Source organism: Chryseomicrobium imtechense (assembly GCF_041475995.1).
GTDB classification, from domain to species: domain Bacteria; phylum Bacillota; class Bacilli; order Bacillales_A; family Planococcaceae; genus Chryseomicrobium; species Chryseomicrobium aureum.
The window spans coordinates 1-53,125 of sequence record NZ_JBGOBM010000014.1; the positions used below are offsets into that span (position 1 = coordinate 1).

Below are 53,125 nucleotides of genomic sequence, written 5' to 3' on the forward strand. Positions count from 1 at the left end.
CCGGAGCCCACTATCAAATATCAGATGTGAAATAGTTCAAAAAGGTCCGGCCAGGGTTTTTGGCCGGATTTTCTTATAAAGTTCTGACATAGCTAAGGTTCAACTGAATCAAAAGGAGCAATTTGAAAAAGAATTGTAAAAAAGCATTGTAATATTGTGAATTCACGCTATAATAAAATTAAATTTATGCAAACGTTTTCACTGCTTTCACGTAGTTTCCGGATGAATTATAAAAATGCTTACATATCTGGACGATGTGAAATTTATTTATGAGCGGTGTGCAAACGCTTGCATGAGTGGGGAAAACCTAAGAGGAGGGGCATTATGAAAAAGAATTGGTTAGTTTTATTGCTAGTATTATTCGTAGCGATGATTGTTGCAGCTTGTGCACCAGATCGCGAAGAACAAGCTGAAGCACCAGAGGGGTCTACAAATACAGAAGAAGCAGCAACAGAAGAAAAGCCTGAAAAACTTGTTATCTGGGAAGATATCGACAAGTCTGCAGGTTGGTTAGAAGATGCAATTGCTTCATTTGAAGCAGAGCACGGCATTCAAGTTGAATTTAAAGAATTAAATATGGCAGACGCTATCCGTGATCAATTACGTTTAGATGGTCCTGCTGGAAATGCACCAGATATCGTAACACTTCCACACGATCAAATTGGTCAAGTTGTAACAGAGGGTCTAATTCAAGAAATCTCAGTTGAAGATGACGTATTAGCTCGTTACAGCGAGTCATCAGTATCAGCTCAAATGTACAATGGGGCTCTTTACGGATTACCAAAAGCTACTGAAACACCAGTATTTATTTATAACAAAGCATTGATGGACGAAGCTCCTGCAACGATGGACGAGCTTTACACATTCTCTAAAGATTTTACTTCAGGAGACAACTACGGTTTCCTAGCACTTTGGGATAACTTCTACTTCGCACACGCTGTACTAGGTGGTATGGGTGGTTATGTATTCGGTGAAGGTGCTGAAGGTCTTGACCGTGAAGATATCGGTCTAAACAACGAAGGCGCTGTTGAAGGTGCTGACTACATTCAACAATGGTACTCTGAGGGATTATTCCCAGCAGGTATCGTCGGTGAAACTGGTGGAGCAGCAATGGACGGCTTGTTCAACGAAGGTAAAGTGGCTTCAGTTATGAACGGACCATGGGCATTCCAAGGTATGCGTGACGCTGGAATCGACATCGGTGTAGCAGCAATGCCAACACTTCCAAACGGTGAGCCAATGAAAACATTCATGGGTGTTAAAGGATGGAACGTAACATCATTCACTGAGTACCCATACTGGTCAACAAAATTAATCGAACACTTAACAAGTGATGAAGTATCACTTGCGCGTTTCGAAGCAGTTTCTGAAATCCCAGCAAACGTAGCGCTAGTTGAAGAGCCTGCAATCGCTGACAACGAAGGCGCTAAAGCTGTAGCCCTTCAATCACAATACGCTGTGCCAATGCCAAACATCCCAGAGATGGGTGAGGTTTGGGGGCCAATGGCTTCAGCTCTACAAACAATCGCAACAAGCAAATCAGATTCGAAATCTGCTTTAGACGAAGCGGTTGATCAAATCAAAACAAACATCGAAACAAATCATTAATCCTAACACTTAGGAAAAGCGGGGAGGCATTCACGTGCCACCGCTTTTCCTTCCATTTTTTATACATATTCGATTTATGAACACGTGCACTGCACTTAGGAGGCTAGGCCGAATGAAAGAATCAACATCTTCCACAAAACACAGGAAAACGGCGATGCTGTTATCCTTAATTCCAGGGGTCGGGCAATTTTACAACAAACAAATTCTTAAAGGTCTTGTCTTTCTGATTTTGGCTGTTTCATTTGGCTCAGTATTTTTTCAATACATTGGTTTTGGTTACTGGGGCCTTATAACCCTTGGTGAAATTCCGAAGCTAGATCACTCCATTTTCTTATTGATTGATGGAATTATTGCTGTATTACTTACTTTAATGGGACTCGGGATTTACGCATTTAACCTTTATGATGCGTATCATAACGGAAAGCGTCGCGATCTAGGTGAAGGGGTCAATTCTGTTCGTCAGCAGTATCATAACCTGATTGACAATGGATTCCCGTATCTGATGATTTCACCGGGGTTCTTCTTGTTGATTTTCGTAGTTATTTTCCCGATTATCTTCGTATTATTATTAGCGTTTACGAACTATGATTTGTATCACTCCCCACCTGCAAACTTAGTGGACTGGGTAGGTATTCAAAACTTCAAAGACATCTTTACATTAGATGTCTGGCGTTCTACATTCTTCTCTGTATTGACTTGGACGATTGTGTGGACGTTTGGGGCAACGACGCTGCAAGTGGCACTTGGTATTTTCTTAGCCATCTTGATCAACCAAAAAGATTTAAAAGGAAAAGTTCTTTTCCGTACGATTATGATTTTGCCTTGGGCAGTACCATCGTTCATTACAATCTTGATTTTCTCAGGAATGTTTAATGATACGTTTGGGGTCATCAACCGTGTGATCTTACCAATGATTGGTATGGATGCAATCCCATGGATGACGAACGAAACATTTACGCGGATAGCATTGATTATGATTCAATCATGGCTAGGCTTCCCGTTCATCTTCGCGATGACAACAGGTATCCTCCAGTCGATTCCGGAAGAGTTGTACGAAGCAGCGGATGTAGATGGAGCTTCTGTTTTCCAGAAGTTTTTCTCCATCACGTTACCACTTGTTTTGTACGCAACAGCACCTATTTTAATTACGCAATATACATTTAACTTTAATAACTTCAACGTAATCTTCCTGTTCAATGGAGGGGGACCTGCACTGCCGAGTCAGAATGCAGGGGGTACAGATATCTTGATCTCGTGGATCTACCGCTTGACGATGACCAGTGCCCAGTACGGAAAAGCAGCAGCTATCACGATGATACTTTCCATCATCGTTATCACTGTAGCTTTATGGCAGTTTAGAAGAACGAAGTCGTTCCAAGAGGAGGATATGATGTAATGTCGAAGAAACAAGGGAAATTAATTCGTTTGACAGTATCGTATCTAATCATCTTGACGATGTGTGCGATTGTATTGTATCCACTCCTATGGGTACTAGGTTCTTCATTTAACCCAGGGGATAGCTTGTCAGGGTCACGAATGATTCCTGAAAACCCAACATTAAAACATTATGCATTCTTGTTTGATTTAGAGCGTTCGAATTATTTGTTATGGTACTGGAATTCAATGAAGATCAGCTTACTGACAATGGTTCTTTCTGTGATTTTAGTATCGTTCACAGCCTATTCATTCTCACGTTACCGTTTTGTTGGACGTAAGAATGGTTTGATGACGTTCTTGATTCTTCAAATGATTCCAAACTTCGCTGCATTGATCGCAATCTTTGTTCTAGCGACACGCTTAGGATTGATCGATAGCCATTATGGATTAATTCTGTTTTATGTAGGTGGACAAATTCCGATGAGTACGTGGTTGATGAAAGGGTACTTGGATACGATTCCAAAAGACTTAGACGAGTCAGCACGTATGGACGGAGCGGGACACTTCCGTATCTTTATCCAGATTATCATGCCACTGGCTAAGCCGATCATCTCTGTTGTTGCGCTCTTTGCATTTATCGCACCACTAGGAGACTTCATCATCGCGCGTATCTTATTACGTTCCAATGAGCAGTTTACGCTAGCTGTTGGATTGTATGATTTGGTTGCGAAGCAGTTCGGGAATTCATTTACGACGTTCGCTGCAGGAGCAGTACTAGTCTCTGTGCCGATTGCCTTGTTGTTCTTAGCTTTCCAAAAGTATTTCGTTTCTGGCTTGACGGCTGGAGGAACGAAAGGGTAATAGAAAAAGCACTTCCCGCGATCACGGGAAGTGCTTTTTCTATTGTCCAGACCACTCAAAATTTTCAATTGTCACTTTTTCACCATCGAATTGTTCAGCTAGTGACCAGACATCTAACTGGTACGTGCCTTCTGGAACAGACATCGCGGCAAGTTCTGTTGAAAGTTCTAGAGGAAGCTCCCATGTATCTCCAGCAGCTACTGTTTGCTCCGTTAGTGCTTGAGTGAACATTTTATTCATGGAATACGTGTAGACGGTCTCACCCGCGTCATCAAGCAGTTGGTATTCGAATAATTGACCACTTGTAAACGAGAGTGTCACATCCTCATCCGTGCCATTCGTAATCACAAGTGTATACTCCCCATCTTGTTCTTGAAGTTGCTGTGTCAATTCATTTGTCATCTCTTCTCCTCCTTCGCCCGAAGTCTCTCCTTGTTCAGTTGAGCCACAAGCTATAAGTAAGAAAGCGAGCATGAGTAAACCGAGTAGAACTTGTAATTTCTTTGCCATGTGCGATTCCTCCTTTAGCCATTAGACTTGCTGACTCTTTTTTTCGTTACATAAAAGCGCGAAATATTTCCAAGCAACACTTCGCCATGAGGAATGAGCTTCTGTATGGCAATAGATGCGAGAATCGGGAAGACAATTCCTGCTACTGTGAATCCAATAGGTCCAAGTAAGAAATAATCGTTTAAAATCATGTACGTAAAGATATGCAAGTACATGATGGCGATCGAGTGTTTTTCAATGACTTGCATAGGCTTCATCTCAAACTTGCTAGCAAGCAATTGGAAAATCCAAACAAACGAGAGAATCATCGCAATTGGAATGATCAAGTCCAAGAAGAAATGGTTGTAGCGCAAGAATTTGAGACTCAAATGGTAATCGATCCAACCAATTTTATCGACCACAACAGCGATTGTTGTTACTGCTATGCCTGCAACACCTACTTTATGAGGTACCTCCAACCAAAACGTCTTCAAATAGCTTCCGATTGCAAAGTACACAACGGCAATAAATGCGACATCCAGGTTCCAAAGCATCGGAATCGTCTGGCTCGCTTCATCCGGTGCTCCCCCGACGACATCCATTGCCCAGAAGCTTTGGATATGTGCGATAGTATATAATAGAGCAAGAATCACCCATTGTGTGTAGCGTTTCGTATAGAGCGTCAAGAAAGTGAAAATCACATACGAGAAATAAAGAGTTGTAATAAACCAGATGACTCCGTATGCACCTCGGGCAAATCGTCCTCCAACGAAGATTTTCAAGAAATCTTCTGCATACCAACGCCAATCGAAGTTCAACGTAGCAAGCTCAATGGAATACCGAACGGTTGTGATTGCGATTAAGAAAAAGAAATACGGGAATAACAGTTGCATAAACCGTTTTGTTAGAGACCCTTTTGCGTCTTTTAACGAATGTACTTCTTTAAAGAAAATGCCGCTAAGTAAAAAGAAAGCTGGCATATGAAACCAATAAATATATTGAATCAATGGGAATGGCATGTCATGCGGGTAATGGCCAAGAACGACGAGTATCATCAAAAATCCTTTGGCAGCATCCAGCCAGTGAATCCGTTTTTTTGCCACGGATAATCCCCCTTTCTGAAAACTGGACGAAATGGTCCACACGATATAATACCATCATTACACGCCATCTGAAACCTGGAGGAAAGTCACTATGAAAATCGTACTATTTGGAGATAGCTTAACAGCACGTCATGAAGGACTCGATAAACCAATGATCAATGCGCACCTAGAACCACATTTTCCTGAACACCAGATTCGTAATAAAGGTGTTAGCGGAGACACAACTAATGATGCGATGAAGCGGCTACAAAAAGATGTGATAGCCGAACAGCCAGACCTTGTTGTCATCCAATTTGGTTCGAACGATTCATCAGCTCATAAACACGTTCCGCGTGAGATGTATAAAGCGAACCTGGAACAAATGGTCAAAGCGATTGGTCCAGACCGTTGTATCTTAGTGACCCCGCCACCTGTCGATGAGGACAAGCAGACGCAGCGCTCAAATCAGGTCATTGAAGCGTATGGAGAAGCTTTAAAAGAAGTGGTAGCGGAGTTCAATACAGGGTTTGCAGACTTATACGATGCATTTATCAAACAAACTGATATGAAAACAGCTTTAAAAGGACAAGATGATGACGGATTGCACTACGGAGAAGCGGGTTATAAAGTCGTGGAGCAGACTCTTGTGCCAGTCATCAGAGAACGTCTTCAAAAGCTTCCAGAACGAAAACTCTCACTATTTGAACGCGTCAGAAGCTGGTTTGCATAGGTGGCATCAAACAGCGCTTCATATTATAATGGAGAGCAGTGACTAGAACGGAGAATGACAATGCAGCAATTTAACTTTACAACGTTACAACAAACAGAGCGCCATGCCCAAGCACTTGCAGACTGCATGTCAGGAGGCGAGGTCATCACGCTTGAAGGAGACCTAGGTGCTGGGAAGACGACATGGACAAAATACTTTGCAAAAGCGCTCGGTGTGGAAGGGACCGTCAACAGTCCAACGTTCACAATCATTAAAGAGTACGAGGGGAGAGTCCCTTTTTATCATATGGACGTATACCGTTTGGCAGACAGTGAAGAAGACCTTGGGTGGGAAGATTACTTCCGCCAAGACGCAGTCGCTGTTGTGGAGTGGGCACAGTATATCGAGTACGCTTTGCCGGATGAACGAATCGATATGACCATTCGATTTGCATCCACAGGCGAACGCGTCTGTGAAATGACGGGTACAACTCCCCGAATGAACCAATTGATTAAGGAGATGGCACATGATCTGGCTGGGAATTGATACATCGAATACACCACTGAGTGTGGCACTCGTTGAAGACGGGCAACTTTTGATTGAACATACGGATAGTTTTAAAACGACCCATTCGGTAGCTGCAATGCCGACTATCGAACGTATTATGAAAGAAGCAGGCATAACACCGGACCAGCTGTCAGCGATTGCTGTAGCGAAAGGACCTGGATCTTATACGGGCATTCGTATCGGAATGACCTTAGCGAAGACACTAGGTTGGTCACTCAACATTCCTGTCTATCCAGTGTCGAGTCTCGCGGTCCTTGCAACGCCTGGGAAGTGGTTTGACGGATTGACTGTTAGTGTGATGGATGCGAGACGCCAACACGTTTTTGCTGGTGTCTATGACAAACAAACTGTACTTACAGAAGCGCACCGCTCATTTGCAGACCTACTTGAATTTTTACACCAACAGGAACGGCCTGTTTTGTGGTGCGGACAAGATGCCAAGCTGTTTGAAGAAGCAATTTTGGCTTCCGGTCTGGTGTCGTATTTTGCAGGTGTTGGAGAGCAGCTACCACGTGCGTCTGAATTGATCAGTCTTGCACAAAAACTAGAACCAGCTACTTCCATCCACGAGCTCACACCGGACTATTTGCGGTTAACAGAAGCTGAAGTGAATTGGATGAAAGCCAATGACTGAGTTCATTACGTTTCGACGGATGACACTAGACGATGTGGATGCCGTTTGGGAACTAGAAAAAGAAGCATTCCCGACGCCTTGGTCACGAGAAGCGTTCGTCAATGAAATGCTCGCAAATCGTTTTGCTTATTATATTGTCGGAGAAAATCAGGCGTCTGAAGTGATTGCATTTTGTGGAATGTGGCTTGTGACAGATGAATGTCATATCACGAATGTAGCGGTGACGACTCGTGCTAGAGGGAACGGTTTTGGAGAAGCCTTGATGCGAGAAGCGATTCGCGTCACGCGCGAAAACGGTGGACGCGTTATGACACTCGAAGTGCGTGTCTCGAATGATACGGCGCAAAACCTCTACCGGAAGCTAGGTTTCCAAGAAGGCGGTATACGAAAAAATTATTATACGGATACGCATGAAGATGCGCTCGTAATGTGGGTGGAATTTACATGACATATATATTAGGAATTGAAACAAGTTGTGATGAGACTGCAGCTTCTATTGTAAAAGATGGAACAGTGATTGTCTCAAATGTGGTTGCTTCCCAAATTGAGAGCCATAAGCGTTTCGGAGGGGTCGTACCCGAAGTGGCGTCTCGCCATCACGTAGAGCAAATCACACTTGTCATAGAAGAAGCTCTGACGCAAGCAGCCATTGAGCCAAAAGAGTTAGACGCCGTCGCTGTGACAGAAGGTCCCGGACTTGTGGGTGCGCTTCTCATTGGTATCCAAGCTGCAAAAGCCTTTGCATTTGCACATCAGCTACCACTCATTGGCGTTCATCACATTGCTGGACATATTTATGCGAACGCACTAGAGAATCCAATGGAGTTTCCAATGCTCGCACTGGTCATCTCTGGAGGGCATACAGAACTGATCGTCATGCAAGAAGATGGTCACTTTGAAAAAATCGGAGAGACACGTGATGATGCAGCAGGCGAAGCGTATGATAAAGTAGCCCGCGTACTATCACTTCCATATCCAGGTGGGCCTCATATCGACCGTCTTGCATCTGAGAGTGACGGAGCAGTCGATTTCCCCCGAGTCTGGTTGGAAGAAGGTTCGTATGATTTCAGTTTCAGTGGTTTGAAGTCTGCCGTCATCAACTACCAACATAATTTGCAACAAAAAGGCCAAGAGATCAACCCATCACATGTCGCTGCAGGCTTTCAGCAAAGTGTAGTAGAAGTTGTCGTTGAGAAGACGCGCCGAGCAGCGAAAGAGTATGGCGTGAAGCAAGTGATTGCAGCAGGAGGGGTTGCTGCGAACAAAGGGCTGCGTACGGCGTTGGAAACAACTTTCGCAGAAGCGGATGTGCCGTTTTATGTACCTAGCCTTCCGTTGTGCACGGATAATGCAGCAATGATAGCAGCAGCGGGATATTCTAAATTTATAGCAGGTGCTCGAAGCGATTATGCAATGAATGGGCGACCTGGCATGCCACTTTCGAGCTGGAATGGACTGTAGAGAAATTCTCTACGGTCTTTTTTATTACAAAGATTACAGTCTTTTATCAAATGTGACATCATTCGTCAAGAGGGAACATCTGTACTTATGCACAATTTGTGGGTAACTTGTGCATAACTATGGATAACACAATATATAGTGGGTGTATTTTGTGTACGAAACTGCAAAACCACAAAAAACACCTGTGGATAATGTGTATAAGTCTGTTGATAGTTTATTTAAAGCCATTTTCAATGTGTGCAAATCTGTGGAAAAAAACTTTCTTAAATTGCCTCTTGACCAATATGTAGATGCTTCTTGTCGAATAAAAAAGAACCAGCACGAATGCTGGTCCTGTTACAACGTTTCAAGCTCTTCTTGCAACTCAAGCCACTCCATTGACAGGGTGTCATGCTCGCCTTGTATGACTTCAAGTTCTGCATTGAGCGATGCTACTTGTTCGTGGTCACCGAATACTTCCGGTTTGCATAGCTCCTCTTCAATCACTGCTTTCTTTTGTTCGAGAACGGCTAGTTGATCTTCGAGCTCTGTTACACGACGCGTGATTTGACGTTCGCGTTTTTTCGCAGACTTATCAATCTGTGTTGTCGTGACAACGGGAGTAGGAGAAGAGTGGTTTGCTTCTATCTGAGCTAGCTGTTTAAGTTCGAGTTCTTCTTCTTTCTTTTCTAGATAATAATCGTAATCACCTAAATAGACATGACTGCCTGTAGGTGAGAGCTCCACAACTTTTGTGGCAATACGGTTGATAAAGTACCGGTCATGGGAAACAAACAATAGTGTTCCCGGAAAATCGAGCAGGGCATTCTCTAGGACTTCTTTGCTATCAAGATCCAAGTGGTTCGTTGGCTCATCCAACACAAGTGTATTCGCTTTTAACAGCATTAATTTTGCTAGAGCAAGTCGTCCTTTTTCTCCTCCAGATAAAGAAGTGACAGGTTTCAGCACATCGTCACCTGAAAACAAGAAGCGACCAAGAGCGTTCCGCACGTCTTTTTCATTTAACATCGGCCACTCGTCCCACAGCTCTTGCAAGACAGACTTGGATGATTTTATATCTGCTTGATCTTGATCGTAGTAGCCAAATTGTACATTGGTTCCGTAATGAACCGTACCTTCAAAAGCAGGTACTTTTTTCATCACTGTCTTCAGCAACGTCGATTTGCCGATTCCGTTCGGACCAATCAGCGCGATGCGGTCTTTCTTATAGATAGGAAACGTAATGCCAGATGCGACTTGTTTAGATTCGTAGCCAATAGCAAGATTGTCGATACGAAGTACATCATTGCCACTTTCACGTTCGATGGAGAAGCCAAAAGATGCAGACTTTTCATCGCCAGCGGGAGAGTCCATCCAATCGGTCTTTTCCAATACTTTACGTCGTGACTGGGCCATCTTCGTTGTAGAAGCACGTGCCAAGTTGCGACTGATGAAATCTTCAAGTTTCGCTTTTTCTTCTTGTTGGCGTTCAAAGGTCTTCACATCTTTTTCATAATCCAGCGCCTTTTGTTCAAGGTACGCAGAATAGTTTCCGACATAACGGGTCATTTTCCGGCGTGAGATCTCGTACACGAGATTCGTCACTTGATCTAAAAAGTAGCGGTCATGGGAGACGATGACAATAGAGCCCGGGTAGTTCTTCAAATAATTTTCTAAAAAGCCGAGCGTTTCAATATCCAAGTGGTTGGTTGGCTCGTCTAAAAGCAGCAAGTCCGGCTGAATGAGCAGTTGTTTTGCGAGCGCTAAACGGGTCCGTTGTCCACCGGAGAGGGACTGCACAGGCTTGTCATAGTCTTCTGGGTAGAACTGAAGTCCGTGTAAAATGGACCGTGTGTCACTTTCATAGCGGAAGCCGCCTGCGTCTTTAAAGTCTTGTTGTAGTCGGTCATAGTCTTGCGTCACTTTTGCATAAAGTTCCGGATTGTTGTAAACGTCCGGGTCGGCCATTTGGTGCTCAAGTTCTCGCAGTGTAGCCTCTTGTTTTTTGATGGGTTCGAACACAGTCATCATCTCAGCCCAAATGGATAGGGGACTGTCGAGACCAGAGTGTTGCTCCAAATAGCCAAATGTCTTGTTTTTTGGCATGACGATTTCTCCGGAGTCGTAACTCATCTCACCTGCAATAATTTTCAAAAGCGTTGATTTTCCTGCACCATTGCGGCCGACTAGTGCGACACGCTCACGTTCTTTGACTTCTAATTTACAATTGATCAAAACCTCTTCGCCTGCGAAAGATTTTGTTATATTTTGTACTTGTAGTACGATCATGCGACCACCTCTATTCTCTTCTATAAGTGTACTGGATAGTACGCCACTCGGCAATGTGCCTGCTTTACAGGAAACTCAGCTAGGTGTAAGATAAAGCTGATTTACAGGAGGCGAACAGAGTGACAGCTGACAAACAAAAAATACCTCAGGCAACGACAAAGCGTTTGCCATTATATTATCGATTTTTGCAAAACTTTCATAAAGCCGGACAGACCCGCGTATCGTCTCAAGAACTGAGCGATGCGATGAATATCGATTCTGCAACGATCCGTCGGGACTTCTCGCACTTCGGGGCACTTGGAAAGAAAGGCTATGGCTATGATGTCGAGCATCTCTTGCAGTTTTTCCGGCAAACACTCGATCAAGATGAGGCCACAAATGTTGCTTTGATTGGTGTGGGAAACTTAGGGAGAGCATTTTTAAATTACAATTTCCACAAGAACCACAACACACGGATTGTCGTCGCCTTTGATACACACGCGCCACTTGAAGGAAAGACGAAGTCAGGAATTCCTGTTTTTCATCCCGATGTATTAGAAGACAAGATTCATGAATTCGGAATCGAGTTATGTATTTTAACAGTTCCGAGTCGAACAGCACAACAGACAGCAGAACGGCTTGAAGCGACAGGGATTAAGGGAATTCTGAACTTTACACCTGTCCGTTTGAACGTCAGTCCTTCGATTCGTGTACAGACGATTGATTTATCTGTTGAATTGCAGACGCTGATTTATATGATTCGTAATCACAGTTGACGTTAAACTGTCACATCTGGGGTCTGTGTAGAAATAGCAAATTGCTAGTAAATGATGTAAGATGAAGGCATACTACTTAAGGAGGTGCCCGCAATGGGAGCAGGTCCAATTAGCTTAATTGTTATTGGTATCGTTGCACTTCTTTTGTTCGGGCCGAAAAAATTACCAGAGCTTGGACGCGCTATGGGTTCAACTTTGCGTGAATTTAAGACGGCTACAAAAGGCTTAGCAGATGACGACGATGATGATGTGAAAAAAGTAGATCCACCGAAATCTGACGTGAAGTAAGTTAAGTTAGGATGTTCATTCATGAATAATAATGAATTTACAGTGGTGGAACATTTAGATGAGCTCCGAAAACGGTTGTTTGTTATGGTCTTCTTCCTAACGATTGCTGTGATTGGTAGCTTTTTTTTAGCGAAACCATTGATAAACTATTTACAAAATGCGGAACCCGCTCAAAATATTACGTTAAATGCTTTACAGGTCGTTGATCCATTTTTGATTTACCTGAAAGTAGTGTTGTTTCTAGCCTTTACGTTTACGTCTCCGATTATATCGTACCAACTATGGGCATTTGTAAGTCCAGGACTGCAAGAGCAGGAGCGACGTGCCACACTGAGCTATATCCCGTTCGCTTTTCTATTGTTTCTTGGCGGGGTATCGTTCTCGTATTTCTTGTTGTTCCCTTACCTCATGACCTTTATGACGGGACTTGCAACAGAACTTGGAATTACACAGATTATCAGTATCAACGATTACTTTAATTTCATTTTCCAGATTACGATTCCGTTTGGGATAATCTTTCAACTACCCATAGTGTTGTTATTTTTGACGCGTCTTGGACTTGTGAATCCACAGATGCTCGTAAAAGCGCGGAAGATGGCATACTTTGTGCTCTTCATTATTGCCGCGTTTATCACACCACCGGATTTGATTTCGCACTTGTTCACGTCGGTACCGCTGTTCATATTATATGAAATCAGTATTGCGGTTTCCCGTGTCGGGTACCGGAAGTATTTGGCGGCTGAGGCAAAACGAAAGCTTGAAGAACAGCAACTTCATCAGACGAAGTAAAAGACCATCCGCGGATGGTCTTTTTTTATGTCAGGAATTGAATGAAGAACTGGATGAATAATTGGCCTTGGCGTTCTGCAAAGCGTTCTAAGTCTTCTCTAAAGAATTGAACGAGGACAACAAATCCGTTCAACAGCATGTGTGCAATGATGGATGCTGCAATGCGTTTTGTTTTGTAGTAAATAAACGCGAATATAAAACCAGAGACCGAATACAGTAGAATGTGGCTCAGTTCAAAGTGAATGATCCCGAACATCACGGAACTGATGAGTGCTGCAATAAAGAAATTGGTCTTTGGAAGCAGCATGCCGAATAAGATACGACGGAACAAGATTTCTTCTAAAATTGGTGCGAAAATTGCAATCGCAAAAATGACGACAGGCACCGAGCGTGCGATTTCGATGAACAGTGCTGTATTTTCAGAACCTGGTTCAATTCCAATCAATTGCTCAATCCAAGCAGCACCTGCTTGTCCAAACAGCACCATGAAGAATCCTGCGATACCCCAGCCAAGTACGCCAAAGTTCGAGGCGGGTTTCGGGCCAAGTGGTTTTAGAAATGTTTTATCTTTTCGAATGAAATAGAAGAAGATAATTACTGCTGCGAGCATGCTAGAAAAGATCCACCAGCCGACTGCTTGCATCCTAGGGTCTTCTACACCCATGCTTTCAAAGAGAAAGAGGAGCGGGATTGGGCCGACTGCACCTGCGAGTTGCATGATGACGTAGGTAATCAGCAAAGAGAATGCTATTTTTTGATGTGACATGTATAGGTAAGTCCTTTCTGAGCTGTGGTTCTTCTATTGTAACGCATGAAAAAAATTTAGCCAAAAATTCACCTTCTGACTTGCAATCGTTCCTGTCGTTTATTATTATAAGAATTGTGTTAGCACTCTGTGAGTGAGAGTGCTAATAAATCATTTACCATTTATCAGGGAGGTCGTTTCATTTGTTAAAACCACTAGGTGATCGTATTGTTATCGAATTAGTCGAGGCAGAAGAAAAAACAGCTTCAGGTATTGTACTTCCAGATTCTGCGAAGGAAAAGCCACAAGAAGGTAAAGTACTTGCTGTCGGTACGGGTCGCACCCTTGATAACGGCACACGTGCTGAATTAGATGTGCAGGTTGGGGATCGCGTCTTGTATTCAAAATACGCAGGAACAGAAGTAAAGTACGACGGTAAAGAACTACTTATTCTTCGTGAAGCTGATATTTTAGCGGTTATCCAATAACAAGGAGGAACATCAATTATGGCAAAAGAAATTAAATTTAGTGAAGATGCACGCAGCGCAATGCTTCGTGGCGTAGATAAATTAGCAGATGCAGTAAAAGTGACGCTTGGTCCAAAAGGGCGCAACGTCGTATTAGAAAAGAAATTCGGTTCACCACTGATTACAAATGATGGTGTGACAATTGCAAAAGACATCGAGCTTGAAGATGCGTTTGAAAACATGGGTGCTAAGCTTGTAGCTGAAGTAGCTTCGAAAACAAATGATATCGCAGGGGACGGTACGACAACTGCAACAGTCCTAGCACAAGCGATGATTCGTGAAGGTTTGAAAAACGTAACAGCTGGCGCTAACCCAGTCGGTATCCGTAAAGGAATCGATAAAGCAGTCGCAGCAGCTATTACAGAATTAAAAGCAATCTCAAAAGAAATCGAAGGCAAAGAGTCGATTGCACAAGTAGCTTCTATTTCTTCTGGCGACAATGAAGTCGGTGAATTGATTGCAGAAGCGATGGAGCGCGTTGGGAACGATGGCGTCATTACAATCGAAGAATCAAAAGGATTCACGACTGAGCTAGACGTCGTAGAAGGTATGCAGTTTGACCGCGGATATGCGTCTCCTTACATGGTGACGGATTCTGATAAGATGGAAGCGGTCCTTGAAAATCCATATATCTTAGTAACGGATAAAAAGATTGCAAGCATTCAAGAAATCCTACCAGTGCTTGAGCAAGTCGTACAACAATCAAAACCACTTCTATTGATCTCTGAAGACGTTGAAGGCGAAGCACTAGCCACTCTAGTTGTGAACAAATTACGTGGAACATTCAATGCAGTAGCAGTTAAAGCTCCTGGATTCGGTGACCGTCGTAAAGCGATGCTTGAAGACATCGCAACTCTAACAGGTGCTGAAGTGATTACAGAAGATCTAGGTCTTGAGTTGAAATCAGCGAACATCACGCAACTTGGTCGTGCTGCGAAAGTCGTTGTAACGAAAGAAAACACGACAATCGTTGAAGGTGCTGGAGACTCTGACCGCATTGCAGGTCGCGTCAACCAAATCCGTGCACAATTAGAAGAAACAACTTCTGAGTTCGACAAAGAGAAGCTTCAAGAGCGTCTAGCGAAACTTGCTGGCGGTGTTGCAGTAATCAAAGTCGGAGCAGCTACTGAAACAGAATTAAAAGAGCGTAAACTTCGCATTGAAGATGCTTTGAATGCTACGCGTGCAGCTGTTGAAGAAGGAATCGTATCCGGTGGAGGTACAGCTTTAGTTAACGTCTACAACAAAGTAGCAGAAACTTTAGATACAGTAGAAGGCGACGTAGCAACTGGAGTGCGCATCGTGTTACGTGCTCTAGAAGAGCCAGTGCGTCAAATCGCTACAAACGCAGGTCTTGAAGGTTCTATCGTTGTAGACCGCTTGAAGCGTGAAGAAATCGGTATCGGTTTCAACGCAGCAACAGGTGAATGGGTGAACATGATGGATGCAGGTATTGTGGACCCAACGAAAGTCACGCGTTCAGCTTTACAAAATGCAGCTTCAGTTGCTTCATTGTTCTTAACAACAGAAGCAGTCGTTGCAGATATTCCTGAGCCAGCTGGTGGCGGTATGCCAGATATGGGCGGCATGGGTGGAATGGGCGGCATGATGTAAAAAGAACTCCCGAACTCTGATATAACAGGGTTTCGGGAGTTTTCTTTTTGTTTTGGGCAACAATCCGGCAACAATGGATTTCAAAAAAAATTTCTATTGTAGTTTTTCGGTCATTTTCGATAAGTGGCTGCTGAATTGTTCGGAGGCTTTAATAAGGTGAAGTCGTGCGCCATAGATTTCATTAAAGAGCAATTATCCGATTTTGACGGGAGTGGCTTAGGATTCGGAGCACCATTCAGAAAAACTTCGAGTTTCGGGTTCCGTATTCATCCAATCACCAAAAAGGCTTCTTATCACGCGGGCGATGATTACGGTGCGCCGATGGGTACACTCATCCCTGCACAGGCTGCAGGACAGGTCGTTCAGGCGGCTTATCACAGTCTGCGAGGGAATTATGTTCGTATTAAATCGGGAGCTATGGAACGGATTTATCAACACAATGCGCGAAACCTTGTAGGACTGGGGCAAATGATTAAGCCAGGTCAAGCGGTCGGCACCGTTGGTTCCACAGGAGCTTCTACAGGCCCTCACTTGCACTATGAGGTGTTGCGGAACGGACAGGCTATCAACCCGAAAGGATTAGCCACAGGCGGAATTGTGAAGGATGCCGGCATGTCAATGCTTGCTGAAGAAGGTTATCCGGAGTTTGTCATCCCAACAGCGCCGAACCGCAGAACTGACGCCATGAAGCTATTGGCGCTTGCAGCTAAGCAGATCATGGGCGGCGGTTCAGAGACAGCGATCCGACCGAATCAATTACCGAACTTACAAGCAGGCGGTTCTAAAGTAGAGGCCTTACTCGAAAAATTGATTGAACTAGTAGGTAATCAGAAGACTGAACACCACATCCGAATTACTCAAGAAATGGTCGGAAGAGTGTTATCTGATCAGATTTCCGAATTCGTAGGTGAAAACATAGCTGATAGAAGCAGACTCGTATTACAGATGCGAGGTATAAGACCACTCGGATAAGAAGCAGCTATTAATTTGGCTGTTTTTTTCTTGTTTAAAGGAATCTCGATTGTTTAAGAGAATAGTAGAAGAGTCAGACAAAGGAGGAACTATATGAATCATTTTTACAAGACAGCAGAAATAAGAGATATGCTGGATCTCGCAGACATGCAAGCTACTGAACAAGTAATTGAAGAATTGAATAAGGAGATTCATGCGCAAAGTCTTTGGACGATTAATGACAGAGTACATGCAGTTCACTTCCATGAAAAATACCCCGGGATCATGGTCCGTATTCCACCAAAGATTGAAATTGAGATTTCCCCTGAAGCGCAAAGGGAAATGATGAGGTTTTTTATGCGGACATCAATTCCAAGATTATTGGAAGAAAAGCAAGCTAAAGAAGATAATATTTTGAGGGAAGTAAAAGAATGAACAAGTCGGATAATCACGGCATTGCCCCTATTTTCAAAGCAGACCAATGCCGTAAATATCCGGGTTGTTAAAAGTAGGGTTGTCGGGGTTGTCAGGCACCCTCAATCCCTTGTGGGGACTGACTTGAAGGGGTTAACTAATTGTAAACCCCTCTCTTGTTAACCCCAAAATAACCTATTTAAGGGGTTAACAAGGAAGAACCCTTGAGCGCTTATTCATATCATAAAAATATCATGTAATTTACCAAGAATGTCCCCTCTTCACCAGTAGAGCATTCTCGCTTATTTGCAACTTCTTTACTGGGGGGTGTCGGACTTGTTAAGTGCCTTTGAACCCTTGCTGTTACTGGATGAAGGGGGCTCGCCACTGCTAAGTCCCACTCTACTAAGCCCTAAAACGGCGATTTACAGGTGCTTAGCAGGAGCATAAAATTATTGAAAATTGAGGGAGTGTACTTTTGTCATTTATCGATTTAAAGGTGGACATCAATGAAGAAGAAATCCGGCAGCTGGTAAACGAGAAACTGAATGCGTCCATTCTGAATGTTTTATTCACCTGGGACATTAATGTAATGTCGAAGAGGACCTGCATGGGCAAAACATTCCTGGAAGAACACTTCCTGAGGGATCCCCGTATGAAGCTTCTGGAACGACGGAAAGAAAACGGTAAGCGGTATTGGTTTTATGAGGAAAGTTTGAAGGTAATGCGAGAGATTATGAATGAATGGCAATAAAAAAATGCGTGGACAGACGCTCGACTTAAGACTGAGGATAATTAGAAAAAAATAGGGAAAGTTAAATCTTCAAAGTTAAAAAACAACTTGCCATTTCTTTTACTGATATAAAAAATTAGGATATTTATATAAAATTCAGTGAATGTTAAACCCTTCTCAAATATGATGTTATAATGTAATACAGTGAAGGGGGTAGTACCTTGTATCATGTTTATTGCGATGAAAGTAGACCAGAAGCTATAGGAAACCAAAATTCCATTGACAAATATGCTGTCATTGGAGGAATATGGGTTTCCAAGAACGATGTCAACAAAGCCAAGAAAGAAATAAAAAAATTAAGAGATCAGTATAACGTCTATGGTGAAATCAAGTGGAATAACGTCTCCCCTTCCAAAATGGAGTTTTATAAAGAATTAGTGAAACTCTTCTTTGAATTAGGGAGTTTACGGTTTAGGTGTATTGTAATTGATGTAATAAAAGTTGATTTAGAAAGATACCATAACTCAGATCACGAGTTAGGTTTTTATAAATTTTATTACCAATTACTTTATCACTGGTTAGATGGACAAGAGCAGTATTCAATATTTGTAGATTATAAAAAAAATAAAGAGCATACGAGATTAACAGATTTAAAATCTATATTAAATAAATCTTCTTTATCTGAAGTTATCAATCTGCAAGCTGTGGAATCGAAGCAAACGGAATTAATACAATTAACAGATGTGTTAATGGGAGCGGTTGGTTATAAATATAATAATTATGAAACAAGCGCAGCGAAGAAAAGTATTGTGGAATTAGTTGAAGAAAAACTCGGCCATGCAATTAAACCCACAGCTAAGATTCAAAGAAAATTTAATGTTTTTGAGATTAAACTTTAATGGCATCGTATGAAGCTTTTCTTGATTTACCTGATTTAGCCGAGTATAAAAAGGTATTTGAAGAAGAATATTGCAACCAAGAAGTTTTTACATTCGATGGCATTAAGGTTGGATTTCACCCAGATATGTTCGAACATGCCTTTTATAAGAATGCGAATAGACGTAAAGGGGATAAAAGTATATTTTGCTTTGAAAGAGCAAAGAGAATGCGATGGATAAGGAAAGTTTTATTAGACGATGATTTAACAATTTATCAAGGGTGGGACTCTAAAAAGAAGGCTGCAAGTCCAGATCGGCGGGTTTGTTTGGTAACACCGGACGGCTACGTGGTAATTATTGCATTGAATAGAAAGAATAATAAGTATGCGAGATTCATTACCGCCTATATTTGTGATGATGTTTCAGTCATTAATAAAGTGAAATCAAATCCTATTATTTATCGAGCAAAATCGTTCGGTATTTCTGAGACATAAATAACGCTCAATTTTAAAGCACTTCAATCCGAAGTTTTTGAGACTTAATTGATTGACAAAGTATTTAACTATGATATATTCTAAATATAGAAGTTAATAAGAAGTCGCAACATTTGTCCTTTACTTATAGTAGCGGGACCCACAAAGGTTTCGTTCGCTGAACCGTGCAATCAGCGTACAAGAGAGAGAGTCCCTACAAAGGGGCTCTTTTTCTTTTTGTGTTTTTTACGAGGGCAACAATCCGGCAACAATGAAATGGTTTTGTGTAGTTTTCTATGTAACAGAAAAACGAAAACCTTCTATATAATAACGTTTTAACCATTCCATACAACGCTATATAAACCGCTAGTCAATGGGCGGCATGATGTAATCATCCGCTCAACCGAAAAGAGGCCTCACACGAAAAAGTCGTGTGGGGCCTCTTTTCTATAATTCTTTATGTTGGAAAGGGCACTTGCCTAAGATCGGCTCGCTGTCATCTCCGATGAAGAATTGTTTCCATTCGTTGTGTGTTGGATCACCGAAATGACTGATGTCCGGATGTTTCGGAAGGTTGTCCCATGCCTCGACTCGCTCTCGTACTTTTTCGCGTGACATGATACCACCTTTTTCAGTTCCCTCGAGTCCTTGGAAGATTAACCGTGGCTGGAATCCGATGACCATCGAATTACCAAGGTCACGTGTTTTGCGTTGTTTGTATGCTGGTGTATTCCCAAATGCAAAGATCGGTTGTCCTGCATAACGGAAATCCCACAAATAATGATCTGGATCTTTTGGAGCTTCCTGTGGCCACTCTTCATCATCTACTTCATGCAAATACTGCAGAATATCCCAGAACTGCTTGCGGTAGGCTTCTAATGACTGCTCCGTTTCAAAGGGCTCAACAAATAAAAACAACCCATGACGTTTGTGGTTTGGGTCTTCAAATAATGCTAAGAAATCTTTCAAAGCACTCGCTGCATTCGTCCAGTCTTTTTGTTCGATAAATGCATAACGCAACTCACCACGTAAATGACCTGTTCGACCAAAATAACAAGGGAACGTTTTGTCAGTGACGGTATTCTCAAATGTTTGGTATTCCCGTTTGAACCACTCAGGTAAATCCGTGCGTGTCTCGACATCTTCTTTCGTCAATAGTGTATGTTTTGCAGCAATCATCTAAACAATCCCTTCATCTATCTATTTGTCTTCTGATTCCCTACTTTCTCAAAAAGAAACCAAAAAACTTCCAAAAGAAGTTTAGCGGTACTAAAAGAGGAAATAGTATTCATATAAAATAGGAACGGAAAAGGTGGAGACAAGATGGGACTTGAAAAACAACAACACCAATGGGACGGCTGCTCAACAGAATATGACACACTCACTCAAGTCATTGTTTGTGAACCAACCTATATGAAAATTGAAGAAGTCATCAATACTGTACAAAAACGGTACGCAAAGGATAATATCGATGTGGAAACCGCTCTTCAGCAACACGCTGCTTTTACAGATGTGCTTAAAGACAATGGAGTGGAAGTCATTACACTTCCAGCGCATGAAGAATTCCCCGAACAGGTCTTCACTCGTGATATTGGTTTTACGATCGGAACTCGTGTGTTCATTTCCGAAATGGCGAGCCCGATTCGTCAGGGAGAAGAAAAAATTCTGCGTGAATGGGTTGGATCAAACGGCATTCCGTATCAGAAGATGACAGCTGGATCGATTGAAGGTGGAGATGTAGTGGTAGACGGTAGCAAAGTGTTTGTAGGTGTCAGCCACCGCACGAATCACGAGGCAATTGACTTTTTAGAGAAGCAATTGCCGACAAATGAGATCATCCGCGTTCCGTTTGACGCATCTTGTCTTCACTTGGACTGCGTCTTCACAATTCTCTCTCCGACGCATGCTCTAGTATATCCCGACGCTCTTTCATCCGAGACATTGGATATGTTAGGGAAACACTATACATTGATGGAAGTGAAAAAAGAGGAGCAGTTCGCAATGGGGACAAACGTACTTGCAATCGGCAATAACAAAATCATCAGTCTTCCACAAAATAAAGCTGTGAATGAAAAATTGCGTGCGAATCACTTCGACGTAATCGAAATCGACTTCAGTGAAATTATCAAATCCGGCGGGTCGTTCCGTTGTTGTTCGATGCCACTAACAAGAACTAATTAACCAAGACACATCGACTCGCTTAGCGAGTCTTTTTTTATGGTAAACTAAATGCGGACAAAGGAGGCAGCAACATGAAACTCATCTCATGGAACGTCAACGGCATCCGCGCCTGCGTCAAAAAAGGATGGCTCGACTACTTCCACACACAAAACGCTGATTTTTTCTGTATTCAAGAGACTAAGATGCAACAAGGTCAACTCGACCTCGACCTACCCGGCTACTATCAATACTGGAACGATGCCGAGAAGAAAGGCTACTCGGGTACCGCGATCTTCACTAAACACGAACCACTCTCTGTTCATTACGGACTTGGTGAAGATCTTGATGAAGCAGAAGGACGTATCATTACACTCGAATACCCAAATTTCTATCTCGTCAATTGCTACGTGCCAAACGCAAAACGCGATTTGTCGCGCCTTCCCTATCGATTAGAATGGGAGGACCGTATGAATTCGTACTTAACACTTTTGAACTTTACAAAACCCGTCATCTATACAGGCGATTTAAACGTCGCGCATCAAGAAATCGATATCCGCAACGCCAAGTCGAACATCGGGAACTCTGGATTTACATATGAAGAACGTGAAAAAATGACGAAGCTTTTGGAAGATGGATTCGTCGATACATTCCGCTACCTGCACCCGACAGCTGAAGGACACTACACATGGTGGAGCTATATGGCGAAAGTGCGTGAGCGCAACATCGGATGGCGCATTGACTATTTCCTCGTCTCCGAAAAGCTTGCACCTGCAATAAAAGAAGCGGGGATGCACCCGGAGACAATGGGGAGCGATCACTGCCCAATCTTTTTAGAACTAGACAAAGAGTTTTTGACGTAAATAGCATACAATATAGAAAAACGTAGGAGGTCCGTTAACGTAAATCTGGAAGAATTATTTGAAAAACTTGAAGAGTATAACCCGGTTATGGTCGATTTTAGAAGAAATCTTCACATGTATCCCGAGCTGTCATTCGAAGAAGATGAAACCCCAAAAAAAATAGCAGAATTTCTTAGTGAATTGGGTATGGAAGTGAAAACTAGAGTAGGCGGAAGAGGTGTTGTTAGATACCTTAAGGAGGGGCAAGCCCGGCAAAACGGTTGCATTGCGTGCAGATTTTGATGCATTGCCTATACAGGATGAAAAAGAGGTCTCGTACAAATCAAGAATTCCTGGTGTCATGCATGCATGCGGACATGACCTGCATACAGCAGCACTATTGGGTGTAGCCAAAGTTCTGAGCGAAATAAAGGATGAGATTGCAGGCAACATCGTTTTTATCCATCAGTTTGTCGAAGAAAAGCTTCCCGGTGGTGCTAAGCCCATGATTGAGGATGGCTGTTTGAATGGTGTTGATGTAATATACGGGGCGCATGTTTCCTCAAACGCACCAATAGGTACGATATCTTTAAACGATGGGGGTCTGTTGGCTGCTGCTGATTCTTTCGAGATTCAAATTCAAGGCAAAGGTGGACACGGTGCATCGCCACATATGACTATTGATTCAGTAGTTGTTGGATGCCAGCTGGTCATGAATTTGCAGCAAATCGTCAGCAGAAAGGTTGACCCGCTTTCCCTAGCTGTCGTAACAGTCGGAACAATTAATACAGGACAAAACTTCAATGTGATTTCTGATACAGCCCGGATCACGGGAACTGTCCGTACATTGGATGAAGAAGTTAGAAGCCTGATAGAAAACGAGATTGATAAAATTGTGTCGTCCACGTGTGCAGGTGCAGGTGCAACGGCAAAACTAACCTATACGCGAGGGTATCCTGATTTAAAGAATGATAAAAAAGAGGCTACTCGAATCACAAGCCTGTCTGAGAACATTCTTGGGGAAGATATGGTGTTTCAAGTAAAGCCGATTATGGGCGGGGAAGATTTTGCCTATTACTTGAAAGAAGTACCTGGTGCTTTCTTTTTCGTTGGTGCAGGAAATGAACAAATCAATGCCACTTATCCTCATCATCATCCGAAATTTGATGCGGACGAACGTTCCATGATTAATACCGGTAAAGTTTTATTGCGGCAATCCAAGACTACTTGAATACTGAGTCTGAGGTTAGTGGGCAGGAAAAAGTAGAAATTTTAAGGTAAGTGAAATTTATAATTTAAGGTTTAAAAAACCATAGGTGAAGGAGCTTTTATGATGAGTACATTGACGTCTACATTAAGAACGGTAACATCTGAAGATCTTTATAAATTTCAATGGCCAAGCACTCCGGTTATTTCGCCGGATGGCAAGCAAGTAGTATACGAAAAAACAATAGCAAAAAAATCAACAAACGGCTATGAAACACATCTTTGGCTTTCGGACATTGGTGGACAGTCTCGCAAGGTTTTGACCTCAGAAGGAAACCTAAACACATCTGTTATCTGGTCGCCTGACGGGAAAAAAATAGCCTATCTTTCAAATGAAGAATTTGGGACACAGGTTTGGGTACTATCATTGGAATCCGGTGAGAAAAAAAGGATTTCGCAGTTTAAACGCGGTATCAGTTCCATCCTGTATTCTCCAGATGGGGAAACCATTTATGGGTTGGTTCCGGTTAAGCTGAACGAAGAAATAGAAGTGTTTCAAGAACGAGATTCCGATGACGAAGCAAAACAATGGGGTCCAAATGACCATATTGCTTGGAAAAACGCTCCTAAACGTTACAGTGGATTGTACTACAAACTTGATGGAACGGGTCTGCAAAAAAACTTAAAGCTACAACTGGTCTCCATTGATGCGCATTCTGGATCATTCAGCCAAGTGACTAATGCAGCTCACGATGTTACAGAACCTGCTATCTCCCCTGATGGGAAATATTTACTTTTTTCATCTATCAGCAGCGACAATGACAATATATTGTATAAAGGCGAACTAAATAGGATTTCTGTAAAGGGAGGAGAAGCAGAAAAACTGTATGATTCATCAAAAGTTGCCAGTCCTTCTTATTCACCGGATGGGAAGTGGATCAGTTTCATAGGTGGAGATATGGTACATCGACAATTGCTCATCATTCCTGCCGATGGTGGAGAATCGATAAGTTTGAGTGATGATTATCCGGATACATTAGCTGACTTGAACTATACCGACATGCGATATATCAAATCTTACGTAAAACCGCAATGGTCGAAAGATAACCGTTTTATTTATGCTCTTACTACACACCAGGGAACGAATGAAGTTGTGCGTTTTTCAGTTTCAGAAAATGGTGGTCAAACAACAGTTGTAGGTGGACAACGTGCTATATTCCACTTTGCCTATGATGGTGATGAGACGGTTGTTGCCGCATATTCTTCTCCTTCGCATCCTGGAAAAATAACTGCCAATCGAATATCGGAAGAAGAATCTGTTGTTCGCACCATTCGTAATGTAACGGATATCATTGAAGTATATAATCCAATATTTCCTAAAAATGAAGTACGTATAGACGATTGTAACGATGAACTTTTGTCAGAGCTGAATGTGGTTGAACCAGAAACATTTTCATATGAATCGGTAGATGGCTGGCAAATTCAAGGATTTTTGCTGAAGCCAGCTAATGTGGAACCAGGTAAGAAATATCCTGTCCTCCTCGAGATTCATGGTGGCCCACATTCCATGTATGGCTATACTTATTTCCACCAATTGCAGTTAATCAGTGCCCAAGGCTACGGTGTTGTATTTACAAATCCTCGGGGCAGTTCCGGATTTGGAAGAGAATTTACTGAGGCGGTACAAGGCGATTACGGCGGGAAGGATATGCAGGATATTCTCAATGGTGTGAAAGAAGCCGTTACAAGATATGATTTTCTAGACGGTGAACGAGTCGCGGTCAATGGACTTAGCTACGGCGGTTTCATGACAAATTGGCTGGTAACTCATACAGACCGCTTTTTTGCTGCTATTACGGAAGGTTGCATTTCAAATTGGGTATCATTTTTCGGTACAAGTGACATTGTACCTGGATTTATATCCCAGGAGTTTCTCGGAAAAACAGATCCGGAATCACTTTGGAAACTTTCACCGCTTGCTTACGTTGAAAATGTTCAAACCCCACTTCTCATTGTTCATGCAGAAGATGATCTGCGTTGTCCGATTGAACAAGCGGAACAGTTTTACTCTTATATAAAGCGACAAGGAAAAGAAGTAGAGTTTTTGCGTATCCCGAACGCCAGCCATGGCATGTTACAAAATGCAGAACCGGAAAATCGGATAGCAAGGGTCGAAGCGATGGTCGATTGGATTAATACCCATCTGCCGGAGTAAGAAGGGGGAAATGACGTGTTGAATCTACAGCAAAAATTAGACGCCACTTTAGAAAATCTTCCAGGAACATTTGGTGTTGCCATAAAGAATCTGGAAACTGGTGAAAGTGCATTTATTAACGGGTATAGTCAATTTCAATTGGCCAGTACATTTAAAATCCCGATATTAGTGACACTGTTCCGAGATGTGGAAGAAGGTAAGCTTTCACTTAGTGACAGGATTGGAATTAGCGAAGAAAGCTATGTACCAGGATCTGGAATTCTCCAAGAGATTGATCACGGACTGAAGGTAACAATTAAAGATTTGGCAACGCTGATGATTATTCTGAGTGATAATGTTGCTACTGATGCCATCCTGAACCTTGTCAGTATTGAAAGTGTTTCAACCTATATGAAAGAACTCGGGCTGAATGAACTTTATATCAATCAAAGTTGTTGGGATTTAATCACAACGAGCTTAGGCATGGATGCAAAAACATATTCAGCTGAAGCAGCCGATACACTTCGGACAACTGACTTCACACCAGAATCATTTGATACGGACAGTTTTGTCTTTCATCCAAACAAGAGAAGTAATGAATCAAGTCCAGTTGAAATGAACCGGCTGTTAGAGATGATCGCAAAGAAAGAATTACTTTCAGAAGCCTCCAGTATTGGAATATTAGAAATTCTATACAAGCAGCAGCATAGAAATAGAATTCCACATCATTTGCCTTACGGGACTAAAGTTGCAAGCAAAACGGGAACTATTCGTGATGTAGTTAACGATGTCGGGATTGTTTACCTGCCGGATGGAAAAGGTGCTTACACCATCTCTGTTTTTTCCAAAAATAACGTGACCATGGAAGAGGGAGAAAAAACCATCGCTCAAATAGCTAAAATTGCTTATGATCACTTTACAGCAGTGTAAATCCATTTAATTTAACAATCGTTCATCATAGTATGTGGTGAACGGTTTTTTCTTTTGTTAGGGCCCATTATATGGGAGGGGAGATTAATGGCTCAATCTGTTGAAAGAACATTGATACTGACAGTCCATACAATACTGACTATGAACGTCCTGCATTGGTGAATATGACTACAAATCAAGTACCGTTCCAGTAATAGATCGGATGGTAACGGCTATAACGAATTCAAAAAGAACTCCTTAATAATATTTAAATATTTGCGGCTGTATCTCTCTGAACATTTAGGAGTTAGCAGCCTTTTTCGATTCTAATCAAAGAAAAGAAAAGGTTCATTCTTTTTATAAATATTTAAATTTGAAAATATTCAAAAAAATATAAAAATTAAGTTGTAATTCAAAGATAATAGTCATATAATGTATGAAAGTTTAAACTTTATCACAAAAAATAATTGAAGTTTAAACTTCATAAATTTTTTATTGTTCAAGGAGGAGGAGTTTTGAAAATAGAAAGAGTTGAATTGCAAGAAATATTAATGCCTTTAAAATCACCATTTGTTACAAGTTTTGGGACGCAGGAAAAGAAAGTAATAACGATTGTCCGGCTACATAGTGAAGGCAAGGTTGGCATTGCAGAAAGTGTGGCATTGGCATTTCCTTTCTATAACGAAGAAACGAATGGCACTATTTGGAACATTATGGAGGAATTTTTGATTCCTATATTATTAGAAAACGAAATTTCACACCCAGATGATGTTTCATCATTATTTTCACATATACGCAGAAATAATATGGCAAAGGCTGTGCTGGAAAGTGCTGTTTGGGACTTATACAGCCGAACAAACAATCAATCCTTGTCCACCGCACTTGGGGGATCTTTTAAAGAAATTGATGTCGGTGTCAGTATCGGGATTGAAAGCAGCATAGAACAACTTCTTACAGTTGTAGGTCAATTTTTAAATGAAGGCTATAAAAAAATCAAAGTCAAAATCAAACCGGGCTGGGATGTAGAGCCAATCAAAGCCATCCGGGAAAAGTACGGCTACGATGTTCCCCTTATGGCAGATGCAAACTCAGCATACACATTACAGGATATTGATCTACTGAAAGAGTTGGATCGATACAAATTGATTATGATCGAACAACCGCTAGCCCATGACGATATTATCGACCATGCGAAATTACAGGCTCAAATTTCAACCTCTATCTGTTTGGATGAAAGTATCCACTCACTTGAAGATGCCAGAAAAGCCATAGAATTGGGCAGCTGCAAAATTATTAATATAAAGGTGGGAAGAGTAGGAGGATTAACAGCAGCAAAACAAATTCATGACTACTGTGCATCAAAAAATATTCCCGTGTGGTGTGGAGGCATGTTAGAAGCAGGAGTAGGAAGAGCACATAATATTGCCATTGCATCCTTGCATAATTTCAGTATTCCGGGTGATACATCGGCCTCAAACCGGTACTGGAATGAAGATATTGTCGTGCCGGAAGTAACCACGATCAGACCAGGGGTTATTGAAGTCCCTAAGGGCGAAGGCATTGGCTTTGAGCTGAATGAACAAGTGATCAGAAAGTATTTAACAAGAGAAGTTTCATTCGGGGCAAAATCAAAATTAGGGGAGGAAGAGGCAGTTTGAAATTATTAATCGGCGAAATCTTACATGAGACAAACACGTTTTCCAATGTAAAAACAGATGTCGAAGCTTTCAAGTTATGGGGCTGGAACAAAGGTGAAGACCTTCTTTCAAAAAACCGAAATGTAAGAAATTATTTAGGCGGCATGATAGATCAGGCAGAAGCATTGGGAATCGGCTTGATTCCTACCTTTGCTACCTTTGCCTATCCAGCAGGAATCATCACTTCCGAGGCCTATGAAGCGCTATTGAATGAATTGATCGAAGGCATTAAAAGTGCTGATGGGTACGATGCTATTCTTCTTGCACTTCATGGAGCAGGAGTTTCTGAAGTTACAGAAGACCTGGAAGGTTCCATTCTTAGTAAAGTAAGAGAAGTTGTCGGCGATCATATTCCGATTGTCGTTACATTGGATTTACATGCAAATGTTACATTCGAGATGGTCAAGCATGCAACGCTCATTTTGGGGAATCATTTGTATCCCCACACAGATAGCTATGAAATAGGAATGGAAGCAGTCGACTGTGCCGTGCAAATCATTGAAGGAAATCTAAAACCGACCATGTTTTTGCGACATCTTCCATTGATGATTCCCACTTCCACAACGAATCTCTCTCCGGCAAAAGAAGTGAATAATCTATGCTTTGAATGGGAAAAGAGCGACCAAGTTGTGGATTGTACCTTTTACCATGGATTCCCCTACACGAACATTTCTCAAGTAGGAGTATCCGTTTTAGTCACAACCAACAATTGCAGTGAGTATGCAGAAGATATTGCGAATATAATTAGTGAATATATTTGGGATAACAAAGAAAAGTTTCTACAAAAACAACCATCTCCGGAAGAAGGGATAGAACTTGCCCTTGCACATGTGGGGAAGCCAGTAGTCATCAATGAAACATCGGATAACCCTGGGGGTGGAACTCCTGCTGATGGGACGTATTTATTAAAGGCAATGATTAATAAAGGCATTGAAAAGAGCTGCTTCGGTTTTATATTTGATCCAGAAGTGGTGAAACAAGCAGTCGAGTCCGGCATCGGCACCACCATAGAGACCCAATTAGGAGGCAAGACCGATAGTTTGCATGGCGAACCGATACACTTAAAAGCTTATGTGAAAAGCATTACAGATGGTGTATTTATTCAATCCTCTCCTATGGGGAAAGGTTCTGTCATTAATTTAGGACCTTCTGTCAGATTGCAGAGCAATGGCGTAGATATCATTGTCTGCTCAGTAAAAGCACAAACATTAGATGAACAGATCTTCTTACTCCATGGCATTGACGTACAAGATTATAAAATCGTTGCGTTAAAGTCAAGTCAGCACTTCCGCGCAGGTTTCGAACATATCAGCTCCAAGATCATCACTGTAGATTCTCCAGGCTTAACAACATTAGACTTTACATCCTTCAAGTATACAAATTTAAAAACAGAAGTATATCCGCTAAGTGAAGTATTAATTAAACAATAGATTAGGGGGAAGAATTATGGGAAAAATGAAACCATTTAAAATTTGGTCTATGCTGCTTGTTCTATTACTGGTAATATCAGCCTGCTCGCCGAGTGAGTCTTCAGAAACTGAAACAAGCGATGGCCAGGCAGAAGCTTCTGAAGGGGGCACAATCGTGGTTACCTCTGTCCGGGAGCCTGATACGGTCGACGTCCAAAGGACTACATGGGTAGATGATGCGAATAATCACTTGTATGAGCCTCTTCTTCGATTCGATTTTGATGGCAATATTGTTCCTGCATTAGCGGAATCTTATGAAGTTTCAACTGATGGTCTTGTTGTTTCTTTCACGCTTAAGGAAGGCGCCACTTTCCATACAGGCACCCCAGTAACATCAGACGCTGTAAAAATATCCTTTGAGCGTTTTATTGAATCATCTCCAACAAGCTACATGATCGGTCCATTGAAAGAAATTAAAGTCATAGACGATAGGACATTTGAATTCCACTTTTCAGAACCATTTGCGCCTTTTCTTAGCAATGCTACTGTCTCTTATTTAGCACCTCTTGATCCATCTGTAATTGGGGAATATAGCGAAGACTTAACAGATGTTGCAAGTTCAGCTGGTATATTAAAAGTTTCAGAAATAAAACGCGGATCCTCCATTACTTATGTACCTTACGAAAATTTCAAATTAGGCGCTGCCTATTCAGAAAACAAGGGGGCAGCTACTTTTGATGAGGTCGTTTTCCGTTTTATTTCAGATGATGATACAAGACTTCTTGAATTCAAGCGTGGAAATTCACAAATCATGATGTCCGTTCCACCCAATTATATTAAGGAATTGGAAGCAGATCCAAACGTCACGTTAGAGCGAACATTGGCAAATGGGCACGTATACCTTGGTTTCAACAATCAAAAACCAATTTTCCAGGATAAAAATATTAGACAAGCTATTGCATTAGCTGTCGACCGTTCAACAATCGTAGATTTCGCGCTTGAAGGATCTGCACAACCTATATATGGCCCCCTGCCTCCAACAATTCCGGGATATAGCCAAACTGTTGAGGATGAGGCTGCAGCAAAATATGCACGTGACTTAGAGGAAGCAAAAAGCTTGCTGGCAGAATCGGGATATACAGAAACAAATGGAGATGGATTTGTCGTAAAAGATGGAAAACCTTTATCAATCGAGCTATGGGTAACACAAGAACCAACTATGCAGCGAATTGCACAAGTACTTCAAAATCAATTGAAGGAAGTGGGTATTGAACTCAGGATTTCAGTCCAGGAGGATGCAACAATACGTGCACAATCCCCTGAAGGTGTTCATGAAATGCTTCTCTGGACTTACGGCTGGTATGACGCAGACATCTTAAATTCCATGTTTGGTCGTGGTTTGTCAACTCGCGTACATTATCAAAATGATGAATTAATCAGTATATTGGAAAAAGCTCGTGTTGTAGTTGATACAGATGAACGTATGGCACTTTATGAGGAAGCTCAAAGAATCATTGTTGAAGAGGCTCCTTGGGTACCATTGTTTGTTAGGGAAAATGTACTGGCACACCGTGACTTGGAAGGATTGAAAATTCATCCAATAACGGGGACGATTATATGGTCGGACGTAAAGCTTAAGAAATAGGCTTCAATATTAGGGGGGCGGTATAACCTCCTCCCCTAATTATTGATTTTAAGGAGGTTAGTTGGTGTGTCAGGATATATTCTGAAACGATTGTTTACAACGCTCTTAACTTTATTGGGTGTTTCCATCATTGTATTTTTAATGGTCCATCTTATTCCTGGCGATCCTGTTTCCTATATTCTTGGTGAGTTTGCGACTGAAGAAGCGGTGAATAAGCTGAAAAGCGAATTGGGCTTGGACAAAAATCTTCTCATCCAATACTTTGTATTCATGTTAGGTGTCATACAGGGTGATTTAGGCACTTCTTATATTACAGGCCTAAGTGTAGTAGAAGAAATAATAAATCGAATTCCGGTAACCTTTCAGTTAGCCGTGTTTAGCTTAATCATCGGTTCCATAGTCGGAATATTGTTGGGGATTATAGCGGCTGTTAAACAAAATACCATTTTTGATCAATTGGCCATGCTAATCTCCCTTGTGGGAATATCTGCGCCTGGATTTTGGATAGCACTATTTTTAATCTATTTGTTTTCATATTTAATACCTATTTTTCCTATATCGGGATATGACGGTATATATTCATTAATTCTTCCTTCAATCACTCTTGGTCTTGGCACATCAGGAAATATAGCTCGTATGACCAGATCAAGTATGCTGGAAGTTATTAAACAGGACTATATGCGGACTGCAGAAGCAAAAGGAGTCAATGTGTTTCAGTTAATTTTTGGACATGCATTACAAAATGCTTTGATACCTGTTATCACCCTCATTGGAATTCAATTTGGAAACTTGTTGGCAGGAGCGGTTGTAACTGAAACGGTCTTTGCATTGCCTGGAATAGGAAGTTTGGCAATCGATGCAATTGCAACAAGGGATATGCCGACAGTCCAGGGCTTGGTGTTATTTATGGCCTTTATGTTTATTGTAGTAAATCTAATCGTAGACATTTTTTATAGTGTAATAGATCCACGTATTAAGTATGAATAGAAAGGAGGAAGTGTAAATGAGCGGAATAATTACTTCTAAAAATATGGATCCTTCACTTATTAACCTCCAAAAAAACAACACGAAATCATATTGGCAAATCGTGTGGGGAAGATTGATGAAAAACAAAGGGGCAATGGCTGGATCATTTATATTGATTTTCTTTATAGGAGCTGCTCTATTGGCACCTGTTTTGGCTCCCTTTCCTATCGATGAAATGAAGATGGAAAACCGTTTTTTGCCTCCATCCATGAATCATTTGCTTGGAACAGATGAATTTGGAAGAGATATATTATCACGGATGATGTATGGCGGCCGGATATCATTGATGATGGGCCTTGTCGCTGTCTCTATAGCAGGGATTACCGGGGTGGTCCTCGGCGTGATTTCCGGCTATTATCGAAGAATTGATATTTACATAATGCAAATGATGGATATTTTACTTGCATTTCCTTCTTTGTTATTGGCAATCGCAATTATTGCAGTTCTTGGTGTCGGACTGACAAATGCCATGATTGCTGTTGCTATTTCGGTTATACCATCCTATGTCCGTGTTGTACGTGGTGCAGTATTATCAATTCGTGAAAAAGAGTACATCGAGGCTGTTCAAGCATTGGGTGTCAGTGATTTTAAAATTATTGTCAAACATATATTTCCTAATGTGTTATCTCCAGTAATAGTATTGTCTACTTTGCAATTTGGCACAAGTATATTGGCAGCAGCTGCACTCAGCTTTTTAGGTTTAGGTGCTCAACCACCCACGCCTGAATGGGGGGCAATGGCTTACGTAGGAAAATCGTTCTTGTTGCAAGCATGGTGGATGTCATTATTCCCTGGCCTTGCAATCATGTTGGTCGTTTTAGGATTTAATCTATTGGGAGACGGTCTTCGTGATGCACTTGATCCAAGACTAAAGTAAAGGAGGTAATGACTATGACAACCAATTTACTTGAGCTATTAGAAAAAAAACCAGAAGCTGTTGACGAGGATGATTTACTAGTTGTTGAAAACCTGGTGATTCAATTTGCAGCGGAAAAGAAAAGTCATGTTCGAGCAGTAAATCATGTAAACTTCAATCTGAAAAAGAGAGAGACTGTAGCACTTGTTGGGGAATCAGGTTGCGGGAAGAGTATTACATCACTTTCCATCATGGGACTTATTCCAAAGCATGCAGGCGATGTCTTAGGAAGCATACGACTGAACAATAAAGAACTTAATGGGCTATCACCAAAGAAGATGCGTCAAATTCGGGGAAAAGAAATTTCCATGATCTTTCAGGAGCCAATGACTTCGCTAAATCCTGTCCACAAAATCGGAAAGCAGATTGGTGAAGTAATCAGGTTACATACAAAAGCTTCTAAAGAAGAGATTAAAGTAAAAACGATTGAAATGTTGAAAAAGGTGGAAATACCAAGACCCGATAAGATTATAAATGATTATCCTCATCAGTTATCAGGTGGGATGAGGCAACGTGTCATGATTGCCATGGCTATGGCATGCAATCCAAGCTTGCTTATTGCAGATGAACCCACAACTGCATTGGACGTAACCATTCAAGCACAAATATTGGATTTAATGAATGATCTAAAAAATCAATTTGATACAACGATATTGTTGATCACTCATGACTTAGGAGTAGTTGCTGAAGTTGCAGACAGGGTTATGGTTATGTATTACGGGCAGATAGTAGAAGAGGCAGAAGTCACTACTTTATTTACACAACCAAAACATCCTTATACATTAGGATTACTAAACTCTATTCCTAATTTGGAGGAAAATAAGGATAGATTAGATCCAATTGTAGGGAACGTACCGAATTTAGGGGAAATTACTGAAGGCTGCCCTTTTCGTTTTAGATGCCAATTTGCTTTAGAAAAATGTTCAACGGAAAACCCACCATTATTCAATATTGAAAAGCAAAAAGTCAGATGCTGGTTATTTGAAGAGGAAGGGGAAGTGTCATGAAAGAAGAAATACTGGAAGTCAGTGATCTCAAAACACATTTCCCTATCCAAAAGGGCATTTTAAAAAGAAATACAGGATTCGTTAAGGCTGTAGACGGAGTCTCATTTAAATTAGCAAAAGGAGAAACGTTGGGAATTGTCGGGGAAAGCGGCTGCGGTAAGTCCACAACGGGAAGAAGTATTCTTCGTTTAATCAATCCCACTAGCGGTTCCGTCAAATATAAAGGAAAAGAGGTAACGTCACTTTCCAAAGGTGAACTTCTTAAGCTCAGAAAAGAAATGCAGATTGTTTTCCAGGATCCTTATGCTTCATTAAACCCAAGAATAACGATTGCCTCTATATTAGAGGAAGCATTATCCACGCACAGCATTGGGAAGGATAAAAAAGAACGAAGAGAAATTGTCCTTCAATTATTGGAAAAGGTAGGTTTAAATCGACATCTAGCCAACCGATATCCTCATGAATTCAGTGGAGGACAAAGACAGCGTATAGGAATTGCACGTGCAATTGCAGTAAATCCAACTCTAATTATTGCAGACGAGCCTGTTTCAGCTCTTGATGTTTCCATACAAGCTCAAATCTTGAACTTGTTTCAAGATTTACAGGAACAAATGGGCTTAACTTACATTTTCATTGCCCACGATTTGAGTGTAGTGAAACATATTAGTGACAAAATTGGCGTCATGTATTTAGGAAGGATGGTGGAATATGCTTCAAAAGATGATTTATTTTCCCGTCCATCACATCCCTACACACAGGCATTAATGTCCGCAGTTCCAGTTCCAAATCCTTTAATGAAAAAAGAAAGAATTTCATTGAAAGGTGACGTTCCAAACCCTGCAGCTCCACCCTCTGGCTGTACATTCCATACACGTTGCAATGCATGCATGGAAGTTTGCAAATCAATAAAACCGAAAGACATTGAAATCTCACCTGGTCATGTTGTATCCTGTCACTTATATGATAGTGCTTACAATTAATACACTTAAGGGCACTTAAAAGGAGATTTCAATGAAAAAACTCAAGCAACAAATTAAAGAAAATTATAGTGAACTCACACAAGGCTTGAAAAGTGTATCAAATTTCATCGTGGCAAATCCCAACTCTGTTGCTCTATATCCGGCAAAGGAAATTGGGAATCTGACCAATACAAGTGAAACTACTGTAATCAGATGTTGCCATGCCTTAGGGTATTCAGGTTATGCAGCATTACAGGAAGAAATCAGAAATTCGCTGCTCCAGCCTGATAATGATCCATTCAAAGCATTGACCGATGGAATGAAGCATGACTCGCCTGATATTCAGGCGTCAGTTGAACAAGACATTGAATTCATGAGAAAAACATTTGATTCTATGGACAAGGAACATTTTAATGAGGCGATTGATAAAATCATTGCTTCCAAAAAGGTGTTAATCGTTGGTCTTCGTACTTCATATGCGGCTGCCAATTGGCTATCCTACAGCTTGAATATTGTTAAAGGTGATACGTATTTATTTAAGGGCGACATCGACGACGCACACCATTTGCTTACATTGATTGATGAAGACTGGTTGGTTATTGCACTCTCTTTCAGACGCTATTCCCAACAAACCATCTCTTTTGTCAGTGCCACAAAAGAACATGGTGCACAAATCGTTACGATTACTGATGATGAATTATCACCTTTAGGCCTCATGTCAGACATTACACTTAATGTGATTACACCTAATCCTTCAAGCTTGAAAGGCATGCCAACTATTTTTTCTATTCTGAACGCCATGGTGTCAGGTGTGATGATTAAAAATAGTCAAGAGGTCCAAAAGAGACTTGAAGAATACCAGCGGACAAGTGATGTATATCCTACGTTTTATAACCAAGGAGAATGACATTCACGATTTTTACAGCTTTTTTTATGTGAATATTAAAAAATAAGGGGATGTTGAGATGATTAAAACATTGGACATGAAGCCATTTGAAAATGCCGGACAGGAGCTGATTGACAAGTACCTCATTCCGGGAGTAGCTATTGGTATTGCCCAGGATGGCGAATTGGTTTACGGCAAAGGATTTGGTTATCGTAATATTGAGAAGGAAAAGCCGGTAACAATGGAAACTATTTATGGCATTGCATCCGTCACAAAATCTTTTACCTGTGTTGCCATCATGCAGCTGCAGGAACAAGGCAAGCTAAATGTACATGATCCAGTTGTGAAGTATTTGCCTGAATTCAAGACTCCTACAGATAAAACAGATCAAATGACGATCCATCATTTCATGACTCATTCAGCTGGTTTACCGCCGCTCCCGTCTCTGGTGTACGCAAATAAAAGAAGTTTTGATAGTGATCCTTCTGTAAACGATTATCCAGGACTCAAGTTGAAAGAAGAAGAAGAACAAGGACCAATCGATACATTTGAAGAGCTGATGGAGTTTATTGGGAAGCAGCAATTTGAATTGTTAGGCGATCCCGGTAACGAATTTAGTTATTCGAATGACAGCTATGCTTTATTAGGTGCCATCATAGCTCGTGTTAGCGAGCAATCCTATGAAGATTTTGTGAAAGAACATATTTTGGAACCGGCAGGCATGAATCATTCAGGTTTTTTAATAGAAGAATTCGGAGACTATGATAATATCACATCACTCTACGCTATTCAAAAAGGCGAAAATAGCGAGGAGGTGTATGAAGCTCCCGTATGGTGGGATTCGCCTTCAATGAGAGCTGCTGGTTATTTGAAATCGACGGTCGAAGACATGTTGAAGTATGCCGAGATTTTCAGAAACAATGGAAAAGTCGGGGATAACCAGATTCTTTCTGAAGAAAGTGTCAAAGAAATGATTAAACCTCACATAGAGTGCTCGCCGGGTCGATATTACGGGTATGGATTGATGATTACACCGGATTACTATGGCGGTACATTAGTGGAACATGGAGGCAACTTAAAAGCGATTGCTTCACAGCTAAGTGTCATTCCGGAAAGAGGGGTCAGCGCCATGATCCTTACAAACCTAGCAGCAGTTCCTGCTTCAACAATCATGGCTCGTGCATTGAATGTTTATGAAGGAAGAGAGTTCGATGCATCTCCTGTAGAATTCGATGATTATACACATACAGCAGAAGAATTGGCTGAATTCGTGGGGGAATACGTATCCAACGAGGGTATGAAACTCACAGTGGATTTAAAACAAGACAGCCTTGAGTTTTCAGTGCCAGGCTTTAATTTCCCGGTAAAAAGTATAGGGAAAGATTTATTTTTGGCTGATGTCAATGACCAAAAAGAAATTATTCGTTTTGTGCGAAATTCCGAAGGGAAAATAGATCGAGTCGCTTATCATTATCGTCAATTCCCAAAAACTAATTAATTTCTTCATCCTTAGCTATCCCGTATAGCTAAGGGTTTTATTTAAGACAAAACTTTTATGGAAAGGAGATACAATCATGTCTCCACATATTGTTTATCGACAAGTAACCGATATTCAACGTTTAAAAGAAATCGTAAAATTTCAGGAATGGATTTGGAGTATTGAAAGTGTAACGATGCTGCCCCACTTAATTGCAGCCATTCATAATGGCGGAGTTGTCATCGGTGCGTTCGACGAAGAAAAATTAGTAGGATTTTGCTATGGATTTGCCGGTTTTAAAGACAGCCAAAACCTTCTCATTTCACATATGATGGCCATTCATCCGGAATATAGAAACATGGGAATTGGTGAAAGCCTAAAAATATCGCAAAAATCCTGGGCTGCTGATTATGGTTACACCAAAATTGTTTGGACATACGACCCTTTGGAGTCAAGAAATGGATATTTGAATATTCACAAGTTAGGGGGATATGTCCGAACTTATTACAAGGAGTATTACGGTGAAATGACGGACGAAATCAATAAGGGAATGCCCGCTGACCGTTTTTTGGTTGAATGGGATGTCCATGGAGCTGAAAAAGAGTTGATGAAAAGGACGCAAGTGGACCTTGACGTGATTGACCACCTGGTAGATGGTGAAGTTGTGGCTGACCTACTATCACCGATCGGATCTTTACAGGAGCTGGTGGATGATTATTATGCAGTAGCAGTTCCAAGAGACATTCATTTCATCAAAAAGCAAAGCATCAAGATAGCGCAACTCTGGAGACATGAACTGCGTAAAGCTTTTGTAAAGGCGTTTTCATCAGGGTATCGGGTGGTTGATGTCATCCGTCACAAAGACAATGCTGCGATGAATTATTACATTTTACAGAGACAGAAAACAAGTGAGGCACATACATGATACACCAAATAGATGAGTGGTTAAGGGAGATTCGTTTACTTTGTGAAAGAAATTAATGATAGGTGAAAGTTGTATCAACAAATAATATCGGACTTGCCTAGCGAGTCTTTTTTTTTATGGTAAACTAGTCTCGAACTAAAGGAGGCGGCAGCATGAAACTCATCTCATGGAACGTAAACGGCATCCGCGCATGTGTAAAAAAAGGATGGATGGAGTACTTCCACGCGCAAGACGCTGATTTTTTCTGTATTCAAGAAACGAAGATGCAACAAGGGCAGCTGGACCTGGATCTTCCGGGATATCATCAGTACTGGAATGACGCTGAGAAAAAGGGCTACTCCGGCACAGCTATTTTACGAAGCATGAGCCGCTGTCGGTTCATTACGGATTAGAAGACGATCCGGATGAAGCGGAAGGGCGTATCATTACACTTGAGTACGACAACTTTTATCTCGTGAACACCTACATATCGAACGCAAAGAGAGACCTGTCACGTTTACCGTACCGACTCGAATGGGAAGACCGTATGTATAGCTATTTGACGCTGCTCAATTTGACGAAGCCGGTCATCTATGCAGGAGATCTAAATGTCGCGCAGCAAGAAATCGATATCCGCAATGCGAAGTCGAACATCGGCAATTCCGGATTCACCTTTGAAGAACGTGAGAAGATGACACGTCTGCTCGACAATGGATTTGTGGATTCTTTCCGCTATCTTCACCCAACTGCAGAAAGCCATTATACGTGGTGGAGTTATATGGCGAAGGTGCGTGAGCGCAATATCGGGTGGCGCATTGATTACTTCATCGTTTCCGAAAAACTGGCTCCATTAATTAAAGAGGCAGGGATGCACCCGGACACGATGGGCAGTGACCATTGTCCAATCTTTTTAGAATTAGGAAAAGAATTTTCAAAGTAAATAGCGTACAATAGAGAAAAACGCAGGAGGTTCTGACTCGTGAATCCATTAGCACAGCAACTGAACACCCAGATCCAAAACGAAAGCCCGGCTGTCCACGACATGTTGTCGTCGCTTGGGAAAAACTTATTCTATCCAAAAGGCATCTTGAGCCAAGGAGCTGAAGCGTCTGAGAAAGCGCATAAATTCAATGCGACGATCGGAATTGCGACTGAACATGGCGAACCGATGCACTTTTCACATATCCAGAAACGCATCGACTATGCACCAAAAGATGTCTACCCGTATGCACCCCCTCAAGGGAAGCCTGCACTGCGTGATGCATGGCTTGAAAAACTCTACAAAGACAACCCGTCAATGGTCGGCAAATCCATTGGGAAGCCGATTGTCACCAATGCATTGACGCACGGACTATCGATTCTCGCGGACTTATTTATGAACGAAGGAGACGCGCTCGTCGTACCGAACCACTACTGGGGCAACTACAACACCGTATTCGGAGTTCGTCGTGGTGGAAAGATCGTCACGTTCCCGCTGTTCGCGGAAAACACGCGTTTTGATACAAACGGACTTCGCGAGGCGCTCGCAGAACAATCCGGAAAAGCGATTGTGCTGTTAAACTTCCCGAATAACCCAACTGGTTACACACCGCACGAAGACGAAGCGAATGAAATCGTCGACGTGTTAAAAGAAGCGGCAGACAATGGATTAAACTTAGTCGTCGTGTTAGACGACGCGTACTTTGGTCTATTCTATGAAGATTCAATCACTGAATCCCTATTTGGGCGCCTAGCAGGAGTGCATGACCGCATTCTTCCGGTGAAGATTGACGGAGCGACGAAAGAGAACTATGTTTGGGGCTTACGAGTAGGCTTCATAACGTATGCTGCAGGCAAAGAGACGCTGGCTGCTCTTGAGCAGAAAACGAAAGGTATTATTCGTGGGACGATTTCAAGTGGGGCTCACATTTCGCAGACGATGATACTAGAGTCACTTCAGTCACCTGAATTTGAAGTCGAGAAGCAACAGAAGTTTGACGTCATGAAAGGCCGAGCCGTGAAGACAAAGGAGATTTTATCAGACGCGAAGTTTGATAAGCACTGGACGTACTATCCGTTCAACTCTGGCTACTTTATGTGTGTGAAGTTGCATGAAATCGATGCAGAAGAGCTTCGTTTACACTTACTCGACCAGTACGGCGTGGGTGTCATCTCGAACAACCAGACGGATATTCGTGTCGCATTTAGTTGCGTGGACGAGGAAGACCTGACAGAGCTATTCGACTTGATCTACCAAGCGTGCGAAGACTTAACAACCAACTAAATGACGAAAGCCGACGTATGGAAGCATCCACGCGTCGGCTTTTTTAAGTGGGGTAGATCTTGCTAGCAAGGGCTTGGGCAGCTAGGGTTTTGGGTTTAGTGCATGCGGGCAGGTTAGCGTGTGGTGAGCCGGCCGGGAACAAGCTTGTAAAGATCGACAAATCGATTTTCTGCTAGATGAAAGTTCTATTTCGTCACGACAAATCCCTGTTTTGTCACGAGAAATGCACGTGCTGTAAGGTGAACTCCCGCTCATCCACACTCCAGCCCTGACTAAGCCCCATTCACCCCATCACATATCGATAAAAATTCTTATACATCCACTTCTCCACTTGGTCGTCACTAAAACTCGAGCGCAAACGTTCTAATAGGTGAGGGAACTGTCCAGCGTGTTCCAGTCCATCCACTTTGATATTAATCCCGTCGAAATCTGAACCGAATCCAATAATGTCTTCCCCACCGAGAGCCACAATGTGCTCGAAATGAGCAATCAATTCATCGATTTCAGCATGGTCTTTACCTGAAATGAACCCCGGATAAAACACAATATGTAACGGTATGCCTTTTTCAATCATGGCTCGCAATTGAGTATCCGATAAGTTCCGAGGATGGTCACAGAGCGCACGCGCATTCGCGTGGCTGACAATCGGAAACTCGGCAAGCTCGAGTGTCTCCCAGAACCCTGCTTCCGCAATATGGGCAAGATCGACGAGAATCCCTCGCTCATTCAACCGAGCCACCACCTGTCTACCGAACGTCGTCAGTCCAGCACCACGGGGTTCCCCACAGCCGTCCGCTACCAAGTTTGCAGGATTCCAAGTGAGCCCGACAGATAACACACCTGCGTCCAAAAAAGCATCGAGTTTCGTCAGTTCATTGCCGATACACTCGAGTCCTTCGAGCGTTAAGAAGACAGAGATTTTGCCGTCCGGACGTTCAGCAAGCTCTGGCCAGTTGCGTACCCAGTGCACGTCTGGATGAGACAATACATGCTTGTGAAAAAGCTCTACTTGATGCATGGCTGCTGTATAGGCGGTTTCCGCAGAAAGCGAAGGTTCCACATAGATCGCAAAGGCCTGAGCAGTAATCCCGCCAGCCCGTAAGCGTTCAATCGATGTATCTAGTTCACCCTGAAAATTCTTCTGTAATTTATACAAGTGGTCACAATGTAGATCAATAAGTGTCATAATTAAGCTCCTTTGTGTGTTTTATAAATGCAGCAAATAATGTACTGGAATGCAGGCAATTCACCATCGTTTCGGGGTGCCATTGTACGCTATACCAAGGAGAAGCCTTGCGCTCGATTGTTTCCACAACGCCGTCAGACGATGTGGCACTCACGCGCGTGCCATCACCTAAACGATGGACGGCTTGGTGGTGAAATGAATTTACGGGGAGTGATGTGCATCCTGTCCGTTTTTCTAAGAAGCTTCCAGAAACAACGTCAACAACATGATGGGCTTCTTCGCGTGAACGCTTCGGGTTATGTTGGAGGAATGACCCATCTGCAATCGAATAGAGGTCTTGGTGAATCGTTCCACCACACGCGACGTTCAACATTTGCATATCCTTGCAGATCCCGAGTACAGGTTTACGCACCTGTGTCAGTTTCCTTAAGAGGGCGAGTTCCCGGATATCTCGTGACCCGTTAATTTCCCCGAGACCAGGAAGGGGGCTTCTCCGAAATGAATCGGGTCAATGTATCCGCCGCTAGTAAGCACAAATCCGTCCATCTTCTGAAGAATCGACTCGTCAAGAGAGCCGATTAAATAAACCGCACTGCAACCCGCATCCTCAATCGACCGCATATAACCACACGCGAGCGTGAATCGTTCATTTTCTTCTGAACCAATCTATATGCTCCTCATATGTCTGTAATTCGATTGGGGCTGAAGTGCTTAGTTCTATTACCGTTGTAACGAACTTTCCTTATGTGGCGATCATCCACTTTAAGTTTACGCTACTATTTTGAGTATCATTATACCTTGAGTGAGCATCATTGTGAAGAAGTATAATGATAGAGAACAGGTCTCTTTATCTCGATTCCAAAAGAAATGATTTTTTGTCACATTTTCGGGGAAAAGGGTATACTAAGAACTAATTATGTATGGAAGAAGGCGACGAGATGAATCATCCTTATGCAGATGACAGTTTAACATTACATACCGATCTCTATCAGATCAACATGGCAGAGGCCTACTGGGCAGACAACATGCACGAGCGCAAAGCCGTGTTTGAACTGTTCTTCCGGAAGCTCCCGTTTGGCAATGGGTATGCAATTTTTGCTGGGCTAGAACGGATTCTCGACTATATAAAGAACTTCCGTTTCAGTGAATCAGACCTCGCATATTTAGAAGAACAAGGCTATCAGGCAGATTTCTTAGCGTATTTGAAGGACCTGCGATTTACCGGCAACATCTATGCCATGCGTGAAGGAGAGCTCGCTTTCCCGCAAGCCCCACTCGTGCGTGTAGAAGCACCCCTAATCGAAGCCCAACTCATTGAGACGGCGCTCCTGAACATCGTCAATTTCCAGACGTTGATTGCGACGAAATCATCACGCATTAAACAAGTGGTCAAAGACGAAATCGTCATGGAATTTGGTTCACGCCGAGCGCATGAGATGGATGCAGCTATTTGGGGAGCACGTGCTGCCTATATTGGGGGAGCAGAAGCAACAAGTAACGTGCGCACAGGAAAGTTATTTGGCATTCCGATTTCAGGAACACATGCCCATTCTATGGTTCAGGCGTATAAATCTGAATACGAAGCATTCCATGCCTACGCCAAGCGCCATAAAAAGTGTGTGTTCTTAGTCGATACGTATGACACGCTTAATATTGGTGTACCGACAGCGATTCAGGTAGCCAAAGAACTAGGGGACAAAATAGATTTTGTCGGCATTCGACTCGATAGCGGGGATATTGCGTTCTTGTCTAAAGAATCACGTCGCATGCTTGATGAAGCAGGTTTCCCAGACGCAAAAGTGGTGGTTTCCAACGATTTAGATGAATACACAATTTTGAACTTAAAGGCACAAGGGGCCAAAGTCGACATGTGGGGAATCGGGACAAAGCTGATCACTGCGTATGATCAACCTGCACTCGGCGCCGTTTATAAACTCGTGTCTATCGAAAATGATGCGGGAGAAATGGAAGATACGATTAAGATTTCTTCTACGACTGAAAAAGTGACGACTCCCGGTGAAAAAAGGATTTACCGCATCATCGACCGTGAAAACGGAAAAGCAGAAGGGGACTACATTACACTTAAAGAAGAAGATCCGACGAAAGAGGATCGCTTGAAAATGTTCCACCCGGTTCATACATTCGTATCAAAATTTGTTACCAACTTTGATGCCATTGATTTGCATCATCACGTAGTGGCAGATGGCCGTGTGATTTATGACAACCCAACTTTACCTGAGATGCAGGCTTACGCGAAGTCCAACCTGACACTCCTTTGGGATGAATACAAACGTTCGTTGAACCCAGAAGAATATCCTGTCGACCTGAGTCAAAAATGCTGGGACAACAAAATGCGCAATATTCAAGAAGTGAAAGAAATGGTCGACATGCATAAAGCGACAGGAGGGAAAGTTCAATGACAATGCAACAAGAAATTATTCAAGAGCTTGGTGTAAAGCCGCAAATTGATGTGAACGAAGAGATTCGTGTGACGATTGATTTCATGAAAGACTACATGAAAAAACATAGCTTTTTAAAATCACTAGTACTTGGAATTTCTGGAGGGCAAGATTCTACGTTACTTGGTAAACTTGCTCAAATGGCTGTAGACGAATTGAATGAAGAAACAGAGGGGGGCTATGAATTTATTGCAGTCAGTCTCCCTTATGGTGTGCAGTTTGATGAACATGATCGTCAAGATGCGCTCGCATTCATTCAACCTAGCCGAAAGATTACTATTAATATCAAAGAAGCTGTGGATGCAAGCGACCGAGCATTGCTAGAAGCAGGAGTTGACTTGAGTGATTTTGCAAAAGGAAACGAAAAGGCACGTGAACGAATGAAGGCTCAGTATTCGATTGCTGCAAGTTTCAATGGTGTGGTGCTCGGTACAGATCACGCAGCTGAAGCTGTTACTGGATTCTACACAAAATACGGCGATGGGGGTGTGGACCTTACCCCTTTATTCCGTCTGAACAAACGCCAAGGTCGTGCGATGTTAAAAGAACTTGGAGCTCCAGAACATCTTTATATGAAAATCCCGACTGCGGATTTAGAAGAAGACCGTCCGGCGATTCCAGACGAAGTGGCATTAGGCGTTACCTATGATCATATCGACGACTACCTTGAAGGAAAACAGATTGATCTAGAGGCGCAAGAAAAGATTGAAGGCTACTTTATCCGCTCGCGTCATAAACGTACGATGCCCGTCACTGTATTTGACACGTGGTGGAAAAAATAAACCTAGTGAAGAGGCTGCATTTGCAGTCTCTTTATTTGTTTTCTTGTAGGTCATTGGGTATGCTAAAAGAGAACTGACGTAATTTTCGAAAAATGACCGGACCTATAGAGAGGACGAGCGCAATGGACGCCAAATTGAAGATTGACCAAGTATTAGAGAATATCAGTAAAGTGATAATAGGAAAACGTGAAGTCGCAGAACTATCGGTAGCAGCTCTATTAGCAGGAGGCCACATTCTATTAGAAGATGTGCCTGGTGTTGGGAAGACGATGCTTGTTCGTGCTTTAGCAAAATCCACAGGTGCTAATTTCCGCCGCATCCAGTTTACCCCAGATTTACTCCCATCTGACGTTGTAGGCGTCTCCATCTATAACCCGAAAGAAATGGCATTTGAATTTCGACCTGGCCCGATCATGGGGAACATTGTTCTTGCCGATGAAATTAACCGGACATCGCCAAAGACCCAATCTGCACTACTTGAGGGGATGGAAGAATCCTCTGTCACAGTAGACGGAGAGACACTTGCGATCCCTAAACCGTTTTTTGTTATGGCTACACAAAACCCGATTGAACATGAAGGGACGTATCCACTTCCAGAGGCCCAGCTCGACCGATTCATCATGAAGCTCAAAATGGGCTACCCGACTGTGACGGAAGAAGTTCAGGTATTAAACAGTCTTGAACACAATGTGCCAATCGAGGAACTTGAGACGGTGATTTCACTAGCAGAGCTGACAGCGATTCAAAAAGAAGTGCGGGCGGTGCATGTCTCGGACGTCTTGAAAACATATATTGTCGAGCTTGCAACACGTACGCGAAACGATCCGTATGTCTATTTAGGTGCGAGTCCACGTGCTTCTATAGCACTAATGAGAGCAGCGCAGGCGTACTCCTTAATGAAAGGCAGAGACTTTGTCATGCCTGACGACATTCAATATCTCGCGCCATTCGTATTCTCACACCGTATTATCTTGAAACCAGAAGCTCGATATGAAGGGATGCAGGCGCAAGCGATTTTGAAAGAAATCATCAAGCGCACTCCTGTGCCTGTGGAACGGAATGTTGCGACATGAAACACCATGCAGGCTTGATAGGCCTCTTACTGATAGGAGTTGCAAGTTTTGCATACGCAATGTTTCAAGGTGGGTTTGTCAGTTGGTTTTTACTCTATGCTATCATCCCATTTCTAATTTTTGCGCTCATTATTTATTTTTACCCTGTCCGAAAAATGACAGTGGAGCGCGAATTGACTTCAGGTGAACTCACACGTGGTCAAACACTTGAAGTCACTCTCCATATAACACGAAATGACTGGTGGCCCCTCTACTATATGAAAGTAAGAGACTATCCACCGTTTAAAGACTATGAACCAAAACAACGTATTGTATTTGTAGGCTTCCGCCGATCCATTACGCTCACGTATGCCATTGAGAAATTGCCACGCGGTATATACATATTTGACGATGTAGAACTTGAACTCGTCGACCTTCTCGGCTGGTTACGCAAATCGTGGATAGTCTCAAGTCCGCACCAGATAACGGTGTATCCTCGTGTGACAGACCTTTTCTATACGCCGATTGCTTCCAATTATGATCAAGGTGCAGCACGAGCGCGTTTCCAAGCGCATAAAGAAAACTCTGTTGCAACAGGAGTCCGTGAGTATCAACCAGGTGACCGGGTTTCCTGGATTGACTGGAAATCGTTTGCGAAAAGTCAAACCCTGCGAACAAAAGATTTCGAAGATCGTCAAGCCCAAGATACTTTGTTGTACCTTGACCGAACAGAAGGACAAAGCTTTGACGATGCCATCGACTTCACACTCTCTGTCGTTCATGCAATGGAAAAGTCGGATTCCACCGGTGCATTCATCATTCCAGGTTCCAAGGGCATGATGCTGACGACTGTTCAGCACCAAGGACATGTAGAAAGAGCAAAACGAGAATTGGCCACAACGGAAGCAATCGAAGCTCAAGCGATGCGTCGATTGATTTCTGAAGACAAACGACTGGGTACGTTCAAGGGCATTATCTGTATTACTGCTTATCTTGAAAAAGCACGAATTGAAGCACTTACACACATGACACCGAATTTACGAGAAGGCATTTGCTTTGTAGTAAAAGGGGAAAATGCTCCGCGGCTGACTTCAGCTGAACTGCCAGTCGAAGAGTATGCGAAAGCACGAGGTTGGTCGGTCATCACCGTCTCACCGTCTCAATTCCCGGATGCATTCGGGGAGGTGGCCAAACGATGAAGCAGCGCACATTTATTATGGAGGCCGTGACGTTTTTAGCTGCCTTATTGTTACTTATTGAATGGTTAGGCCCAATTGCGGAATTGACGAATATTGGTTTTATTCGCGTGTTCTACATTTTTGTCGCGATTTCCTTCATCTTGTTATTTTTGAAAACCCCTTGGTGGATCAGTGGATTTGTAAAAATTGCTTATATTTATTGGTTCATCGTTTCTATTTATTCAGAGTTCACGATTTTAAGTGGAGAGAGTATTCGCTTCTTTTTGACTGAACTCATTTTCAATATCACACAACTGATTACATTGGATTTGACACAAATGACTGATCCGTTCCGCACAATCCTATTTTTTGTTTTGTTGTGGATGACTGTCTATTTGATTGGCTACTGGATTCGCATGCGTGCAACTATATTTGTATTCTTTATTTTAACAGTCATTATCATCGGCATTCTTGACACATTTACTCCGTATGACGGTTCTGCAGCGATTGTTCGCGTCTTTGTCATCGGTTTAGGAGTCAGTGCCTTCCTATTCTTATTTAAGTTGCACGAGAACCAAAAGCAAGTTCGCTACATTGGCATTGCGTTTACAGCAGCGCTTCTTCTTCTTTCTGTATCACTTGCCATCGTGCTCCCAAAAGCTGGACCATTATGGCCAGACCCCGTGCCGTATTTCTACTCAACCAATCCGCAGTCAGGGACTGGTCCAGGTGGGGCAGGAGGAATCAATAAAGTCGGCTATGATGAAAATGATGAACAACTCGGAGGCTCATTCATCAGTGATGATACCGAGGTATTCCAAGTAACTTCCACCTCTCGTGGCTACTACCGTGTAGAAACAAAGGATACGTATACATCGAAAGGGTGGATCCAATCAGAACCTCAGCTTGTCTATGATTACTATCAACAAGAGGAAGAATTTGCATTAGACTTCCCACCTAGCGTAGAAGACGATGTGCAACAAATGACATTCGACATGCAAACGGATTTCCCTTTTCTTTTCCATACGTACGGGGCAACGTCCTATACGAGCGGAGAACCCTTTGACGTCCGTTTCAACCTCAGTACAAACAAGTTTGATGCAGTCGATCAAGAAGCAATTGTAGAACCGCAAAGTTACAGTGTCGACTTTGCAGAGCCAAGTTATTTGTTAAGTGAGCTTCGATCAACTGCCATCGAAGATTTACAAACGATTGGTTCAGAATTTGACCGTTACTTGCAGCTTCCGAATACACTTCCGCAACGTGTGCGAGACTTAGCGCTTGATATTACTTCTGAGCAACAAAGTGTTTATGACCAAGCAAAAGCCATCGAACAGTATTTCCGAACGAATGGCTTCACCTACAGTCAAAACAACGTAGCCGTTCCGGAAGGGGACACAGATTACGTTGACCAGTTCTTGTTTGATACAAAAATCGGGTACTGTGACAACTTTTCGACGTCTATGGTCGTCTTGCTTCGTGCAGCTGATATTCCAGCGCGCTGGGTGAAAGGATTTGCTCCTGGCGAAGTTGTACAAGCTGAAAACGGTGAGCAAATCTTTCAAGTGACGAATAACAACGCGCACTCATGGGTCGAAGCGTATTTACCTGGAATCGGCTGGATGAATTTTGAGCCGACTATCGGATTTACGAATACACCGGATATCGAGTTTGACATCGAGTTAAGTCCAGACGATTCACTTGCAGCAGAGCAACAAGAAATTGAACAACAAGAGCAACAACAGCAAGAAACACCAGATCAACAGACGACACAGCAATCGAACTTCTCATTAGAACCTGCTGTTGAATGGCTCGATGCCAACAAATGGCGACTGCTCGGTTTATTCGGTTTACTCGGTGTCATCGGAAGCTTACTTTATAAGTTCCGTTTGAAATGGTTGCCGAAATTCTGGCTGCGCCGCTATTTGGCTTCAGATCAATCAGCAGAAGAATTTGAAAAATTATATACGCGACTGCTTCGTTATTTGGCGCTGTATGGATTACCGAAAGAACCAGGGCATACACTGACGCGCTACGCCGCCCAGATCGACAACTATTTTGGCGAAGGGCACATGCGTAATTTGACTACCCATTACGAGCGCCATTTATACGGAAAAGGGACACCAGAAAAACCGGAGCACTTGCGGGAAAGTTGGGAATATTTAATCAATCGCCTAAGCAGTTGATTTTGCCCTACGAAGGCTGTACACTAGGTACAATTCAATAACTACACAGGCCTCGTATATGTCCATTAATCTGGTATGGATGTCTCTACCAAGTCACCGGAAATGACTTGACTATGAGGACGGATTTCGTCATGCACATGCAGGGGCGTTATTCGTCCTTTTAGTTGTTCATTTTAGATGGACTTCAGTAGACCACACCAGACGCATAGATCAAGGCATCTATGCGTTTTTTTCATGACAGAACCTGTGATACTAATCAATGAGGTGGACAAACACATGACAGCTGCTCCTTTATTACAGGAACAAGAAAAAATCGTCGTACTCGACTTTGGTAGCCAGTACAATCAATTGATCACGCGTCGCATTCGTGAATTTGGCGTATACAGTGAATTACATCCCCATACAATTACAGCAGAAGACATCAAAAAGATGAACGCTGTCGGAATCATCTTCTCAGGTGGTCCGAACTCTGTGTATGACGTGAATGCATTCCACGTCGATCCAGCAATCTACGAACTTGATATTCCAATCCTAGGTATTTGCTATGGTATGCAATTGATGGCACATTATTACGGTGGAACAGTGGAGCGCGCAATGCAACGTGAATACGGAAAAGCAGACATCGCTGTTCAAAACCCTACACATCTATTTGATTCTTTACCAGATTCACAAGTTGTATGGATGAGCCATGGTGACCATGTAACAGTTGCACCTCCAGGATTCGAAGTCATCGCAACAAGTCCTTCATGTGAAGTGGCAGCGATGGCGAACGTTGAAAAAAATCTTTATGCTGTCCAATTCCACCCAGAAGTTCGTCATTCGATTTATGGAAACCAGTTAATCGAGAACTTCGTGTTCAAAGTTTGTGGAGCAAAAGGGGACTGGTCGATGGAAAGTTTCATCGAGCTTGAAGTCGAGAAAATCCGTGAGCAAGTCGGCGATAAAAAAGTACTTTGCGCACTATCAGGTGGCGTTGACTCATCAGTAGTTGCGGTACTGATCCATAAAGCAATCGGCGATCAATTGACATGTATGTTCGTTGACCACAATCTTCTTCGTAAAAATGAAGCAGATGAGGTAATGAAAATTTTCGCTGACGGCTTCAATATGAACGTCATCAAAATCGATGCTCGTGAGCGCTTTATGTCAAAACTTGCAGGTGTTTCAGATCCTGAAAAGAAACGTAAAATCATCGGAAATGAATTTATTTATGTATTTGACGACGAAGCAGCGAAGCTTTCAGACATGGACTTCCTCGCACAAGGGACACTTTACACGGATATTATCGAAAGTGGTACGGCTACTGCTCAAACAATCAAATCACACCACAATGTTGGTGGCCTTCCTGAAAACATGAAGTTTGAATTGATCGAGCCATTAAACACACTCTTTAAAGATGAAGTACGTGCATTAGGAGCAGAGCTTGGTCTTCCTGAAAGTTTAGTTTGGCGTCAGCCTTTCCCAGGTCCGGGTCTTGCGATTCGTGTGCTTGGAGAAGTGACAGAAGAAAAACTAGAAATCGTTCGTGAATCCGATGCAATCCTTCGTGAGGAAATTGCAAAAGCTGGTCTTGACCGTGACATCTGGCAGTACTTCACAGTGCTACCTGATATCCGCAGTGTAGGCGTAATGGGTGATGCACGCACATATGATTACACAATCGGAATTCGTGCCGTAACGTCAATTGACGGTATGACATCTGACTGGGCACGTATCCCGTGGGATATTTTAGAGAAAATCTCTGTTCGTCTGGTCAATGAAGTAAACCACATCAACCGTGTTGTCTATGACATTACTTCTAAGCCACCAGCAACGATTGAGTGGGAATAACGAACTTTCGTGGAATAAATATAAATAATGTTCGGTTTTTCTGTTGACGGAGAAAAACTGAAATGTTATCCTAAGATTATAAAATTGAATCATGTCGTCGTATATATTTGGGAATAAGGCCCGAACGTCTCTACCGGATCACCGTAAATGATCTGACTACGATGAGCACAGCACTCCCACTTTTGTCGGTTTGTTTTGCTTATTGAGGGAGTATGCGAATTCGTATACTCCCTTTTTCTGTAGACAAGGCTATTCGCGACAGAAATCAGGAGGAAATTATGAAGAAGTATTTTCGTTTTGAAGAATTAGGCACCAACTACCGAAGAGAAATCATCGGTGGACTCACTACTTTCTTAGCAATGGCGTATATTTTAATCGTCAATCCAATCACGCTCTCTCTAGAAACAGTACCAGGTCTACCAGACTTTATGTATATGGATAAAGGGGCAGTCTTTACTGCAACTGCATTAGCAGCAGCAATCGGATCACTCGTCATGGGGATTCTTGCTAAATACCCGATTGCACTGGCACCAGGTATGGGACTTAATGCATTTTTCGCTTATACCGTTATCTTAACAATGGAAATCCCTTGGCAAGTTGCTTTAACAGGTGTTCTATTTTCTGGTATTATCTTTATTATCTTATCTTTAACTGGAATTCGTGAAGTCATTATCAACTCGATCCCAAGTGAATTAAAATATGCTGTGGGAGCAGGGATTGGACTTTTCATTACATTTATTGGCCTTCAAAACGCTCAAATTATTGTAAATAACGACGCTGTGTTATTAGGCCTTGGAGATTTCACAGACCCGAATGTCTTACTCACAATCTTTGGACTTGTGATCACAGTCATCATGATGGTAAAGGGAATCAAGGGCGGAATATTCTACGGATTGGCTATTACAGCAATCGTAGGAATGGTATTTTCATTAGTTCCTATGCCATCAGGAATTATCGGCGAAGTGCCAAGTGTCAGCTCAACATTCGGTGTTGCGTTTGAACCAATTTTTAATGATCCAGCTTCACTACTGACAGTTCAATTCTTAATCGTTGTTTTAACATTCTTATTCGTTGATTTCTTTGACACAGCAGGAACTCTAATCTCTGTCGCAAACCAAGCAGGTCTTATGAAAGACGAAAAGCTTCCACGTGCGAGTAAAGCTCTATTATCAGATGCGATTGCCACGACAGCAGGAGCAATCGTTGGAACATCGACAACTACTTCCTATGTAGAATCAAGTGCAGGTGTAGCAGCAGGGGCACGTTCAGGTTTTGCAGCCGTCGTAACAGGAGTATTATTTTTACTATCTTTATTCTTTTACCCATTACTGAGTGTCATTACGGCAAGTGTGACAGCTCCTGCTTTAATTATTGTAGGGGTATTGATGGTAAGTTCAATTGGTAAGATCGACTGGTCAAAATTCGAAGTCGCAGTACCAGCATTTTTCGTAATCTTGATGATGCCACTGACATACTCGATTGCTACAGGAATCGCAATCGGATTTATCTTCTATCCAATTACAATGTTAGTTGCAGGAAGAGCGAAAGAGATTCATCCGATTATGTATGGCCTATTTTTCATTTTCTTGGCTTACTTTATATTCTTATAAGAAGAAACTCCAATTCCTCATCATTTATTGATGAGGATTTTTTTGAAAGATAAGAAAGTATATAATTTTTGATGCCATGAGCCCAGTGTTCATGGTATTTTGATTTTATGGAGACAAATATT

The 53,125-nt window shown here is 42.3% G+C and carries 46 protein-coding genes, 3 pseudogenes and 2 riboswitches; of the genes and pseudogenes, 42 read left to right on the forward strand and 7 right to left on the reverse strand.

Going from position 1 to position 53,125, the window contains the following annotated elements:
- Positions 1-324 precede the first annotated feature (324 nt).
- The 3 genes from AB5N96_RS11575 (at position 325) to AB5N96_RS11585 (ending at position 3,846) form a co-directional block, all read left to right on the forward strand.
- Positions 325-1,608 carry an extracellular solute-binding protein gene (locus AB5N96_RS11575; RefSeq protein ID WP_204590759.1) on the forward strand — a complete coding sequence of 428 codons (1,284 nt, stop codon included), beginning with the start codon at positions 325-327 and terminating at the stop codon, positions 1,606-1,608.
- A gap of 112 nt (positions 1,609-1,720) precedes the next feature.
- Positions 1,721-3,004 (forward strand): carbohydrate ABC transporter permease, encoded by a 1,284-nt coding sequence (locus AB5N96_RS11580; RefSeq protein ID WP_204590757.1) that lies wholly within the window; start codon positions 1,721-1,723, stop codon positions 3,002-3,004.
- On the forward strand, positions 3,004-3,846 hold the full coding sequence (locus AB5N96_RS11585; RefSeq protein WP_204590755.1) for a sugar ABC transporter permease: 843 nt from the start codon (positions 3,004-3,006) through the stop codon (positions 3,844-3,846). Before AB5N96_RS11580 ends, AB5N96_RS11585 begins: the two co-directional genes overlap by 1 nt.
- 39 nt (positions 3,847-3,885) lie before the next feature.
- On the opposite strand, the gene AB5N96_RS11590 is transcribed toward AB5N96_RS11585, so the two are convergent.
- Together AB5N96_RS11590 and AB5N96_RS11595 are read right to left on the reverse strand one after the other, a co-directional pair.
- The gene (locus AB5N96_RS11590; protein ID WP_499705592.1) at positions 3,886-4,356 is read right to left on the reverse strand and encodes a BsuPI-related putative proteinase inhibitor; all 471 of its coding nucleotides are present in this window, start codon (positions 4,354-4,356) and stop codon (positions 3,886-3,888) included.
- 14 nt (positions 4,357-4,370) lie between these two features.
- Positions 4,371-5,438: an acyltransferase family protein gene (locus tag AB5N96_RS11595; protein ID WP_204590751.1), complete on the reverse strand. Its 1,068-nt coding sequence runs from the start codon at positions 5,436-5,438 to the stop codon at positions 4,371-4,373.
- Positions 5,439-5,529: 91 nt separating this feature from the next.
- Here AB5N96_RS11595 and AB5N96_RS11600 point away from each other — a divergent pair, with 91 nt between their 5' ends.
- From AB5N96_RS11600 to tsaD, 5 genes are read left to right on the forward strand one after another with little or no spacing between them, the layout of a single operon-like run.
- Positions 5,530-6,147 carry an SGNH/GDSL hydrolase family protein gene (locus AB5N96_RS11600; RefSeq protein ID WP_499705593.1) on the forward strand — a complete coding sequence of 206 codons (618 nt, stop codon included), beginning with the start codon at positions 5,530-5,532 and terminating at the stop codon, positions 6,145-6,147.
- A gap of 60 nt (positions 6,148-6,207) precedes the next feature.
- Entirely contained in the window at positions 6,208-6,672 is a 465-nt protein-coding gene (gene tsaE / locus AB5N96_RS11605; protein WP_499705594.1) for a tRNA (adenosine(37)-N6)-threonylcarbamoyltransferase complex ATPase subunit type 1 TsaE, read from the forward strand.
- Positions 6,653-7,327 carry a tRNA (adenosine(37)-N6)-threonylcarbamoyltransferase complex dimerization subunit type 1 TsaB gene (gene tsaB / locus AB5N96_RS11610; protein WP_499705595.1) on the forward strand — a complete coding sequence of 225 codons (675 nt, stop codon included), beginning with the start codon at positions 6,653-6,655 and terminating at the stop codon, positions 7,325-7,327. The genes tsaE and tsaB overlap by 20 nt, the downstream gene beginning before the upstream one ends.
- Positions 7,320-7,775: a ribosomal protein S18-alanine N-acetyltransferase gene (gene rimI, locus AB5N96_RS11615; RefSeq protein ID WP_392455831.1), complete on the forward strand. Its 456-nt coding sequence runs from the start codon at positions 7,320-7,322 to the stop codon at positions 7,773-7,775. The genes tsaB and rimI overlap by 8 nt, the downstream gene beginning before the upstream one ends.
- Complete coding sequence (gene tsaD, locus AB5N96_RS11620) at positions 7,772-8,788, forward strand: tRNA (adenosine(37)-N6)-threonylcarbamoyltransferase complex transferase subunit TsaD (RefSeq protein WP_499705596.1); 1,017 nt, start codon at positions 7,772-7,774, stop codon at positions 8,786-8,788. Before rimI ends, tsaD begins: the two co-directional genes overlap by 4 nt.
- A 336-nt stretch (positions 8,789-9,124) precedes the next feature.
- On the opposite strand, the gene AB5N96_RS11625 is transcribed toward tsaD, so the two are convergent.
- On the reverse strand, positions 9,125-11,056 hold the full coding sequence (locus tag AB5N96_RS11625) for an ABC-F family ATP-binding cassette domain-containing protein (protein WP_499705597.1): 1,932 nt from the start codon (positions 11,054-11,056) through the stop codon (positions 9,125-9,127).
- Positions 11,057-11,175: 119 nt separating this feature from the next.
- Here AB5N96_RS11625 and AB5N96_RS11630 point away from each other — a divergent pair, with 119 nt between their 5' ends.
- The 3 genes from AB5N96_RS11630 to tatC all read left to right on the forward strand — a co-directional run bounded on the left by AB5N96_RS11630 (position 11,176) and on the right by tatC (position 12,888).
- Entirely contained in the window at positions 11,176-11,811 is a 636-nt protein-coding gene (locus tag AB5N96_RS11630) for a redox-sensing transcriptional repressor Rex (protein WP_499705598.1), read from the forward strand.
- Positions 11,812-11,904: 93 nt separating this feature from the next.
- A complete protein-coding gene (locus AB5N96_RS11635; protein WP_204590738.1) occupies positions 11,905-12,099 on the forward strand; it encodes a twin-arginine translocase TatA/TatE family subunit in 195 nt (64 codons plus the stop codon).
- A 21-nt stretch (positions 12,100-12,120) separates the two neighbouring features.
- Entirely contained in the window at positions 12,121-12,888 is a 768-nt protein-coding gene (tatC, locus tag AB5N96_RS11640; protein WP_499705599.1) for a twin-arginine translocase subunit TatC, read from the forward strand.
- Positions 12,889-12,913: 25 nt separating this feature from the next.
- On the opposite strand, the gene AB5N96_RS11645 is transcribed toward tatC, so the two are convergent.
- Positions 12,914-13,654 carry a CPBP family intramembrane glutamic endopeptidase gene (locus AB5N96_RS11645; RefSeq protein WP_204590733.1) on the reverse strand — a complete coding sequence of 247 codons (741 nt, stop codon included), beginning with the start codon at positions 13,652-13,654 and terminating at the stop codon, positions 12,914-12,916.
- 182 nt (positions 13,655-13,836) lie between these two features.
- Here AB5N96_RS11645 and groES point away from each other — a divergent pair, with 182 nt between their 5' ends.
- The 7 genes from groES (at position 13,837) to AB5N96_RS11680 (ending at position 19,244) form a co-directional block, all read left to right on the forward strand.
- Positions 13,837-14,121, forward strand: coding sequence for a co-chaperone GroES (gene groES / locus AB5N96_RS11650; protein ID WP_204590731.1), 285 nt, complete (start codon positions 13,837-13,839; stop codon positions 14,119-14,121).
- Between the two features lie 18 nt (positions 14,122-14,139).
- Positions 14,140-15,774: a chaperonin GroEL gene (groL, locus tag AB5N96_RS11655; protein ID WP_499705600.1), complete on the forward strand. Its 1,635-nt coding sequence runs from the start codon at positions 14,140-14,142 to the stop codon at positions 15,772-15,774.
- A 156-nt stretch (positions 15,775-15,930) separates the two neighbouring features.
- Complete coding sequence (locus AB5N96_RS11660; protein WP_499705601.1) at positions 15,931-16,746, forward strand: M23 family metallopeptidase; 816 nt, start codon at positions 15,931-15,933, stop codon at positions 16,744-16,746.
- Positions 16,747-16,839: 93 nt separating this feature from the next.
- Positions 16,840-17,160: a hypothetical protein gene (locus AB5N96_RS11665; RefSeq protein WP_499705602.1), complete on the forward strand. Its 321-nt coding sequence runs from the start codon at positions 16,840-16,842 to the stop codon at positions 17,158-17,160.
- A 457-nt stretch (positions 17,161-17,617) separates the two neighbouring features.
- Complete coding sequence (locus AB5N96_RS11670) at positions 17,618-17,893, forward strand: hypothetical protein (protein WP_499705603.1); 276 nt, start codon at positions 17,618-17,620, stop codon at positions 17,891-17,893.
- A 200-nt stretch (positions 17,894-18,093) separates the two neighbouring features.
- The gene (locus tag AB5N96_RS11675) at positions 18,094-18,771 is read left to right on the forward strand and encodes a DUF3800 domain-containing protein (RefSeq protein WP_499705604.1); all 678 of its coding nucleotides are present in this window, start codon (positions 18,094-18,096) and stop codon (positions 18,769-18,771) included.
- Entirely contained in the window at positions 18,771-19,244 is a 474-nt protein-coding gene (locus AB5N96_RS11680; protein ID WP_499705605.1) for a hypothetical protein, read from the forward strand. The genes AB5N96_RS11675 and AB5N96_RS11680 overlap by 1 nt, the downstream gene beginning before the upstream one ends.
- A 426-nt stretch (positions 19,245-19,670) precedes the next feature.
- On the opposite strand, the gene AB5N96_RS11685 is transcribed toward AB5N96_RS11680, so the two are convergent.
- Complete coding sequence (locus AB5N96_RS11685) at positions 19,671-20,402, reverse strand: YqcI/YcgG family protein (protein WP_499705606.1); 732 nt, start codon at positions 20,400-20,402, stop codon at positions 19,671-19,673.
- A gap of 144 nt (positions 20,403-20,546) precedes the next feature.
- On the opposite strand from AB5N96_RS11685, the gene AB5N96_RS11690 reads away from it, so the two are divergent.
- The 17 genes and pseudogenes from AB5N96_RS11690 to AB5N96_RS11770 all read left to right on the forward strand — a co-directional run bounded on the left by AB5N96_RS11690 (position 20,547) and on the right by AB5N96_RS11770 (position 40,720).
- Entirely contained in the window at positions 20,547-21,404 is an 858-nt protein-coding gene (locus AB5N96_RS11690; RefSeq protein ID WP_499705607.1) for a dimethylarginine dimethylaminohydrolase family protein, read from the forward strand.
- Between the two features lie 71 nt (positions 21,405-21,475).
- Positions 21,476-22,243 (forward strand): exodeoxyribonuclease III, encoded by a 768-nt coding sequence (locus tag AB5N96_RS11695; RefSeq protein WP_499705608.1) that lies wholly within the window; start codon positions 21,476-21,478, stop codon positions 22,241-22,243.
- Between the two features lie 87 nt (positions 22,244-22,330).
- Positions 22,331-23,503 (forward strand): annotated as a pseudogene (locus tag AB5N96_RS11700) (amidohydrolase).
- 52 nt (positions 23,504-23,555) lie between these two features.
- Entirely contained in the window at positions 23,556-25,643 is a 2,088-nt protein-coding gene (locus tag AB5N96_RS11705) for a S9 family peptidase (RefSeq protein ID WP_499705609.1), read from the forward strand.
- A 15-nt stretch (positions 25,644-25,658) separates the two neighbouring features.
- Entirely contained in the window at positions 25,659-26,552 is an 894-nt protein-coding gene (locus AB5N96_RS11710) for a serine hydrolase (RefSeq protein ID WP_499705610.1), read from the forward strand.
- A 494-nt stretch (positions 26,553-27,046) separates the two neighbouring features.
- Positions 27,047-28,189 (forward strand): o-succinylbenzoate synthase, encoded by a 1,143-nt coding sequence (menC, locus tag AB5N96_RS11715; RefSeq protein ID WP_499705611.1) that lies wholly within the window; start codon positions 27,047-27,049, stop codon positions 28,187-28,189.
- Positions 28,186-29,658 (forward strand): M81 family metallopeptidase, encoded by a 1,473-nt coding sequence (locus AB5N96_RS11720; protein WP_499705612.1) that lies wholly within the window; start codon positions 28,186-28,188, stop codon positions 29,656-29,658. Before menC ends, AB5N96_RS11720 begins: the two co-directional genes overlap by 4 nt.
- A gap of 16 nt (positions 29,659-29,674) precedes the next feature.
- On the forward strand, positions 29,675-31,282 hold the full coding sequence (locus tag AB5N96_RS11725) for an ABC transporter substrate-binding protein (protein WP_499705613.1): 1,608 nt from the start codon (positions 29,675-29,677) through the stop codon (positions 31,280-31,282).
- 66 nt (positions 31,283-31,348) lie between these two features.
- A complete protein-coding gene (locus AB5N96_RS11730; RefSeq protein WP_499705614.1) occupies positions 31,349-32,269 on the forward strand; it encodes an ABC transporter permease in 921 nt (306 codons plus the stop codon).
- Between the two features lie 16 nt (positions 32,270-32,285).
- On the forward strand, positions 32,286-33,185 hold the full coding sequence (locus AB5N96_RS11735) for an ABC transporter permease (RefSeq protein ID WP_499705615.1): 900 nt from the start codon (positions 32,286-32,288) through the stop codon (positions 33,183-33,185).
- A 14-nt stretch (positions 33,186-33,199) separates the two neighbouring features.
- A complete protein-coding gene (locus AB5N96_RS11740) occupies positions 33,200-34,231 on the forward strand; it encodes an ABC transporter ATP-binding protein (protein WP_499705616.1) in 1,032 nt (343 codons plus the stop codon).
- Positions 34,228-35,211, forward strand: a complete 984-nt coding sequence (locus AB5N96_RS11745) for an ABC transporter ATP-binding protein (protein WP_499705617.1) — start codon at positions 34,228-34,230, stop codon at positions 35,209-35,211. Before AB5N96_RS11740 ends, AB5N96_RS11745 begins: the two co-directional genes overlap by 4 nt.
- A 31-nt stretch (positions 35,212-35,242) precedes the next feature.
- Positions 35,243-36,097 (forward strand): MurR/RpiR family transcriptional regulator, encoded by an 855-nt coding sequence (locus AB5N96_RS11750; protein ID WP_499705618.1) that lies wholly within the window; start codon positions 35,243-35,245, stop codon positions 36,095-36,097.
- Positions 36,098-36,155: 58 nt separating this feature from the next.
- Positions 36,156-37,574, forward strand: a complete 1,419-nt coding sequence (locus tag AB5N96_RS11755; protein WP_499705619.1) for a serine hydrolase domain-containing protein — start codon at positions 36,156-36,158, stop codon at positions 37,572-37,574.
- 76 nt (positions 37,575-37,650) lie between these two features.
- Entirely contained in the window at positions 37,651-38,478 is an 828-nt protein-coding gene (locus tag AB5N96_RS11760) for a GNAT family N-acetyltransferase (protein ID WP_204590680.1), read from the forward strand.
- Positions 38,479-38,630: 152 nt separating this feature from the next.
- Positions 38,631-39,397, forward strand: a pseudogene (locus AB5N96_RS11765) (exodeoxyribonuclease III).
- A 39-nt stretch (positions 39,398-39,436) separates the two neighbouring features.
- The gene (locus tag AB5N96_RS11770; RefSeq protein WP_204590678.1) at positions 39,437-40,720 is read left to right on the forward strand and encodes an aminotransferase class I/II-fold pyridoxal phosphate-dependent enzyme; all 1,284 of its coding nucleotides are present in this window, start codon (positions 39,437-39,439) and stop codon (positions 40,718-40,720) included.
- A 283-nt stretch (positions 40,721-41,003) separates the two neighbouring features.
- Here the strand turns inward: AB5N96_RS11770 and AB5N96_RS11775 are convergent, their stop codons facing one another.
- The gene (locus AB5N96_RS11775) at positions 41,004-41,906 is read right to left on the reverse strand and encodes a dipeptidase (protein ID WP_204590676.1); all 903 of its coding nucleotides are present in this window, start codon (positions 41,904-41,906) and stop codon (positions 41,004-41,006) included.
- Positions 41,893-42,527: pseudogene (locus AB5N96_RS11780) on the reverse strand (gamma-glutamyl-gamma-aminobutyrate hydrolase family protein). The gene AB5N96_RS11775 and the pseudogene AB5N96_RS11780 overlap by 14 nt, the downstream one beginning before the upstream one ends.
- Before the next feature lie 317 nt (positions 42,528-42,844).
- On the opposite strand from AB5N96_RS11780, the gene AB5N96_RS11785 reads away from it, so the two are divergent.
- From AB5N96_RS11785 to AB5N96_RS11815, 7 genes are all read left to right on the forward strand, one after another.
- Positions 42,845-44,326, forward strand: coding sequence for a nicotinate phosphoribosyltransferase (locus AB5N96_RS11785; protein ID WP_204590670.1), 1,482 nt, complete (start codon positions 42,845-42,847; stop codon positions 44,324-44,326).
- Positions 44,323-45,147, forward strand: a complete 825-nt coding sequence (gene nadE / locus AB5N96_RS11790; RefSeq protein ID WP_392455863.1) for an NAD(+) synthase — start codon at positions 44,323-44,325, stop codon at positions 45,145-45,147. The genes AB5N96_RS11785 and nadE overlap by 4 nt, the downstream gene beginning before the upstream one ends.
- A gap of 122 nt (positions 45,148-45,269) precedes the next feature.
- The gene (locus AB5N96_RS11795; protein WP_204590667.1) at positions 45,270-46,220 is read left to right on the forward strand and encodes an AAA family ATPase; all 951 of its coding nucleotides are present in this window, start codon (positions 45,270-45,272) and stop codon (positions 46,218-46,220) included.
- Positions 46,217-47,398 carry a DUF58 domain-containing protein gene (locus AB5N96_RS11800; protein WP_204590666.1) on the forward strand — a complete coding sequence of 394 codons (1,182 nt, stop codon included), beginning with the start codon at positions 46,217-46,219 and terminating at the stop codon, positions 47,396-47,398. Before AB5N96_RS11795 ends, AB5N96_RS11800 begins: the two co-directional genes overlap by 4 nt.
- Entirely contained in the window at positions 47,395-49,563 is a 2,169-nt protein-coding gene (locus tag AB5N96_RS11805; protein WP_204590665.1) for a transglutaminase domain-containing protein, read from the forward strand. The genes AB5N96_RS11800 and AB5N96_RS11805 overlap by 4 nt, the downstream gene beginning before the upstream one ends.
- Positions 49,564-49,595: 32 nt before the next feature.
- A riboswitch (purine riboswitch) is annotated at positions 49,596-49,697 on the forward strand.
- Positions 49,698-49,839: 142 nt separating this feature from the next.
- On the forward strand, positions 49,840-51,393 hold the full coding sequence (guaA, locus tag AB5N96_RS11810; RefSeq protein WP_204590664.1) for a glutamine-hydrolyzing GMP synthase: 1,554 nt from the start codon (positions 49,840-49,842) through the stop codon (positions 51,391-51,393).
- 77 nt (positions 51,394-51,470) lie between these two features.
- Positions 51,471-51,572, forward strand: a riboswitch (purine riboswitch).
- 99 nt (positions 51,573-51,671) lie between these two features.
- A complete protein-coding gene (locus AB5N96_RS11815) occupies positions 51,672-53,003 on the forward strand; it encodes an NCS2 family permease (RefSeq protein ID WP_204590663.1) in 1,332 nt (443 codons plus the stop codon).
- Positions 53,004-53,125: the final 122 nt, after the last annotated feature.

Coding starts and splice junctions, on each gene's coding strand:
- AB5N96_RS11755 (WP_499705619.1), top strand. CDS start 36,156: ATGATTAAAACATTGGACATGAAGCCATTTGAAAATGCCGGACAGGAG.
- AB5N96_RS11815 (WP_204590663.1), top strand. CDS start 51,672: ATGAAGAAGTATTTTCGTTTTGAAGAATTAGGCACCAACTACCGAAGA.
- AB5N96_RS11760 (WP_204590680.1), top strand. CDS start 37,651: ATGTCTCCACATATTGTTTATCGACAAGTAACCGATATTCAACGTTTA.
- tsaD (WP_499705596.1), top strand. CDS start 7,772: ATGACATATATATTAGGAATTGAAACAAGTTGTGATGAGACTGCAGCT.
- AB5N96_RS11775 (WP_204590676.1), bottom strand. CDS start 41,906: ATGACACTTATTGATCTACATTGTGACCACTTGTATAAATTACAGAAG.
- AB5N96_RS11585 (WP_204590755.1), top strand. CDS start 3,004: ATGTCGAAGAAACAAGGGAAATTAATTCGTTTGACAGTATCGTATCTA.
- rimI (WP_392455831.1), top strand. CDS start 7,320: ATGACTGAGTTCATTACGTTTCGACGGATGACACTAGACGATGTGGAT.
- AB5N96_RS11725 (WP_499705613.1), top strand. CDS start 29,675: ATGGGAAAAATGAAACCATTTAAAATTTGGTCTATGCTGCTTGTTCTA.
- AB5N96_RS11745 (WP_499705617.1), top strand. CDS start 34,228: ATGAAAGAAGAAATACTGGAAGTCAGTGATCTCAAAACACATTTCCCT.
- tatC (WP_499705599.1), top strand. CDS start 12,121: ATGAATAATAATGAATTTACAGTGGTGGAACATTTAGATGAGCTCCGA.
- AB5N96_RS11795 (WP_204590667.1), top strand. CDS start 45,270: ATGGACGCCAAATTGAAGATTGACCAAGTATTAGAGAATATCAGTAAA.
- tsaE (WP_499705594.1), top strand. CDS start 6,208: ATGCAGCAATTTAACTTTACAACGTTACAACAAACAGAGCGCCATGCC.
- AB5N96_RS11575 (WP_204590759.1), top strand. CDS start 325: ATGAAAAAGAATTGGTTAGTTTTATTGCTAGTATTATTCGTAGCGATG.
- guaA (WP_204590664.1), top strand. CDS start 49,840: ATGACAGCTGCTCCTTTATTACAGGAACAAGAAAAAATCGTCGTACTC.
- AB5N96_RS11690 (WP_499705607.1), top strand. CDS start 20,547: ATGGGACTTGAAAAACAACAACACCAATGGGACGGCTGCTCAACAGAA.
- AB5N96_RS11785 (WP_204590670.1), top strand. CDS start 42,845: ATGAATCATCCTTATGCAGATGACAGTTTAACATTACATACCGATCTC.
- AB5N96_RS11665 (WP_499705602.1), top strand. CDS start 16,840: ATGAATCATTTTTACAAGACAGCAGAAATAAGAGATATGCTGGATCTC.
- groL (WP_499705600.1), top strand. CDS start 14,140: ATGGCAAAAGAAATTAAATTTAGTGAAGATGCACGCAGCGCAATGCTT.
- AB5N96_RS11805 (WP_204590665.1), top strand. CDS start 47,395: ATGAAGCAGCGCACATTTATTATGGAGGCCGTGACGTTTTTAGCTGCC.
- AB5N96_RS11635 (WP_204590738.1), top strand. CDS start 11,905: ATGGGAGCAGGTCCAATTAGCTTAATTGTTATTGGTATCGTTGCACTT.
- AB5N96_RS11685 (WP_499705606.1), bottom strand. CDS start 20,402: ATGATTGCTGCAAAACATACACTATTGACGAAAGAAGATGTCGAGACA.
- AB5N96_RS11645 (WP_204590733.1), bottom strand. CDS start 13,654: ATGTCACATCAAAAAATAGCATTCTCTTTGCTGATTACCTACGTCATC.
- AB5N96_RS11680 (WP_499705605.1), top strand. CDS start 18,771: ATGGCATCGTATGAAGCTTTTCTTGATTTACCTGATTTAGCCGAGTAT.
- AB5N96_RS11800 (WP_204590666.1), top strand. CDS start 46,217: ATGAAACACCATGCAGGCTTGATAGGCCTCTTACTGATAGGAGTTGCA.
- AB5N96_RS11625 (WP_499705597.1), bottom strand. CDS start 11,056: ATGATCGTACTACAAGTACAAAATATAACAAAATCTTTCGCAGGCGAA.
- nadE (WP_392455863.1), top strand. CDS start 44,323: ATGACAATGCAACAAGAAATTATTCAAGAGCTTGGTGTAAAGCCGCAA.
- AB5N96_RS11695 (WP_499705608.1), top strand. CDS start 21,476: ATGAAACTCATCTCATGGAACGTCAACGGCATCCGCGCCTGCGTCAAA.
- tsaB (WP_499705595.1), top strand. CDS start 6,653: ATGATCTGGCTGGGAATTGATACATCGAATACACCACTGAGTGTGGCA.
- AB5N96_RS11705 (WP_499705609.1), top strand. CDS start 23,556: ATGAGTACATTGACGTCTACATTAAGAACGGTAACATCTGAAGATCTT.
- AB5N96_RS11600 (WP_499705593.1), top strand. CDS start 5,530: ATGAAAATCGTACTATTTGGAGATAGCTTAACAGCACGTCATGAAGGA.
- AB5N96_RS11580 (WP_204590757.1), top strand. CDS start 1,721: ATGAAAGAATCAACATCTTCCACAAAACACAGGAAAACGGCGATGCTG.
- AB5N96_RS11750 (WP_499705618.1), top strand. CDS start 35,243: ATGAAAAAACTCAAGCAACAAATTAAAGAAAATTATAGTGAACTCACA.
- AB5N96_RS11590 (WP_499705592.1), bottom strand. CDS start 4,356: ATGGCAAAGAAATTACAAGTTCTACTCGGTTTACTCATGCTCGCTTTC.
- AB5N96_RS11740 (WP_499705616.1), top strand. CDS start 33,200: ATGACAACCAATTTACTTGAGCTATTAGAAAAAAAACCAGAAGCTGTT.
- AB5N96_RS11735 (WP_499705615.1), top strand. CDS start 32,286: ATGAGCGGAATAATTACTTCTAAAAATATGGATCCTTCACTTATTAAC.